Raw genomic sequence first — 56,321 nt, 5'->3', positions numbered from 1 at the left:
TCTACGGCGTACGGACCTCGCGGGCGGTCGCCCAGTTCCAGCGGGAGGTGGGGCTGACCCCGGACGGCACCTGCGGCCCGCACACGATGAATGCCCTGCGCCGGCTCGGCCGCAAGGTCGTCGGCGGGCGGCCGCAGTGGCTGCGTGAGTCCGACGCCATCCGGCAGTCCGGGCCCGCCCTGGTCGGGCGGACCGTCGTCGTCGACCCCGGCCACGGCGGCACCGACCCCGGTGTGGTGGTGCCCGACGGCGCGCTGCGCTGGACCGAGGCGGACCTGGTCCACGACCTCGCGAGCCGGCTGGAAGGGCGGCTCGCGGCGGCCGGGGTGCGGGTGCAGCTCACCCGCGGGCCGGCGCCGCGGGAGTGCCTGCCCGACGTCGACCGGGCCCACCTGGCCAACTCGCTCGGCGCGGACGTGTTCATCTCGCTGCACCTCGACGGGCACGCCAACCCGGCGGCCGACGGCGTGGCGACGTACCACTACGGCACCGACAACGGGGTGACCTCGGCGACCGGGGAGCGGCTGGCCGGTCTCGTGCAGCGGGAGATCGTCGCGCGGACCGGGCTGCGGGACTGCCGCACCCACGCCAAGGCGTGGGAGCTGCTGCGGCTCACCCGGATGCCGGCCGTCCGCGTCGAGGTGGGCTACCTGACCTCGCCCACCGACCGGGCCCGGTTGGTCGACCCGCGCTTCCGGGACCGGGTGGTGGAGGCGATCGTCGCCGCCGTGCAGCGGATGTACTACCCGGTCGAACGGGACGTCCCGACCGGGTCGATCGACGTGAGCGAGCTACGGGCGGTGGTGGCCGCCGGCACGGTCCTCGACTGACCGGACCCGCGGTGCGCCCGGCCCGCGACCGCTGCTCGCCCGGCCGCGGTGCCCGCGGTGCCGCGGCCCGTCGTGGGCCCTCAGCCGGCGGTGGAGCGGGTGGCCGGGGCGGGGCGGACCGGCCTCAGCAGCGTCTCCGGGCTCATCGAGCCCAGCAGCTTCTCCAGCGCGTACTCGACGTCGGACTTCCAGCTCAGCGCCGTGCGCAGCTCCAGCCGCAGGCGGGGGAAGCGGGGGTGGGGGCGGACCGTCTTGAAGCCCACCGAGAGGAAGAAGTCGGCGGGTGCCACGCACGCGCGCGTCGGATCGTCGGCGTCACCGAACTTCGCGTCGCCGAACGCCTCGATCGCCTTGATGCCGCGCTTCGTGAGGTCCCGGGCGACGCCCTGGACGAGCATCCGGCCGAGCCCGCCACCGGCGAAGGCGGGCACCACGTTCGCCGTCATGAGCAGCGCCGCGTCGGCGGAGACCGGTGAGGTGGGGAAGGCCATCGAGCGCGGCACGTACGCCGGCGGCGCGTACATCACGAAGCCGGCCGGCATGCCGTCGACGTACACCAGCTTGCCGCAGGAGCCCCACTCCAGCAGCGTCTGGGAGACCCACGCCTCCTTCTCCAGGCCCGGGTCGCCGGCGGCGCACGCCCGGTCCGCCGAGACCGGATCGAGCTCCCAGTAGACGCACTGGCGGCACGGGCGGGGCAGGTCCTCCAGGGTGTCGAGGGTCAAGCTGACCAGACGTCGCGACATTGGCGCATCCCCACGTTAGGCTCGGAGGTGAGACCGGCACGGAACGACACCGCCCCTTCCCTGCCCCCCGACGAGCGATCGTACGCCGCCGACGAACGCCACGGGAGGGGACGCGCAAAGGGTCACCGTGGGGAGTGACGGGCCGTCCGGGATGTGGACCTGGCCGTCCGGCCGGCGACGCCGCTGGTGGGCGGCGACTAGGATCGGCATCCGGCGTCCGAGTCGCCATGGTCGCCGGAGTCCCGGGTACGCCGGGGCGGGGGAGGCACCCGAGCACGCATCGAGGTGATGTCATGACCGGCACGACGCTCGACGACTACACCGACCGGTACGCCCGGCGGGTCCGCGGCATGACGGCCTCGGAGATCCGGGCGCTCTTCGCGGTGGCCAGCCGGCCGGAGGTGGTCTCGCTCGCCGGTGGCGCCCCCTACATCGCCGCCCTGCCGCTGGACGCCGTCGGCGAGATGCTCGGCCGGCTCGGCACCGACCACGGCGTCACCACGCTCCAGTACGGCATCGGTCAGGGCACCCCGGAGCTGCGCGAGCGGATCTGCGAGGTGATGGCGCTCTCCGGCATCGACGCGGCCTGCGGCGCCTCCCCGGAGGACGTGGTCGTCACCGTCGGCGGGCAGCAGGCGCTGGACCTGGTCGCGCGTCTCTTCCTCGACCCGGGCGACGTGGTGCTCGCCGAGGGTCCGACGTACGTCGGGGCACTCGGGGTGTTCCAGGCCGCCCAGGCACAGGTCGTGCACGTCGCCATGGACGACGACGGGCTGATCCCGGAGGCGCTGGAGGCGGCCATCGCCGAGCAGACGCGGGCCGGACGCCGGGTGAAGTTCCTCTACACCATCCCCACCTACCAGAACCCGACCGGCGTGACGCTGACCGAGGAGCGGCGCGAGCGGGTGCTCGACATCTGCGAACGCGCCGGCCTGCTGGTCGTGGAGGACGACCCGTACGGCCAGCTCGGCTTCGAGGGTGACGCGCCCGCGCCGCTGCGCGCCCGCCGCCGGGAGGGCGTCTTCTACCTCAGCACGTTCTCCAAGACGTTCGCCCCCGGGCTGCGGGTGGGCTGGATCCTCGCGCCGCACGCGGTCCGCGACAAGCTGGTGATCGCGAGCGAGGCACAGATCCTGTGCCCCAGCGGCTACGCGCAGGCGGCCGTCTCGACGTACCTCGGCACGATGCCGTGGCGCGAGCAGCTCAAGGTCTACCGGGAGGTCTACTTGGAGCGCCGGGACGCGATGCTCGACGCCCTCGCGGACCTGATGCCCGCCGGCACGACGTGGACCCGCCCGGGCGGCGGCCTCTTCGTGTGGGCCACGCTGCCCGACGGGCTCGACTCGAAGGCGATGATGCCGCGGGCCATCGCCGCCCGGGTCGCGTACGTGCCGGGCACCGGCTTCTACGCCGACGGCACCGGCACCGGCCACATGCGGCTCAACTTCTCCTTCCCGCCGCCCGACCGGATCCGCGAGGGCGTCCGGCGGCTGGCCGGCGTGATGGAACAGGACATCGCCATGCGCCGGGTGTTCGGAGCGGTCGGCCGTCCCGGGTCGCGGCGCGGCCAGGCCGGCTCGGACGCCCCGGGACCTGACTTGGCATGATTCCGGCATGCGTACCGCTGCCGACTCCCCCGTCGTGACCGACCTGCGCGTGCTGGTGCTCGCCGGTGGGCTCTCCTACGAGCGGGACGTCTCGCTCCGCTCCGGCCGCCGCGTGCTGGACGCGCTGCGCGCCGTCGGCGTGGACGCCGAACTGCGCGACGCCGACGTCGCCCTGCTGCCGTCCCTCACCGCCGATCCGCCGGACGCGGTGGTGATCGCCCTGCACGGCGCGACGGGCGAGGACGGCTCGCTCCGGGGCGTGCTGGACCTCTGCGACATCCCCTACGTCGGGTGCGACGCGCGTACCGCCCGGCTCGCCTGGGACAAGCCGTCGGCGAAGGCGGTGCTCCGCGAGGCCGGCATCTCCACGCCGGACTGGGTGGCGCTTCCGCACGACCGCTTCTCCGAACTGGGTGCGGTGGCGGTGCTGGACCGCATCGTCGACCGCTTGGGCCTGCCGCTGATGGTGAAGCCCGCCCAGGGCGGTTCGGGTCTGGGCGCCGCCGTGGTCCGGGACGCCGCGGCACTGCCGGCCGCGATGGTGGGTTGTTTCGCGTACGACTCGACCGCGCTGGTGGAGCGCTACGTGCCCGGCACGGACGTTGCCGTCTCCGTGGTCGATCTGGGCGACGGCCCGCAGGCCCTGCCGGCGGTGGAGATCGTGCCCCGCAACGGCGTGTACGACTACGCCGCCCGGTACACCGCCGGCCGCACCACGTGGCACACCCCGGCCCGCCTGGAGCCGGCGGTGGCCGACGCGGTCGCCGAGATGGCCATCGCCGCCCACCGGGCGCTCGGTCTGCGCGATCTCAGCCGGGTCGACCTGATCGTCGACGCGGCCGGCCAGCCCCACGTCCTGGGCGTGAACGTCTCCCCCGGGATGACGGAGACCTCGCTGCTGCCGCTCGCGGTACAGGCGGCCGGCCTCGACTTCGGTCGGGTGCTCGGCGCACTGGTGTCCCGCGCCGCCGCCCGCCGCAACTGACCTCGAGCCGGCCCCGGCTCACTTCGTAGCCGCCACAGATCCTGGCGATCCTCCCGTCCTCGGGAGGGCTGGCTTCCAGGATCTGCGGCGGCTCCGTCAGTTGCGGGGGGTGGTGTGCGTGTTAGCGGTTCCGGCCGTGGTCGTGGTTCCCGCCGTGGCGGTGGTCCCGGCCCTGGGTGCCGGCGGGATCGGCGGCAGCGCCCGCGCCTGCCCGATCGACGGGGCGGCCGCGAAGCTCGTCGTCGGCCTGTTCCTCCACAACGGCGGCAACCGCCTCGTCCGCGCCCCCGCCCGCCCGGTTTCCGCCCAGGCGGCCGTCGGCCACCCTGGCACCGGCTACGGCCGCAGCGGGCTTGTCAGGGCCGTCCGTCGAGGGGCCGCCGGTCGACGGACCGCCGGCGCTGCCGGGCGACGACTCGCCCGAACTCTCGGCCGCCCGACCGTCGGTCGCGGTGGTGGTCGGGGCGTCGGCGCTGCCGGATGACTGGTCGTCCGTCGACGGGATCGGGGTTTCCTCGAGCGAGCCCATCACCGTGGCGCCGCCCTCCTCGGCAGGGGCCGCCGTGGTCGCCAGCGGCGCGCTGAAGCTGGACGGGGTCTGCCACTGGATGCGGGGCGGTTCGGCGAGAGGACGCCCACCGAACTCCGCCAGCCACGCGGCGACCATGGCCAGATTCTCCCGCCACGTCGACTCGGAGATCGGAGGCAGGATCGAGTCCCACAGCGGGAGGAACGTTCCGCGGAGCTGAAGCTGGCCGTACGGGCGGGCGAGAAACCACATGTGCAGGTGCGCAGAGCCGTCGCCCCAGCGGTTGACGTGCACCCGCGCCACGCCGTCCAGCGAGCGAATGGCCCGTTCGAGCCGTACCGTCATCACTCCGAGCTCGGCAGCGAGCAGGTTCGGCAGATCGCCGAGGTCGAGATGCGACCGGGATTCGAGGATCAGCACCATCGGGAGGCCGGTGGGCCGGTCCATGGCCCGCACCCGCCAGCGCTCGCCCACCCAGACGTAGGCCTCGTCGGGCGCGTTGCAGGCGGTGCACTCCCGGTGCCCCTCGCCCCTGCGGGGCGGCTCGACCGGGACCGGATCATCGAGTTGCTTCACGCGGAGGTCGCCCTCGAAGGGGAAGGACGGCCACTGGGCGAAGTCCGGAAGTGAGGGAGGGGTGTCGTGCACGACGCTGACCCTAGCCGGTTCCGCCACCGCTGTCCCTCCCCGTTCCGGAGCCAATCCCGACGGTCATTCAGGGCGACGACCCTGCCAGCAGGTGAGATATCCACAGGCCGGTCAGGTGCCGACCACATGCCGTCATCCACAGGTCAGCACGCGATTTCACGCGCTGTTTCACGTGAAACGAGGGCGGCCTGTGGACAACCGGTGTGGATAACGTTGGGGGCCCTCCACAGCGGCTCGACGCCCCGGTTTCACGTGAAACGACGATCCTCACCGACGCGGCCCTCCCTGATCGACACCGAGCCGCCGGCGACCGGGCCACAGCGCATCTCGCTCTTCGCGCGACACCCTCGATCCCGCCTCAAGCCGCAAGCTCGGCTGACCTACGCCGAGGCGGGTGCGACCCGTGGCGTCGGCGGAGCGCCAGTCGAGAGGCAAGGCAGAAACGACTCGGCCGCGGGGTCCCCGGTGGGACCACGCGGCCGGGTGCGACGTGCCGGAGTCAGGCCTCGGGCTCGTCCTTGTCGACCCCGATGATGCCGACGATCCGCTCCAGGTCGTCGACAGTGGCGAACTCGATCGTGATCTTGCCCTTGCTGCGCCCGATGTCGACCTTCACGCGTGTGTCGAAGCGGTCCGAGAGCCGGTCCGCGAGATCCGACAGCGCGGGGGCCTGCGGCTTCGGGCGGCGCTTGGCCGACTCCTTCCGGCCGGTGCCGTCGCTGAGCGACAGCGCGACGATCTCCTCGGTCGCCCGAACGGACAGGCCCTCGGCGACGATGCGCAGGGCGAGCTGTTCCTGCGCCTCCGCGTCGTCGAGGCTCAGCAGCGCTCGGGCGTGCCCGGCGGAGAGCACCCCGGCGGCGACCCGACGCTGCACCTGAGCCGGGAGGTTCAGCAGCCGGATCGTGTTGGAGATCTGCGGCCGGCTCCGCCCGATCCGCCGGGCCAGCTCCTCGTGGGTGGCCCCGAACTCGTCCAGCAGCTGCTGATAGGCGGCCGCCTCCTCCAGCGGGTTCAGGTTGGCCCGGTGGATGTTCTCCAGGAGTGCGTCCCGGAGCATCGCGTCGTCGCGGGTGTCCCGAACGATCGCGGGAATGTTGTCCCGGCCGACGGCCTGAGCCGCGCGCCAGCGCCGCTCGCCCATGACGAGTTCGAACTTCTCGCCGTCGAGCTGGCGGACGACGATCGGCTGCAGGAAGCCGACCTCCTGGATGGAGACCTTCAGCTCCTCCAGGGCGTCCTCGTCGAAGACCTGCCGTGGCTGCTTCGGGTTCGGCACGATGGCGTCGACCGGGATCTCGGCGAAGCGGGCACCCGGCACCGGGCTCAGTGCCACGTCGTCCTGCCGGATCGCCGGCGGCGGTGCCACGTCGGCCGCAGCCGGGTCGCCGGCGTTCGGATCGAACGCGCCGGGTGCCGCGGTCACCGCCGGTCCGGTGGGGATGAGCGCGCCCAACCCTCGACCCAGACCGCCCCGAGGACGGTTCTTCATGCCACGCCTCCCGGCGACTCGTACCCACTACGCATTGCGGCTCACCGGCGCCGTGACGCCTCGCTCGGCGATCTCCTGGGCGGCCTCGAAGTAACTCGTGGCCCCCCGCGATCCGGGATCGTAGGTCATCACCGACTGGCCGTAGCTGGGTGCCTCCGAGACCCGGACGTTGCGCGGGATGACCGCCTGGAGCACCTTGTCACCGAAATGGTTCCGGACGTCCTGCTCCACCGCGTCCGCCAGCCGGGTACGCCGGTCGTACATGGTGAGGAGGATCGTGGAGACCTCCAGTCGCGGGTTGAGGTGCTGACGGACCAGGTTGATGTTGTTGATGAGCTGGTTCAGCCCCTCCAGCGCGTAGTACTCGCACTGGATGGGGATGAGCACCTCCTGCGCGGCCACGAGGGCGTTGACCGTGAGGAGGCCCAGGGACGGCGGGCAGTCGATGAAGATGTAGTCGAAGTGGCCGGGGTACCCGGCGATGGCCCGCTGCAGCCGGGACTCGCGGGCGACCACGGAGACCAACTCGATCTCGGCGCCGGCGAGGTCGATCGTCGCGGGGACGCACCACAGATTGGGGATACCCTCCACCGCCTGGGCGACGTCCTCCAGCGGCACGCTGTTGATGAGGCAGTCGTAGACGTCCGGCACTCCGGTGTGGTGCGGGACGTTGAGCCCCGTCGAGGCGTTGCCCTGCGGGTCGAGGTCGACCACCAGCACCCGGTTCCCATGCAGGGCGAGTGCCACCGCAAGGTTCACCGTCGTGGTGGTCTTGCCCACGCCGCCCTTCTGGTTCGCGACGCACATCACCCGGGTTCGCTCCGGACGAGGCATCGTCACCTCGCCGCTCGGATTCAGGATCTGCACGGCGCGCATCGCTTCCATCGCCAACGGTGGGTCATCCTCTTCGCGCGTCGGGGTTTCACGTGAAACGTACGTGTCGTCGTCCCCGCCATGCTCGTACGGCACGGCCGGACTCGCCGTCGTGTCGGTCACCCGACCGGCGTCCGCCACCGAACCTGGCGCGGGCTGCTGCGGGACAGCCACCTCGAAGCGCGTCGGTGCGGCTGCGTTGCCCCGGGCTGGCGCCACCCGCTCGGCTGCCGGCGCGTTGCCGGCCCGGGACCCGTCCGGCGCCGACCTGGCGGTCGGCAACTCGGGCGGTACGGGTCGGGCCACGCCGGTCGGCGGCGGATCGTGCTGCACTACCGGCTCGCAGTCCGGCGGCCGGGGGGACGGGCTCGCCGGCTTACCGTGCGCCACCCAGCCCGGGTAGTCGGTTTCACGTGAAACAGGGTCGCCCGCTGACCCGGTCACGCGTGGATCGTCGTACCTGCCGTCGTCATGCACCTGTCATCCCTGCCCGCTTCGGATGGTCGGTCCGCACCCCGTCAACGGGCCGCACCAGCGCTCGCGCTCGGAGCGTGCGACCCGGCGGAAGCGGTCGGGACCCGGTGAACGTCCGTCGCCGCCCGCTCCACATTATCGACGCGCGGCCAGCCTACGGCTCGCGGGCGCAACCGGTCCACGTCGGGTTCGCATCCCGCCCACCCGTACCGGTTCAACGACGCAGACGCCGGACAGGAAAGCGGATCCGCTGATCCAGCACGGAACGGGGAATCCGCACCTAGGGTCTGTGTCGAAGTCCTCGGTCGAGCCGAGGCGGAGTCCAGGCGGCGATCCGGCAAGGCGGAGCTTCGGCCGGATACCGGTGTTGTATCCGGACGAAGCTCCAACGCCGTCGGTCGTCGCCTGGGCCCGCCGCAGGCCGGCCAGGGACTTTGACACAGGCCCTAGCGCGGCGCTGGAGACCGCGCGGGCCGCAAGCCCCAACACGGCCGCGGACCCGGCGGCCCGGAGCCGGCACCGCCCGGCAGACCCGCGCGGTGCGGCGAGAGAGTCAGCGGCGTCGACCGCCGCGTGAGCGCTTCGTGGACTTCGGCCGCGCCGGTCCCACCACCCGCTCGCGCACGATCTCGACCACCGTCGCCGGGGGGTCGATCACACCTTCACCGCAACGGTGGACCTCCGGCGTACCGCCGCCGAGGCGGCTCACGGTCGCCGCGTGCTCGGCGATCTCCTCGGCGGCCGACGCGCCCTTGAGAGCGATCAGCCGGCCGCCCGGCACGGCCAGCGGCAGACACCACGCGGAGAGCCGGTCCAGCGGCGCGACGGCGCGTGCCGTCACCACGTCGCCGGCGAGGGGTTCGGTCCCCGCGGCACCGGCGGCCGCCTCCTCGGCCCGGCCCCGGAACACCCGGACCGTCCGGCCGAGCCCGAGGTGCTCCACCGCCTCGACGAGGAAGGTGGTACGGCGGGCGAGCGGCTCGATCAGGGTCACGGCCAGATCCGGCCGCGCGACGGCCAGCACCAGGCCGGGGAGCCCGGCGCCGGAGCCGACGTCGAGCACGGTCGCCCCCGGCGGGATGCGCTCCGCCACCGCCGCGCAGTTGAGTAGATGCCGGTCCCAGATCCGCGGCGCCTCGCGGGGGCCGATCAGGCCCCGGACCACCCCGTCGGTCACGAGCAGTTCGGCGTACGCGGCGGCCAGGTCGAGCCGGTCGCCGAAGAGGGTACGCGCGGCACCGGCCAACTCCGGCGGCAACGTGGCGTCGGCCGGGTCGGGCGCCGGGCGGGGGCCGACAGGGGACGGCCCGGGTGGCGTACCACCCGGGCCGGACGCGGCACCCGCCGCGGTGTCGTCGTGGGTCACCCGGTCAGTCCGCCGGCCGGACGATGATGCGCCGGTTCGGCTCGACGCCCTCCGACTCGCTCTCCACGCCGCTCATGGCGTTCACCACGTCGTGGACGCACTTGCGCTCGAACGCGGACATCGGCTCCAGGCGCACGGGCTCGCCGTGCTCCTTGACCTTCTCCACCGCGTTCTTCGCCACCGCGGCGAGTTCCTTGCGGCGGCTGGCGCGGTAGCCGCCGACGTCGAGCAGCAGCCGGCTGGGGGTGCCGGTCTGCCGGAAGACGGCGAGCCGCGCCAGTTCCTGGAGTGCCTCCAGGGTGGCGCCGCGCTGGCCGACCAGGTTCTGCAGACGGGCGCCGACCACCTCGACCACCGGACGACCGCCGGAGACGAGCTCGTCGATGTCCCCGTCGTAGTCGAGGATGTCGAGCAGGCCCTCGACGTAGTCCGCAGCGATCTCGCTCTGGCGGAACAGGTCGCTCTCGGCGGCGGTCTTCTTCTCGTTGCCCTCGGCGGCGGTCTCGTCGGGGTCCGGCGCCGTGGTGGGCTCGGTTTCCTCCGCGTCCAGGGACTCCTCGGCGCGGGGGGTGCTGGTGTCGGTCACGGTGTCATCTCCGTACTCGCTCGGCCGGACCGTCGGGTCCGCTGGTCTCCCGGGGCCGGCGGGAGGTCGCCGGTGCCCGCGGGCACGTCTGTACGGGCAGTCTCGCCCGTCGCCGCGTCGCGCGCGGCCCTTTGCGCACCGGCGCCGGCCGTACGGCGGCGGCACGGTGCGGAACGGGCCGCCGCCGGTGTCCCGACGGCGGCCCGGGCGGCTCAGCCCTGCCGCTTGGCGGGGCGTCCCTTCTTCGGGTTGACCGGCTTGGCGCCCGGCTTCGGGCCGGCCACCTTGGGCGCGGCCGGCTTGGTCGGCGCCGGCGGGGCGGCCTTGCGGCCGAACAGCCCGCCGGTCTTCGCCGGCTGCACCGGGTTACGCGCACCCGAGGTGCCCGACTTCGCGGCGGTGACGTTCGGCGGCGGCGGGAACTTGCGCAGCACCCACTGCTGCTGGCCGAGGGTGAAGAGGTTGTTGGTGACCCAGTAGATGATCACACCGATCGGGAAGATCGCGCCGGAGATGAGCAGCGACAGCGGGATGCCGTACAGCATCAGCCTCTGGATCATCTTCTGCTGCGGGTCCTCCGCCCAGCCGGTCTTCAGGATCATCTGCTTGCTGGTCAGGTAGGTGGTGCCCATCATGACCAGCACCAGGATGCCGGCCATGACCTTGACCGTCGTGCCGTTGGCGCCGAGCCGGGCCAGCTCCTCGGCCGTCGACCCGAACTTGCCGGCGATGGGCGCGGTGAACAGCTTCGCGGCGGAGGCGCTCTCGAACTGGCCGACCGTCCAGCCGTACAGGGTCTTGCCCCCGTTGGCCGGGTCGAGCCGGCGGAGCACGTGGAAGAGGCCGAGGAAGACCGGGATCTGGAGGAACATCGGAAGGCAGCCCATCAGCGGGTTGGCCTTTTCCTTCCGGTAGAGCTCCATCATCTCCTTCTGGAGCGTCTCCCGGTCACCCTTGTGCTTGTCCTGCAGCGCCTTGACCTGCGGCTGGAGCGCCTGCATCGCCCGCTGGGACTTGATCTGCTTGACGAAGACCGGGAAGAGGATCACCCGGACGGTGACCACCAGGAAGATGATGGCGAGGATCCAGGCCCAGTTGGTGCCGAGCACCGCGCTGTCCGGTACCCCGATGGCGTCCCAGGCCCGGTGCCAGACCAGCAGGATCCACGAGATCGCGTAGTAGATCCAGTCGAGACTCAATTCTCAGGCTCCAGTCACATCGGCACGGCGGCGACCGCCCGGCTCCGGCACCGGGTCGAATCCACCTGGGTGGAAGGGGTGGCAGCGCAACAACCGCCGGACCGTCAGGCCGGCTCCCCGGAAGGCGCCGTGGCGGCTGACCGCCTCGAGGGCGTATGCGCTGCACGACGGGTAGAACCGACAGCGGGCCGGCAGCGCCGGACTTATCCACCGACGGTACGCGATGATGGGCCCGGCCAGCACCCGGGCACCCGGTGTGGTCGGCCGTGGCGCCTCCTGCCCCGGACTCACCGGGACCGCCGCCCGCGCGGGGCGCGCGCGGCCGCGATCGCCGCGTCGAGGTCGGCGCCGAGCCGCTGGTACGACGTCTCGGCCGCGGCCGGCAGTGCGCGTACCACGAGGGTGCTGCCGGCCGGCAGCTCGGCGAGCCGCTCCCGGACCAGGTGCCGCAGCCGGCGGCGGACCCGGTTGCGGACGACGGCGTTCCCGACCGCCTTGGACACGACGAAGCCGGCGCGGGCGGGTACGGGAGTTTCCTCCGCACCGGCCCGCGCCGGCTCCGGCGAGGGTGCGGTCGTGGGGGTGGCCGGCAGGCTCAGGTGGACGACGACGGCGCCGCGTCCGGCGCGCCGGCCACCGCGGACCGCTGCGGCGAAGTCAGTGCTGCGCCGCAGTCGCTGCGCGGCGGCCAGCACGACTGCCCACGTCCTGCGGATCGGACCTGGTCGGCGTCAGGCCGCCAGGCGGGCGCGCCCCTTGGCGCGACGGGTCGAGAGGATGGCACGGCCGGCGCGGGTGCGCATGCGCAGCCGGAAGCCGTGGGTCTTGGCGCGCCGGCGGTTGTTCGGCTGGAAGGTGCGCTTGCTCACGTCAGGCTCTCCGTCGTCGTGCCCCCGGGCGAGGGGATCGCCGGGGGTCGTGTCATGGTCCGGGTCACCTCGACGGTGACCTCCGATCGGTGCTGCCCGGCGATGCGGGACCTCGGCGATGCGGGGAAGCGACCGCGGGCAGCAAGCACCCATCACCCTAGCAGAGGGCGAGAGAGCAGCCGCTCCAGCCTACGCAGGGGTGCAACGACCGTCAAACACTCCCACCAGCGCCGACACCCGCGGCCCCGGGCGACCGAAGCGGTGCTTTTCACGAATGCCGCCAACGGGCGCCGCGCGTCGGCGGTTGATGGCGCACGGACATCGCTGTTACCGTGCCCGATTGCGGTAAGAGGCTGTCGGGAAACCCCGGGGCGAGCGAGGCGAAGTCCAGTTCCAGGCGTCGACGGGTGCGGTCGCCGCCGGCAGGCAAGACCGGACAGGGCGGTGAATCGTTCGGCACGGTGTACCCGCTTCAGCGCCCGTTCAGGCAGGGGGGCAGGTCCGACCCGCGTCCGGCGGGCGGCCACAATCGGCACGTACACAGGCTGTGGATAACTTGTGGACAAGGACCGGTCGGCCGTCCGGGTGAGGGTGTTCCACCCGCTCGAACGCGGCGGGCCCGGGACGGCCGACGGGGAGGACGGCGGCGTCCGGGGAGCAGAGGCGAGGGGGGTGGCACGACGGTGGCCGGTACGACCGACCTTGCCGCGGTGTGGACGGCGACCACGGACGAGCTCGCCGACGAGATCATCTCCGCGCAGCAGCGGGCGTACCTGCGGCTGACCCGGCTCCGGGCGATCGTCGAGGACACCGCGCTCCTCTCCGTTCCGGACGCCTTCACCCGCGACGTGATCGAGTCCCGGCTGCGCCCGGCGATCACCGAGGCGCTCACCCGCCGGCTGGGCCGGCCGATCCAGGTCGCGGTCACCGTACGGGTGCCGGAGGACGGCTCCGGTCGCCCCGCGGGCACCGTCTACCGCAGCGCCCCCGAGCCGGGCGAGGCGTACGGCAGCGGGCCGGACGGCCTGGTCCCGGAGGACGACGCCGGCCGGCAGCTCCCGTTGATCCCCGAGCAGGCGCAACCCGAACGGCGGATCGAGGAGCCGGCCGGACCGCCGCCCCCCGTCGCCGAGCGGGTCCCCCCGGTGGGCCGGGACGCCCAGGAGCCGTTGTTCAGCACCGCCTTCGCCGAGCCGCCCCGGCACGACCCCCCGGTCCGGCGCGGCTTCGACGAGCAGGCGGCCCGGCTCGACCCGACGGTGGACGGCCGCGCCTACGACGCGCGGTACCGCGAGGACGGGGCGTCGCCGCGGGACCAGCACGTGATCCGCTCCCTGTCGCGGGACCTCGGCACCGACAGCGGCCCGGGGCGGGTGGACCACCGGTCGGGCGGCCGGGAGGACCGGCGGCTGCCGGGACCCGCCGACAGCGGCGGCAACCGGCTCAACCCGAAGTACATGTTCGAGACGTTCGTCATCGGCTCGTCGAACCGGTTCGCGCACGCGGCCTCCGTGGCGGTGGCCGAGTCACCGGCGAAGGCGTACAACCCGCTGTTCATCTACGGCAGCTCGGGGCTGGGCAAGACCCACCTGCTGCACGCCATCGGGCACTACGCCACGACGCTGGGCAACGCCCGCTCGGTCCGGTACGTCTCGACCGAGGAGTTCACCAACGACTTCATCAACTCGCTGCGGGACGACAAGACCAGCGCGTTCCAGCGCCGCTACCGGGACGTGGACATCCTCCTGATCGACGACATCCAGTTCCTGGAGAACCGGGAGCGGACGCAGGAGGAGTTCTTCCACACCTTCAACACGCTGCACAACGCCAACAAGCAGATCGTGATCACCTCCGACCGGTCGCCCAAGCAGCTGGCGACCCTGGAGGACCGGCTGCGGACCCGGTTCGAGTGGGGCCTGCTCGCCGACATCCAGCCGCCGGACCTGGAGACCCGGATCGCGATCCTGCAGAAGAAGGCGGCCCAGGAGCGGCTCTTCGCGCCGCCGGACGTGCTGGAGTTCATCGCCTCCCGGGTGTCGAACTCGATCCGGGAACTGGAGGGCGCCCTGATCCGGGTGACCGCGTTCGCCAGCCTCACCCGCTCGTCGGTGGAGCTGTCGCTGGCCGAGGAGGTGCTGCGGGACTTCATCCCGGACGGCGCCGGCCCGGAGATCACCGCCGACCAGATCATGGTCTCCACCGCCGACTACTTCGGGGTGAGCCTGGAGGACCTGCGTGGGCACTCCCGCTCGCGGGTCCTCGTCAACGCCCGCCAGGTGGCCATGTACCTGTGCCGGGAGCTGACCGACCTGTCGCTGCCCCGGATCGGGCAGGCCTTCGGCGGCCGGGACCACACCACGGTCATGCACGCCGACCGGAAGATCCGGCAGCAGATGGCCGAGCGCCGCTCGCTCTACAACCAGATCGCCGAGCTGACCAACCGGATCAAGCAGACCACCTGACGTCTGCCCGCCCCGTACCGACGACGCCCGGCCGGACCACCGGCCGGGCGTTTCCGTTTCTCCACAGCCCGCGGCTTGACCCTCGACATGGTGGAGACCACAGCATCGAGGCCGTGACCGTCCACACCCCGGCTCGTTGTCCACAACTCGTTGTCCACCGACGGTGGAAAACTACCGTCCGTCCGCCACCCGGTTACCCACAGGTTGTGGAGAAACCCTGGGGACGACGTTGTGGACGCCTGGGGACAACGTCGTCGTTGTCCACCGCGGACCGTGCCCCTGTGGGGAAGCTGTTGAAGGTTCTGGGGATAGCGTCGATCGAGACGCGTCCGGTGATCCACAGGGCTGGGGAGAAAGTCGGTGGATTACCGGTGGACAACCGGTGGACAACCGTGGACAAGCTGGGGGCGGACGACGTCTGTGGATCGCGACACGGGTTGTACCCCTGGTTCTCCACAGCAAACCCACCGGTGGATAACCTGTCTGACCTGCGCGGACGACGGTTCTCCACAGTTTGCACAGGTGCGATGAAGACGATGAGTTAGATCTTCTAAGACAACAAAAACCAATCATCACCGTTGGACTTTCTGTGGATCGGGCCGGACGCCGCCGTCGGCGGCTCGCCGGCACCTGGAAGGCACGGGGTCGGGCGCACAGCCGATGCCCATGCGCCCTAAGGTGCGATGGGTACCCGCACGCTCAGGCGGGTCGGTAGGCAGCGGTCGGCATGAGAGAGTTGTCGCTGACGTCGACGCGGAGGCATTGATGAAGTTCCGAGTGGAGCGCGACGCGCTCGCCGAGGCCGTGGCCTGGACCGCGAAGAGCCTGCCCAACCGGCCGTCCGTGCCGGTGCTCGCCGGCGTGATGCTGCGCGTCACCGACGGCAACCTGCAGGTGTCGGGTTTCGACTACGAGGTCTCCAGTCAGGTGACCGTCGAGGTGCAGGGGGACGCCGACGGCGCCGCCCTGGTCTCCGGCCGGCTCCTCGCCGAGATCACCAAGGCGCTGCCGGCCAAGCCGGTCGACATCGCCGCCGTGGGTGCCCACCTCGAGCTCGTCTGCGGCAGCGCCCGGTTCACCCTGCCCACCATGCCGGTGGAGGACTACCCGGCCCTGCCGGAGATGCCGGAGAGCGCGGGCACGGTCGACGCGGCCGCGTTCGCCGCCGCCGTCGCCCAGGTGGCCATCGCCGCCGGCCGGGACGAGACGCTGCCGATGATGACCGGCGTGCGCATCGAGCTGTCCGGCCGCACCCTGTCGATGCTCGCCACCGACCGCTACCGGCTCGCCCTGCGCGAGATGGAGTGGAACCCGGACGACCCCGAGATCAGCCTCAACGCGCTCGTGCCGGCCCGGACCCTGCACGACACCGCGAAGGCACTCGGCCCGCTCGGCGGCCAGGTGACCATGGCGCTGTCCCAGGGCGCCGCCGGCGAGGGCATGATCGGCTTCGTGGGTGGCACCCGCCGCACCACCAGCCGCCTGCTCGACGGCGCCAACTACCCGCCGGTGCGCTCGCTCTTCCCCGCCAGCCACAACGCGCAGGCGCAGGTGCCGGTCAGCACGCTCATCGAGGTGGTCAAGCGCGTCGCGCTGGTCGCCGAGCGCACCACGCCGGTGCTGCTGAGCTTCAGCGCCGACGGGCTGGTCGTCGAGGCCGGCGGCACCGAGGAGGCGCGCGCCAGCGAGGCCATGGAGGCCACCTTCACCGGCGACCCGCTGACCATAGGCTTCAACCCGCAGTACCTGATCGACGGCCTCGCGAACATGGGGGCCCAGTTCGCCGTGCTCTCGTTCGTCGACGCCTTCAAGCCGGCGGTGATTTCGCCCGCCGGAGAGGATGGCGAGGTTCTCCCCGGGTACCGGTACCTCATCATGCCGATCCGCGTCTCCCGCTGATCGCACCCGAGTAGAACCACGACGCACGGAGGTACGGACAGATGCAGCTCGGCCTGGTAGGGCTCGGCCGGATGGGCGGCAACATGCGCGAGCGGTTGCGCGCGGCCGGGCACGAGGTGGTCGGCTTCGACCACAACGCGCAGCTGAGCGACGTCGCGAGCCTGGCGGAGCTGGCGGAGAAGCTGGAAGCCCCCCGCGCCGTCTGGGTCATGGTCCCCGCCGGCGTCACCGACGCCACCATCGACGAGCTGGCCGACGTCCTCGCCTCGGGCGACATCATCATCGACGGCGGTAACTCGCGGTTCAGCGACGACGCCCCCCGCGGCGAGCGCCTCAACGAGCGCGGCATCGGGTACATCGACGTCGGCGTCTCCGGCGGCGTGTGGGGCCGGCAGAACGGGTACGCCCTCATGGTCGGCGGCGCCCAGGAGCACGTCGAGCGGCTCATGCCGATCTTCGAGGCCCTCAAGCCGGCCGGCGAGTTCGGCTTCGTGCACGCCGGGCCGGTCGGTGCCGGGCACTACGCCAAGATGGTGCACAACGGCATCGAGTACGGGCTCATGCACGCCTACGCCGAGGGCTACGAGCTGCTGGCCGCCTCCGAGCTGGTGACCAACGTCCCCGGTGTGTTCAAGTCGTGGCGCGAGGGCACCGTCGTCCGATCCTGGCTGCTCGACCTGCTCGACCGCGCCCTCGACGAGGACCCGGAGCTCGCCGAGCTGAGCGGTTACACGGAGGACACCGGCGAGGGCCGGTGGACCGTGGACGAGGCGGTCCGGCTCGCCGTCCCGCTGAACGTCATCACCGCCTCGCTCTTCGCCCGGTTCGCGTCCCGCCAGGACGACTCGCCCGCCATGAAGGCCGTCGCCGCGCTGCGTCAGCAGTTCGGCGGACACGCCGTCCACAAGCGCTGACGCCCGTCCACAGCCTGTGTACGTCCGCCGGCTCGAACTGGTCGACTTCCGCTCGTACGAGCGGGTCGGCGTCGACCTCGACCCGGGGGCGAACGTCCTCGTCGGCCCCAACGGCGTCGGCAAGACCAACCTCGTCGAGGCGCTCGGCTACGTGGCGACCCTGGACTCGCACCGGGTCGCCACGGACGCCCCCCTCGTCCGCATGGGCGCCACCTCCGCGATCATCCGCTGCGCCGTGGCGCACGAGGGCCGCGAGCTGCTGGTCGAGCTGGAGATCGTCCCCGGCAAGGCCAACCGGGCCCGGCTCGGCCGGTCCCCGGCCCGCCGCGCCCGCGATGTGCTCGGCGCCCTGCGCCTGGTGCTCTTCGCCCCGGAGGACCTGGAACTCGTCCGGGGCGACCCGGCCGAACGCCGCCGCTACCTCGACGACCTGCTGGTGCTCCGCCAACCCCGGTACGCCGGGGTGCGGGCCGACTACGAGCGCGTGGTCAAGCAGCGCAACGCCCTGCTGCGCACCGCGTACCTCGCCCGCAAGACCGGCGGCTCCCGCGGCGGGGACCTGTCCACCCTCGCGGTCTGGGACACGCACCTCGCGCAGCACGGCGCCGAGCTGCTCGCCGGCCGCCTCGAACTGGTCGCCGCGCTCGCCCCGCACGTCACCAAGGCGTACGACGCCGTGGCCGCCGGCAAGGGCGCCGCGGGCATCGCGTACCGGCCGTCGGTGGAACTGGCCGAGCCGACCACCGACCGGGCCGGCCTCGCCGAGGCGCTGACCGCCGCGCTCGCCGAGGCCCGGTCCGCCGAGATCGAACGCGGGACGACCCTGGTCGGCCCGCACCGCGACGACCTCGCGCTGACGCTCGGCCCGCTGCCCGCCAAGGGGTACGCCAGCCACGGCGAGTCCTGGTCGTACGCGCTGGCGCTCCGGCTGGCCGGGTACGACCTGCTGCGCGCTGATGGCATCGAGCCGGTGCTCGTGCTCGACGACGTCTTCGCCGAGCTGGACACCGGCCGGCGGGAACGGCTCGCCGACCTCGTCGGCGGCGCCAGCCAGCTCCTGGTGACCTGCGCGGTGGACGACGACGTTCCCGCGCGACTGCGTGGCGCCCGGTACGTCGTGGGCGAGGGGACGGTGCAGCGTGTCGGATGATCCGCAACAGCCCGGCAAGGCCGGCCCGACTCCGGGCCGCACGGCCCCGAGCGGGGCGGACGGTGCGCGTACTCCCTCGGGAGCCGGCGGGACGGGCGGCCGGGCGGGCCGGCGGGCGGCGACCGGCGCGGACGCCGGCCCGGCGGCGGCCGGGTCGGGACCGCAGGAGCGGTCGGCGGCCGCCGGAGTGCGCGCGGGTGGCCCCGAGTCGACGGCGCCCGGAGCGGACGGAGGGCCGGCGGACCTGCCGCCCGGGGCGTCCGGGCCGCAGCTCGCCCGGGCGGTGCTGGACGCGGCGAAGTCCCGCCGGGAATCGGCGGCGAAGACCCGGCGGCGGAGCCCGGGCGGCGGGGACGGCGGCGGCGAGCGGCGGCTGCGCGGCTACTCCGGGCCCGGGCCGGACCCGCGCGACCCGCAGCCGCTCGGCGTGGTCCTGGAACGACTGGTGAAGGCGCGGGGCTGGCAGCAGCCGGCGGCCGAGGCGACCGTCTTCGGGGCGTGGGAGCGGGTGGTCGGGCCGGAGGTCGCCCAGCACAGCCGCCCGGTGAAGCTAGAGGACGGCGAGCTGACCGTCGAGGCTCGGTCCACGGCGTGGGCGACCCAGCTCCGGCTGCTCGCCAGCTCCCTGCTGCGGCAGATCGCCCGCGAGGTCGGCCACAACGTGGTGCGCAAGCTGCACATCCACGGACCGGCCGCGCCGTCCTGGGCGCGTGGACCGCGCCGGGTGCGGGGTCGTGGACCCCGCGACACGTACGGCTGACCGTCAGTTGTCGCCCTGCCGGGCCTCCCGCTCGGCACGCTTGCGCTCCCGCTGCTCGCGGCTCCACTGCTTGCGCCGCTCGAGATCCTGCTTCCACCCCTCGCGGGCCTGGTGTGAGCCGCCCTGGACGGCGCCCTGCACCTCGGATGGGCCGGCGAGGTACCGGTAGGCCCAGGCCATGAGGCGACCGCCCTCGCCGGGACCCTTGGCTGCCTTGTTCTCCGCGCTCATCCGCCGGGCCTTCCTACGAACATCATTGGTGTACAAATGATTAGTACACCAACTGTTGGTACGATCGCAATGATCACGAGGAGGCCGATGGTGCCCGAGCAGCTCGACGGGGATCCCCTGGCGCTGGAGCAGCAGGTCTGCTTCGCGCTCTCCGTCGCCGCGCGCGGCGTCGTCGCGGTCTACCGACCGCTCCTGGAGCCGATGGGCCTGACCCATCCGCAGTACCTGGTGATGCTGGCGCTCTGGCAGCACGCGCCGCTGAGCGTCCGGGAGCTGAGCGGGCTGCTCCAGCTCGACCCCGGCACGTTGTCACCGCTGCTCAAGCGCCTCGAAGCCGCCGGCTACGTGCGGCGGGAGCGCGACTCCTCGGACGAGCGGAGCCTCGCCGTCACGCTCACGCCCGCCGGCCGGGCCCTCCGGGAGCGGGCGGAGCAGATCCCGCCCGCGATCGTCGAGCGGCTCGGGCTGCCGCTGGCGGACCTGCGGCACCTGCACGCGGTGCTGACGAGCGTGATCGCCGCGGCCAACCGCGCCGTGACCGCCGGCCCCGGCGCGGCTGACCCTGCTGTGACGCGAGGCTCCGGCGTCGTGGATCAACCGCCTCAGGCATCCGCGTAGACCGCGAACCCCCGGTCGGCGCAGCGACGGTAGAAGGCGGCGAGCACGCTCAGCTCGGCGCACGTGAAGGTCCACTGCGGCGGATCGCCGTTCTCGTCGCGCAGCCGGTCGAGCCGGCTGTCCAGCCAGCGCAGCTGCTGCTCGGCCAGGCGCCCGTCGCCCAGCAACGACCGCAGCACCTCGCTGACCGACTCGAACGTGACCGCCTCCGCGACCGCCCGATGCCGGGTGACGAACTTCTCCACCCCTTCGGCGATCCACGAGCAGCCGTCCGGGTCGATCACCGGATCCTCGTCCTCGGCCGAGTTCTCTGTGGCGTAGAGCACATTTTCCAGCCCGAGGATCAGGTCGACCAGCTCGCTGTACGCGGTCGCCCGCACCGTGCCGGTCTTCGCGATCAGCTCGGCGAGCGCGGCGGTTGGTGCCGAGATATGTGGCATGTCCACGATTTCGCCGAAGTCGACGAACTCGGCCGGCGCGACCGGATCGTAGAAGCGGCCGGTCCGCGGCCAGTGCACCGCGACGTTGTCCAGCCCCATCTGGCGTCACCTCTCAAGCCTGTGTCCGTTCGAACGGGTCGATCGTCCGGTTCCCGCCCCCAAAGATCAAGCCGCCGTTCGTCGCGGCGTGGGACACGCCGGGCGCGGGACCGCCGGACGGCCGGTGCGGGCCGCCGATCGGGGCTGCGCGTGTAGGGGGAGTCGCGGACCGCGAAGTTCGGCCCGCTACGGAGGTCTGAGACGCCTCGCAGGGGTGCCGAGTGGTGGTTCTGTCGCTCGCGCACAGTAAGATTGACGCTGAGACGAAGACCCGGTGCGGAGCGACGAGACACGGGGCCGGTGCGGGCCCGCGATCATCGTCCCACGTCGGGTCGAGCCGATCGCGATCCGCGGGCAACCGCGGCGACCGGCGCGTTCGACCCGCAGCCCGGATGAGTCCCCGGCGCGCCGGTCCGCGCGCCGACGTCGCGTCCTGTCCGCCGAACCCCGCGCCCGGCGCGCCATCCGGCGCGCCCCGGCGCGAGAAAGTGGCCGAGGGTGGCAGCGCAGGACAAGCAGGAGTACGGCGCCGAGTCGATCACCGTCCTCGAAGGGCTGGAGGCGGTCCGGAAGCGCCCCGGTATGTACATCGGTTCCACCGGTGAACGCGGTCTCCACCACCTGGTGTGGGAGGTCGTCGACAACGCGGTGGACGAGGCGCTGGCCGGTCACTGCGACACCATCGACGTGGTGCTGCTCCCCGACGGCGGGGTCCGGGTCACCGACAACGGCCGTGGCTTCCCGGTCGACCTCCACCCCAAGCTCAAGAAGCCGGGCGTCGAGGTCGCGCTGACCGTGCTGCACGCCGGCGGCAAGTTCGACGGCAAGGCGTACGCGGTCTCCGGCGGTCTGCACGGCGTCGGCGTCTCCGTCGTGAACGCCCTCTCCACCCGGATGGCCGTCGAGATCCAGAAGGACGGCCACTTCTGGCGCCAGTCGTACGCCAACTCCAAGCCGAGCCCCCTCGAGAAGGGCGAGCCGACCAACGCCACCGGCTCCGCCGTCTCCTTCTGGCCCGACCCGACGGTCTTCGAGACCGTCGACTTCGACTTCCAGACCATCTACCGGCGCCTCCAGGAGATGGCCTTCCTCAACCGCGGCCTCACCATCCACCTCCTCGACGAGCGGGTCGCGGAGGGCGAGGACGGCAAGATGCGGGAGGTCACCTTCTGCTACAAGGGCGGCATCGCCGACTTCGTCCGGCACCTCAACGCCTCCAAGAACCCGATCCACAAGACGGTGGTCGAGTTCGGCGCCGAGGAGGAGGGCATGTCGGTCGAGATCGCCATGCAGTGGAACGAGTCGTACGGCGAGTCGGTCTACACCTTCGCCAACACGATCAACACCCACGAGGGTGGCACCCACGAGGAGGGCTTCCGGGCCGCGCTGACCAGCGTCGTCAACCGGTACGGCGCCGACAAGAAGCTGCTCAAGGGCGACGAGAAGCTCTCCGGCGAGGACATCCGCGAGGGCCTGGCCGCCATCATCTCGGTCAAGCTGGCCAACCCGCAGTTCGAGGGCCAGACCAAGACCAAGCTCGGCAACACCCCGGTCAAGAGCTTCGTGCAGCGCGTCTGCAACGAGTGGCTGGTCGACTGGCTGGACCGCAACCCGGCCGAGGCGAAGATCATCATCACCAAGGCATCCCAGGCCGCCCGGGCCCGGATCGCCGCGCAGCAGGCCCGCAAGCTGGCCCGGCGCAAGTCGCTGCTGGAGTCCGGTTCGATGCCGGGCAAGCTGGCCGACTGCCAGTCCACCGACCCGCGCGAGTCCGAGGTCTTCATCGTCGAGGGTGACTCGGCCGGCGGCTCGGCGAAGCAGGGGCGCGATCCGCGTACGCAGGCGATCCTGCCGATCCGCGGCAAGATCCTCAACGTCGAGAAGGCCCGCATCGACCGGGTCCTCAAGAACAACGAGGTCCAGGCGCTGATCACCGCGCTCGGCACCGGCATCCACGACGACTTCGACATCGAGAAGCTGCGCTACCACAAGATCGTGCTGATGGCGGACGCCGACGTCGACGGCCAGCACATCCAGACGCTGCTGCTCACCCTGCTGTTCCGCTTCATGCGGCCGCTGGTCGAGCTGGGCCACGTCTACCTGGCCGCCCCGCCGCTCTACAAGATCAAGTGGAACAAGAAGGGCGACGACGCCCAGTACGCGTACTCCGACCGGGAGCGCGACGGACTGATCGCCCTGCGCCAGCAGAAGAAGCCCAACGCCAAGCCGGACGACATCCAGCGGTTCAAGGGTCTCGGCGAGATGAACTATCCCGAGCTGTGGGAGACCACGATGAACCCGGCCACGCGTACGCTGCGTCAGGTGACGCTCGACGACGCGGCAACCGCCGACGAGTTGTTCAGCGTGCTGATGGGTGAGGACGTCGAGGCCCGCCGCTCGTTCATCCAGCGCAACGCCAAGGACGTGCGGTTCCTGGACATCTGACGCTCGCTGCGGCCCGGTCGGCCAGCCACCGGCCGGGCCCGCGGGTCCACAGAGTTATCCACAGCCTGGCCGGTTTCCACAGCCGTTATCCACAGCACGAAAACGACTCTGAGTCTGATAAGGGTTAACAAGTGACCGATACCCCCGAGTCCACACCGAACGAGCCCGAGGTCCCCGAGACCGCCGGCGCCGTCGTCGCGCACGACCGCATCGAGCCGGTCGGGCTCGAGGTCGAGATGCAGCGCTCCTACCTCGACTACGCGATGAGCGTCATCGTCGGGCGGGCGCTGCCGGACGTCCGGGACGGGCTCAAGCCGGTCCACCGCAAGATCCTCTACGCGATGTTCGACTCGGGGTACCGGCCGGACCGTGGGTACGTGAAGTGCTCCCGCGTCGTCGGCGACGTGATGGGTCAGTTCCACCCGCACGGCGACTCGGCGATCTACGACGCGCTGGTCCGGATGGCGCAGCCCTGGTCGCTGCGCTACCCGCTGGTCGACGGCAACGGCAACTTCGGTTCGCCCGGAAACGATCCGGCTGCGGCGATGCGTTATTGCCTGACCGGAGATGTCCGCATTCGTACCGCTGACGGCAGCCTGCGGATCGGTGACGTCGTGGCCGACGCGGCGCCCAGCAGCGAGACCGACATCGACCTCAAGGTCCGGGACCGCAACGGCGACCTGGTGCGCGCCTCCAAGTTCTTCCACTCCGGCGAGCACCCGACGCTGCGGCTGCGCACCCGGGAGGGGTACGAGCTGACCGGCACCCACAACCACCCGGTGCTCTGCCTGGTGGACGTGGCCGGCGTGCCGACCCTGCTGTGGAAGCTGCTCGCCGAGGTCGCCCCCGGCGACCGGGTGGTACTCCAGCGCAGCGTGCCGGACGAGATCGGTTACCCGATGCTGGAGCACGTCGAGGCGGCCGTCCTCGCGGGCGCCTTCGTCAGCGAGGGCTGGGTGTCGGAGGGCCGCGCCGGCTTCAACAACGTCGACCGGGAGTTCTTCGTCCGCGTGCTGGCCGCCTACGACCTGGCGGTCGGCGGTCCGCGGTACGTCAGCGAGCGCGTGATCGCCTCCGGCAGCACGCTGCACGAGCTGGACATCCAGGATCTCACCGCGCTGCGGACCAGCATCCTCGGCGATCTGGTCGGGGCGCGGAGCGCCGGCAAGTTCGTGCCGGAGTTCGTGTGGCGGGGGCCGGCCGCGGTCAAGCGGGCCTTCCTCCAGGCACTGTTCGAGGGTGACGGCTCGTCGTCCCTGCTGCCGCGCAACACCATCCAGATCTCGTTCTCCACGCGCAGTGAGCGGCTGGCCCGCGAGGTCCAGCAGCTGCTGCTGGAGTTCGGCGTCGTCAGCCGGCAGTGCCGCTACGACAACGGCGAGATCAAGGTGATCGTCAGCAACCGGCGCGACGCGCGGATTTTCGCCGCCCACGTCGGCTTCCTCGGTCGCAAGCAGGCCAAGCTGGAGGCCGAGCTGGCGTCGGTGCCGGCGAGCAGCACGGCGCTCTCCAGTGACCACGTGCCGCTGGTCGGCGACTTCATCCGCGAGCACGGCGCGAGCCGGTGGACCGAGCGGGACTGGCTGCGCCGCCACAACGTGGACCGGATCGAGCGTTGGGAGCGGGACCGGGACGAGATCGCGGCCCGGATCACCGACGCCGAGGTGCTGGACGTGGTGGAGCCGCTGGTCGACGGCCGGTTCTACTACGCCGAGGTGGCCAGCGTCGCGGACGCGGGTGTGCAGCCGGTCTACAGCATCCGGGTGGACACGGACGACCACTCGTTCGTCTCCGACGGCTTCGTCAGCCACAACACCGAGTGCAAGCTCGACCCGCTGGCGATGGAGATGCTGCGGGACATCGACGAGGACACCGTCGATCTGCAGGACAACTACGACGGCCGGGCCAAGGAGCCCACGATCCTGCCGTCGCGGATCCCGAACCTGCTGATCAACGGCTCCGAGGGCATCGCGGTCGGCATGGCCACCAAGATCCCGCCGCACAACCTGCGGGAGATCGGCGCGGCGGTGCAGTGGTGCCTGGAGCACCCGGAGGCCGACGAGGCCACCACCCTGGAAGCCCTGCTGGAGATCGTCAAGGGTCCGGACTTCCCGACCCACGGCCTGATCGTCGGCCAGGCCGCCATCCAGGACGCGTACCGGACCGGCCGTGGCTCGATCCGGATGCGCGCGGTGGTGGAGGTCGAGGAGGACAAGCGGGGCCGGCCGGCGCTGGTGGTCAGCGAGCTGCCGTACCAGGTGAACCCGGACAACCTCGCCGAGCGGATCGCTGAGCTGATCAAGGAGGGCAAGCTCGCTGGCATCGCCGACATCCGGGACGAGTCCTCCGGGCGTACGGGCATGCGGATCGTGCTCGTCCTCAAGCGCGACGCGGTCGCCAAGGTGGTGCTGAACAACCTCTACAAGCACACCCAGCTCCAGGAGACCTTCGGCGCGAACATGCTGGCGCTGGTCGACGGGGTGCCCCGCACTCTGAACCTGGCCCAGTTCATCCGCTACTACGTCGAGCACCAGATCGAGGTCATCCGCCGGCGGACGGCGTTCCGGCTGCGCAAGGCCGAGGAGCGGGCGCACATCCTGCGCGGTCTGGCGAAGGCGCTGGACGCGCTCGACGACGTGATCGCCCTGATCCGGCGCTCGCCGACGGTCGACGACGCCCGGCAGGGCCTGATCCGGCTGCTGGACATCGACGAGGTCCAGGCGACCGCGATCCTGGACATGCAGCTGCGCCGGCTGGCCGCCCTGGAGCGGCAGCGGATCCTCGACGACCTGGCCAAGCTGGAGGTGGAGATCGCCGACCTCAAGGACATCCTCGCCAAGCCGGAGCGGCAGCGGAGGATCGTCTCGGAGGAGCTGGGCGAGATCGTCGCGAAGTGGGGCGACGACCGGCGTACGCAGATCATCCCGTTCGACGGCGAGGTCTCGATGGAGGACCTCATCGCCCGTGAGGACGTGGTGGTCACGATCACCCGGACCGGGTACGCGAAGCGCACCAAGGTCGACGCGTACCGCTCGCAGCGGCGGGGCGGCAAGGGTGTCAGCGGTGCGTCGCTGCGCCAGGACGACATCGTCAGCCACTTCTTTGTGTGCTCGACGCACGACTGGATCCTGTTCTTCACGAACAAGGGGCGTGTCTACCGGGCCAAGGCGTACGAGCTTCCGGAAGCCAGTAGGGTGGCCAAGGGCCAGCACGTGGCCAACCTGCTCGCCTTCCAACCGGACGAGCAGATCGCACAGATCATCGAGATTCCGAACTACCAGGTGGCGCCCTACCTGGTACTGGCCACGAAGAACGGCCTGGTGAAGAAGACGAAGCTCGAGGAGTTCGACTCCCCCCGGTCCGGCGGCATCATCGCGATCAACCTGCGCGATGAGGACGAGCTGGTCGGTGCCGCCCTGGTGGGACCGGAGCAGGACCTGCTGCTGGTGTCCAAGAAAGCGCAGGCGATCCGCTTCAACGCCTCGGACGAGGCGCTGCGGCCGATGGGCCGGGCGACGTCGGGTGTGATCGGGATGCGGTTCAGCGAGGACGACGTGCTGCTCGCTATGGAGGTCGTCCGCGAGGGCATGGACGTCCTGGTGGCCACGAACGGGGGTTACGCGAAACGCACCCCGATCGAGGAATACCCGGTGCAGGGCCGGGGAGGTAAGGGCGTACTGACTGCGAAGATCACCGAGCGGCGCGGTGGTCTGGTCGGCGCTGTGGTGATCGACCCGGACGACGAGCTGTTCGCAATCACCAGTAACGGTGGTGTCATCCGGACTCCGGTGAAGCCTGTACGCCGTACGCGTGATCGGAACACAATGGGGGTCAAGCTGATGGACCTCCCGGATGGCGTAACTATCGTGGCGATTGCTCGCAATGCCGACGAGCCTGACGAACAGGACTAGTTGAATGACGGAGACACAGGCGAAGTCGGGGAACACGGGGACCTCGGCCAACCCGGTCGACGAGGAGGCCGCGAAGAGCGGCGCACCAGCGACCGGCCGCGCGGCCGTGGGTCGGGCGACCGTCCCCGCCGACGCGCCTGCCCCGAAATTCACCAGGGCCCCCGGGATGGTGCCGCCGCCGGAAACGCCCGCCGAGGAGCCGGAGGCCACGGACACGCCGGACATCGCCGCCGAGGCGACGAAGGTCGACGCCCCGAGCGCAGGTGGGACCGCCACGTCGACCGCGGCGCGTCCGGCGACGACCCAGCCGATCGCCGTCGGCGCCGGGCGGGCCACGGCGACCGCCGCGACCGGCACGACCGGCACGCAGCCCCGGGTCACGGGCAACACCGGCACCCAGCCGCGGGTGACCGGGACGGCCCGTCCGCAGCCGGACGGCCGCCCGGGTGGCCGTCCGCAGGGCGGCGGACTCCCGTCGGGCATCACCGGCGCGGCAGCCGTCGGCGCCGCGCGCGTGGGTGAGGCGGTACGCGCCGCACGTACCTCAGTCACCTCGGCCGCCTCGCGCGGGCCGCGCCGGGCTCGGCTGAACCTGAAGCGGATCGACCCCTGGTCGGTGATGAAGTTCGCCTTCGCGGTGTCGGTGGTGCTCTTCATCGTCGTGGTGGTCGCGACCTCGGTGCTGTACCTGGCGCTGGACGCGATGGGCGTGTTCGCCAGCGTCAACGACAGCCTGACCGACCTGGTCAGCGCCGGTGGCGGCCAGAGCGCCAGCGGGTTCCAGATCACCGCCCGGGGCGTGATCCTGAGCTCGGCGCTGATCGGCCTGGTCAACGTCGTGCTGTTCACGGCGCTGGCCACGCTCGGCGCGTTCGTCTACAACGTGTGCGCCGATCTGGTGGGCGGCATCGAGCTGACGCTCGCCGAGCGCGACTGAGACGACCGGAACGCCGGGGTGCCGCCGCCTGTGGCCCCCGGCGTCCCCGTATTCGGCCTTGCTTGATCGACTCGCCATCCCCGAAGTCGAGGTGTCCGCGCTTCCAGGACACCCCGACTTCAGGAAAGGTGTGCCGGCGCCGCGCCCCGGAAAGTCGGTGGGCGGGCCGGTCGGGGCTCGGGTAGGTTCAGGGGCGGCGAGGCCACCCGCCCAGGCCACCCCGATTTGGGGGCGGCCCGGCGGATGGGTTAACCTTGCTCGTCGCTACGCGGGGCTATAGCTCAGTCGGTTAGAGCGCAGAGCTGATAACTCTGAGGTCGCTGGTTCGATTCCAGCTAGCCCCACCAGAGATCGTCCGACGGCACTGTCGAGCGTGAGGGGTCGCCCCAATGTTCAAGAAGCTGCTGATCCTGGTCGGTGTCATCGGTGTGGCGGCCGTGGTGGCCAAGAAGGTGAAGGCCTCCAACGACGAGCGCGCCCTGTGGCACGAGGCGACCACCGCGCCCGACCTGCGCTGAGCGCCTCTCTCCTGCCAGCACCAAGGCGGCGTCGACCGCCTCCGGGGCCCTAGCTCAACTGGCAGAGCACTGCCTTTGCAAGGCAGGGGTTAGGGGTTCGAGTCCCCTGGGCTCCACCACATCATCCGGCCTGTCTGCATCCTCGATCGGGCGAGATAGACCAGGTCCGCCACCACTGGTCGAGGGCGGCTTCGTCACTGGGTTCTACACCGTGCGCAACCCGGAGAAGCTCTCGCACGTGTAGTAGGAGACCGCCTTGAGCGTTGAGCCCGGGGCTCCATCGCCGACCGTTGCCGGACGCTAGGTCTTGCGGGGCAAGACAGCCTCACGAGCCCGCAGCCAGCCCGCCGCCGCTGGTCACGGCCCGGTTTCGTCTGCGTGCCGGAACAGCGGCGGAGCGATGGGAGATTGTACGGTGCCGATGTGGCGACTCTCCGTCGCCTAACCTTCGTGAAGGGCATTCCCATGCGCTGGTTGCGGATCGCAGTGTCGGCGTTCGTCTTCGCGGCTGGCGGCACGGTCGTCGCCGCTCCCGCGGCGGTTGCCGCCGCCGACACGGCACCCCCGGTGCTGGAGGGCATCACGGTTTCGCCCGACGCGGTGTCCGTCGCCGGGCTCGACCTCGTCCCGGTGACCGTGACCGCTCACCTGACTGACGAGACCGGTGTGGAAGTCGCCTCCGAGATCGGCGGCGGCAACATGCCCTTCGTCGCCCTGAAGCGCGTCGCCGGTGGCGATCCCTCGACCCAGTTCGCCGAGCTGTCGCTCACCTCCGGCACGCCGCAGGACGGCAGGTGGAGCGCGACGATCCGGGTGCCGTCCACCTGGGACGGTCAGTGGGAGGTCAGCCAGGTCGTCGCCGTGGATCCGGCCTTCAACAAGCTCGACGTCAACCCGCCCGAGACACCGGACAACACGCTCGACGTCACCGGCACCCACCTCCCCGCGGTGACCATGCGGTTCGTGCCGGACCCGTTGGTCGGCGACGGTCCGTTGACGGTCGAGGGCCGGTTCTACTACGAGGACACCGGCGAGGGCATCCCCAACCAGCCGATCTTCTTCGGGCACGACAACCTGTGCGTCGAGTACTCGGCGGAGCCCAACGGCACCACCAACGCCGACGGCACCTTCTCGAAGGTGTATCCGAAGGGCGACGGCTACCTGCAGTGCGTCGGCATCCTGCGCCCGTCCAACGTCGCCATCACGCCCGCCTTCATCGTCGTCGCGTCCCGGCATCCCCGGGTCAAGCCCGTCGTCACCGCGACCGCGAGCAGCACGACCGTCGTGACCGGCACGAAGGTGACCTTCACCGGCACGGTGTTGCCGGGCGGATACAACGTCGAACTCGAGGAACTGCGGAACTCGACCTGGCGGAAGATCGACAGCGCGCTGATCAACGACCGTGGCGCCTTCACGCTCGACATCACGCCGAAGGCGGTGGGCACGCACCGCTACCGCGTGATCGTCCCGAACGACGACCCCGAGCTGGTCGGCGTGTCGGAGACCATCGTGGTGCGGGTGACGGCGCCGGGTGCCGGTGGGCAGCCGGGCGCGGGCGCGGGAGGTTCCGACGGCGGCCTGCCGATCACCGGGCCGGCGGTGGGGCCGATGGTCGGCACCGCGGCTGCGCTCCTCCTCGCCGGCGTCGGCCTGATGCTGATCGGACGGCGTCGTGGGGCCATGCGGAGGTCGTGGACCGCAGCACGTTAGCGTCGAAGCGTGAGCACACCGCGAGTCCTGCCCGCCGACAGCGGCATCGCCGAAGCGGCTTCCGTCCTGCGTACCGGTGGGTTGGTGGCCTTTCCCACCGAGACCGTGTACGGGCTCGGCGCGAACGCGCTCGACGCACGGGCGGTGGCCCGGATCTTCGAGGCCAAGGCGCGGCCGAGCTTCGACCCGCTGATCACGCACCTGGCGGAGGCAGCGGAGCTGGAGAAGCTGGTGGGTACGGTACCGGCGGCGGTGGCGGCCCTCGCCGAGCGGTTCTGGCCCGGGCCGGTGACACTGATCGTGGACCGGCCGGCGGTGATCCCGCCGATCGTCACGTCGGGGCTGGAGACGATGGCGGTGCGGGTGCCGGATCACGACGCCGCGCGGGCGTTGATCGCGGCGGCCGGCGTGCCGGTGGCGGCACCGAGCGCCAACCGTTTCGGGCAACTCAGCCCCACGCGGGCGGAGCACGTCGTACGCGGCCTGGGGCCGGCGGTGGACGTGGTGCTCGACGGCGGGCCGACCCGCTGCGGGATCGAGTCGACGATCGTGGACGCGCGCGGGGACCGTCCGGTGGTGCTGCGGCTCGGAGCGCTGCCGGTGGAGGCGCTGGAGGAGGCCGTCGGGCCGGTGGCCGTCCGTCCGGGCAGCTCGGGTCAGCCGGTGGCGCCCGGCACGCTGGCGGCGCACTACGCGCCGCGTACGCCGCTGCGGGTGGTCTCCGGCGCGGAGCCGGCGGCCGGGGACGACGTCCGGCGGGGCTTCCTCGCCTTTCGGGACCGGCCCGCCGGCGACTGGGCCGCGGTGGAGGTGCTCTCCGCCGCCGGTGACCTGACCGAGGCGGCGGCCCGGCTGTTCGACGCGCTGCACCGGCTGGACGGCACCGGCGTCGCCGAGATCGTCGTCGAGCCGGTGCCGGACGTGGGCGTCGGCCGGGCGATCAACGACCGGCTGCGCCGGGCCGCCGCCACCTGGCAGTGAACGGCGGCGCATGGGCCGCAACCGTGGGGGTAGGAGAAACGGCAACAACCCCCCGGGAAGTGAGGTGCATTGTTATGCCGACCGCACGCGAGATCATGACCAACGACGTGACCTGCATCCGTGAGCAGGACGACCTCCGGACGGCGGCGAAGCAGATGGCCCAGCTGGGTGTCGGTTCGCTGCCGATCTGCGGGGACGACAACCGGCTCAAGGGCATGCTGACCGACCGCGACATCGTGGTGAAGGTGCTCGCCGAGGGCCGCGACCCGGCCAGTGTCACCGCCGGTGAGCTGGCGCAGGGCAAGGCCGTGACGATCGGCGCGGACGACGACGCGGCGGAGATCCTGCGGACGATGAGCCAGTACAAGGTGCGCCGGCTGCCGGTGATCGACGGGCACGAGCTCGTCGGCATCGTGGCCGTCGCCGACGTGGCCCGGTCCCTGCCGGAGCGCCCGGTCGGTGACCTCATCGAGGCCATCTCCGAGCGCGGCTGACCGGCACGCCGAACTGCGATCGCCGCCCCCGGCTCACGGCCGGGGGCGGCGATCGTCGTACGGGTACCGCTCTGGTCGGGAGCCGACGTTGGCGGCGAGCCGGCCGCAGGGTCCAGGCTCTGCCGTGCCGTGCCGTGCCGTGCCGTGCCGTGCCGTGCCGCGCCGGCGTCGGCGTCGGCGTCGGGCGGGCGCAGCGCCGGCGGGACCGGTTGATGGGTGCCGGTGATGTGCTGGTGCGGCCGCTGTCGAGCTGCCCCGTCTGTAGGACCACGATCGCTGCGACGTCTGTAGGACCACGATCGCTGCCCCATCTGTGGGGGCAGCTCGACAGCGTCCGCCACAGCGGGTCGAACCCCGGCGGACGGTGTCCGGAGCAGGAGCGGGTCAGGACGGCAGCAGCGGCACCGTCTCGCCACGGGCGATGGTGCGGACGCCGCCGTCGAGGCCGCGCCGGCGGGCCTCGGCGACGAAGTGGCCCAGCGGGGAGCGGAACACCGGGTAGTCGTCGTAGTGGATGGGTACGGTGAGCGCCGGCCGGATCAGCTCGACCAGGTCGGCGCCCTGCCGGCCGTCCATGGTGACCAGGATTCCGGCGATCTTCGTACCGCCCAGGTGGATGAGCATCGCGTCGATGTCCGGGTACCGCCGGGGGATGTCGGCCAACAACGGCTTGTTGAGGGTGTCGCCGGTGACGTAGAGCCGGAATGTGCGCGTGCCGTCGCGTTCCAGGTCGATGAGGGTGCCCATCACGTCGGGCAGCAGCAGGTCCAGCACGCCGGGACCGTGCTGGCCCGGCAGCGCGGTGAGCCGCAGGGTCGTCCCGTCCCGGTGCAGCTCGCGGGACTGCCAGGTGGGCAGGCCGTCCGCGGCGCGGAAGCCCCAGCGGCGCAGCTTCCGGCTGGCGGCGGGGGTGGTGACGATGGGAAGCGCGCGGTCTAGGTCCCGGCGGGCGACCCGGTCGAAGTGGTCGCCGTGCAGGTGGGACAGGACCACCGCGTCCAGAGCGGGCAGTTGGGCGATCTCCAGCGCCGGGTCGGTACGGCGGCGCGACCACAGCCCCTTGCCCAGGTACACCCGCTGCCCCCGGTGCAGGAAGTTCGGATCGGTGAGCAGGGTGAACCCGCCGATCCGCAGCACTGTGGTGGCGGTGCCGATGAACGTCACGTCCGCCTGCTCGGCCACGAGACCACCTCCGGGTTGACCCCTACCCCTGATCGCCCGGCTCACGCTCCCGGGCCCGGGGCCGCCCGCTCCGCAGCCGACTCGTCGAAGCGGGCCGACTCGTCGAAGTGGGCCGATTCGCCAGGGCCGGCCGACCCGTCGCGGCCGCGCGAGCCGTCGGGACCCGACGGCCCGGCGGCCGATCCGTCTGGGCCGGGTTGCCCGGCGGCGGGCCATCCGCGCAGTCGGTGCAGCAGGTCGGCGTCCGGTCGCAGCGGCAGTCGGTGCAGCAGGTCGGTGGTGACGCGCGGCGGGGTCGGCAGCCGCTCCACCAGCCGGGCCACCGCGCCGTTGGCGAGGGTGGCGCCGACCGCGGAGCCGGTGGCGATGGTCCAGCCGATCGGTCCGAGCGGTGTGCAGCCGAAGAACTGGCTGAGGCCGGGGGTCTGCACGACCAGGACGAGCACGCCCACCGAGCCGGCGGTGGAGATGAGGACGGCGGGGGTGGCGCCGCCGGCCAGCAGGGTCTGGCCGAGCTGCGTGCCGACCAGCGACACCAGGGCGACGGTGCCGGACCGGCGGGGTGAACCGGCCGCCCACCGGGCCAGCACCCAACCGGCGGTGGCGCCGAGTGCGGTGGAGGTGGCGCGCACCCCGATCTCCCGGTCCAGGGTGGCGCCGAGGGAGGTGTCCGGTCCCTCGCGGAGCAGGGCCTCGCTGTGCTCGGGGCGCGGCGGGCGGACCGCGATCGCCAGCGCGGGGGCGAGGTCGGTGAGCAGGTTGACGAGCAGCAGTTGGCGGCCGTTCAGGGCGGCACGGCCGTCGACGGCGGCGGTGACGATGCTGAACGCGATCTCTCCCAGGTTGCCGCCGACCAGGATGCTCAGCGCGTGCCGGACCGACGACCACATGGCCCGTCCCTCGGTGAGGGTGGCGATGATGGTCTCCAGCCGGTCGTCCATGACGACCAGGTCGGCGGCGGCCCGGGCGGCGGGGGTGCCGCGCTGGCCGAGCGCGATGCCGACGTCGGCGAGGCGGATGGCCGGGGCGTCGTTCGCGCCGTCGCCGGTCATCGCCACGCACCGGCCGCAGGCCTGCAACGCCTGGATGATCCGTACCTTGTGGGCGGGGGTGCACCGGGCCACCACGTCGGTGGTGATCAGCCGGGCGGCCAGCGCCTCGTCGTCGAGGTCGTCGAGTTCCGCGGCGGTGACCACCCGCTGGCCGTCGTCGGGGCTGATCACCGACGCGATCGCCTCGGCGGTGGCGGGATGGTCGCCGGTGATCATCACGGTGTGAACGCCGGCCTTGCGGATGCTGGCGACGGCCGGTGCGGCGCTGGCCCGGATCCCGTCGGCCAGCGCGAGCATGCCGACGAAGGTCAGGTCCCGGACGTCGTCGTCGGTGACGCTCTCGTCGTCCACGGCCCGTTCGGCGATGGCGAGGACGCGCTGCCCGGCGCCGGCGTGGCGGGTCAGATCGTGCTGCACCGCCGCCCGGTTCGCCTCGTCCATCGGCACCACACCGGCCTCGGTGCGCCGGTTCACGCAGCGGGGCAGCACGGTCTCCGGAGCCCCTTTGAGGCTGAGCAGCAGGCCGCCGTCGCAGGCGCCGACGGTGGCGTGGTAGCCACGGGACGGCTCGAAGGGCAGCCCTCCGACCGGGTGCCAGGCCGCCGCCCCGGTCTGCTCCGCCGCGCCGGCCTTCCGTGCCGCCCGGCGTACCGCGCGGTCGGTCTGCTCGGGGAGCTGCTCGGGATCGTCGGCGTCCGGGGTGGCGCGCAGCGCGACCGCGAGAACCGTGCGGAGGTGGTCGTCGAGCTGGTCGACCGGGGCGTACCGGTCCCCGTCGCCGACGCCGGACAGCATTAGCCGGCCCTCGGTCAGCGTGCCGGTCTTGTCGAAGCAGAGAACGTCGACCCGGCCCAGCGCCTCGATCGTCCGCGGGTTGCGGACCAGGGCACCGTGCTCGGCCAGCCGCCGGGCCGCGGCGAGCTGCGCGGCGCTGACGAGGAACGGCAACCCCTCGGGCACCGACGCGACGGCCAGGTTCGCGGCGGTCGCGGCCGTCTTCGCCAGGGGTACGCCCCGAGCCACGCCGGCCCCGGCGACGGCGATCGCCGAGCCCAGTGCGAGCGGTACGGCCTTGCTGGTCAGCCCGCCGAGTCGTGCCTCGACACCGCCGCTGGGCGGGGCGTTCCGGGCCATCGCCATGCTGCGCCCGGCCTCGGTGTCGGCGCCGGTGGCGACGACGACCGCCCGGCCCTGCCCGGCGGCGACGGTGGTGCCCTCGTACACCATGGAGCTTCGCTCGGCGACGGCGGCCGCGGCGACCGGCTGGTCGGTCTTGCCCACCGGCAGCGACTCGCCGGTGAGCGAGGACTCGTCGGCCTCCAGCCCGACCGCCTCGAGGACCCGGCAGTCGGCGGGTACGGCGTCGCCCGGTCCGAGGACGATCACGTCACCGGGGACCAGATCGTCGGCGGGCAACACCCGGTCGGTGCCGTCCCGCCGGACCCGGGCGGTGACCGCCGAGCGGGACAGCAGCTCGGCCAGGGAACGCTCGGTGTTGCGCTGGTGCACCGCGCCGATCAGGGCCGATCCGCCGACCACGCCGCCGACCAGGGCGGCGTCGACGAGCGAGCCGAAGGACGCGGACAGTACGGCCCCGGCGGCGAGGACCGGGGTCAGCGGGTTGGCCAGCTCGTCGAGGAACGCCCGGAGCAGGGTGGACGGCGCGCGCCCGTCGGGTCCGGCGCCGCCCCGCCGCCGGGCGGCCTCGGCCGACTCCAGCCCGTCGCGGGTGCTGCGGAGCTGATCGAGGACCGTGTCCACCGGCATCAGGTGCCAGGGCACCGCTTTGCGCGGGGCCGGCGCGTCGGCCGGGTTGGGCAGGTGGTGGGCGCGCCACACGCCGTTGGCGAACGCCAGCGCGGCGGTACCGTTCACCGCCGCCAGGGTCCGGCCGGGGAGCAGTTCCCGGTCGGCGGTGAACGCGGCCAGGGCGCCGAGTCCGGTGCCGGCGAGCGCGAGCCGGATGTTCTGCGCGGTCATCCGCCGCGCCACGCCGGCCGCCTCCACCACCAGCGCGGACACCCGCGGGTCGGTGCCGACCAGCAGGTGCGCGCCCCACGGCGGCAGTTCCTCGTCGCCGGCCATGCCGAGACCGCAGTCGGCGGTGCCGAGCGCGGTCCGGTCGCCGGAGATCAGCATCACCACCGCGCCGTCCCGTTGCAGCTGTCGGACCGTCCCGGCGAGCTGGTCGCCGCCGGGCAGGACGGCGTCGGCGAAGTGGCACCGGTCGGGGTCGTCGCCGGCGACGACCAGCCGCAGGCCCGCCCGCCGGGCGGCGGCGGGCAGAATGTCGACGCCCGGCGCCGGTTCCGTCTCGACCCGCAGCACCGTGACGAGCCGGTCGCCGCGCGCCAGGCCGAGCACCCGCCCGCCGGCCGCCCGCAGCCGCTCGCTCTCCGGGGTGTCGCCGGGGTCCGCCACGCCGAGCCCGTCCACCGGGCCGATCCGCCAGCCGTCGGCCTCCCGGCACGCGTCGGGCTCGTCCGGGTCGAAGAGCGCGAACGCCTGCGAGGCCACCTCGCCCGGGTCGGCGTCCCCGAGGGGGGCCAGGTCGGCGAGTAGCCCCCGGTCGGAGCCGAGCACGGCGGCGTCCAGGACGAGCGTGTCGATCCGGTCGAGTTCCCGCAGCACGCTGCGGTCCATGGCGATGACGCCGCGGCGCGCCAGCAGGTTGCCGAGCTGGGCGGCGTACCCCTCGCGGCCGGAGCCCGGGGCCTTGGGCAGCGCGGAGAGGCCGAGCGCGGCGCCCCGCTTGCCCCCGACCACCGGAGTGGCCGCCGCCGCCGCGACCGCGCCGGCATTGATCATCCGGGTCACGTACCTCTCGACCGGCCCGTCCGGCTTCGGCCGGGGCCGCTCGGTGTCCAGGGTGCGGGCCACGGCCCGTTCCGGGTCGCCGGTGAGCCGTGGTTCGGCCTTCGCCCACGCGGCGAGCTGGGCCCGCGCCTCGCCCCACTGCACGACGCGCTGGGCGCCGTCGAGCACGATGCCGGTCCAACCACCGGTCAGGCCCTGCACCACCGCCTCGGCCAGCGGGAAGAGCAGGTCGGCGCGGGGGTCGGCACGCAGTCCCCGGTCGGCGAGGGCGTGCAGCTTCGGGTGTAGGTCGACCGCGCCGAGCAGGCCGGCGACCTCCCCCGGCACCGGGGTGAACGGAAGGATCCGCGTGGCGGCCGAGATGGTCAGGCCGAGCGCGTCGGACGCGAGCGCGCCGAGCGTACGGGGGGTTCGCGGCCCCTCTTCGGGAGGATGCGGGGGCGGGATCTCTGGATCGGGCTCGTGGGGACAGGTGCGTTCGGCGCGGTCGACGGTCGCGATCAGGTGGCGCAGCTTCGGCTCGGGCGACTCCACGGCGACCACGACCCGGCCGGACGGCGCGTTCACCCGCGCCCAGGCCACGCCGGGTATCTGCTCCAGCGCCCTCTCGACCTGCCGGGCGAGGACGTCCCCGCCGTCCTGGCAGACGCCGTGCACCTCGATGTGGTGCCGGCCGGGACGGGACCACACCCGGCGGCGGGTCAGACCGGCGACCCGGGCGAGCCGGACGGCGGCCGAGCCGAGGTTCCGGGACGCCTCACCCACCAGCTGCGGCACGGCGGCCGGTGGGAGCAGGCGGCCGGCGACCCGGCCCAGCGGCGTCATCGAGGCGTACGACCGGACAGGTGCCGGCCCGACCCCCCGGTGCTGCTGCTCCCGCCGTACTCCATCTCGCCTCCCGTGCCTGCTCCTCCGGCGGCCTGGCTTCCCGGCCGGCCGTCCGTTATGCCCCGGCGAGCAGGGAAGTTTCCGCAGCTCGACCGGGCATGGACGGCCGACCCGGTGGAATCCGGGCGCCGTCGCCGTCGTTGGGTGATCACTGCCGGCCACCTGCTGGCGGACCAGCACCTGTCCGGGCTGGCCAAGGGGCTGGGCGAGGCGTTGGAGGCGGCCTGAGCGACCCGCGTCACGCTTGACCTCAACCGCGGTTGAGGTCGCACGCTGGGCGGGTGCTGATCGAGTGGCGGTGGCTCGGCGAGGGCCGTGACCTGTGGTGGATGCCGGTGACCGGTGCGAGTCGGGGTGCCCGGTGACCGCCACGGTGGCGACCCCGGCCCCACCCCCGCCAGCGGGCGGGCTGTTCGCGCCGCGCCTGCGGGCGATGACGGTGGGCGTCGTGGCGCTGGTCTCCCTGCTGGCGTTCGAGGCGCTGGCGGTCGGGACCGCCATGCCGACCGTCGCGCGCAGCCTCGACGGCATCGCCCTCTACGGCATCGCCTTCGGCGGGCCCTTCGCGGCCGGGGTGCTCGCGATGGTGCTGTCCGGCCTCTGGTCGGACATGCGCGGGCCCCGCGCGCCGGTGTGGCACGGCCTCGGGTGGTTCGTGGTGGGCCTGGTGGTGGCCGGGACCGCCACCTCCATGGGGGCCCTGGTGGTCGGCCGGGTGGTGCAGGGGTTCGGGTCCGGCCTGCTGTCGGTGGCGCTGTACGTGGTCGTGGGGCGGGCGTACCCGGAGCGGTTGCACCGGCGGATCTTCGCCGCGTTCGCGGCGGCGTGGGTGGTGCCGTCGCTGGTCGGCCCGGCCGTGGCCGGCCTGGTCGTCGAGCACCTCGGCTGGCGCTGGGTCTTCCTGGCGGTGCCCGCCGTGGCCGTGCCGGCGGGCCTGCTGATCCATCCGGGCCTGCGGGCGATCGGGGCGGTGCCGGTGGCGGGCCGCCCGGCCGGTGCGCTGACCCGGCTCGGCTGGGCCGGCGTGGCGGCGGTGAGCGCCGCACTGTTGCACATCGGGGGGCAGCAGCGTGGGTTCATCGCCGTCGCGCTGGTCGGGTCGGCGCTGGCCGGGCTTCTGGTGAGCGCGCCCCGACTGCTGCCGGCGGGGTTCCTCCGGGCCGGCCGGGGCCTGCCCACCGTGATCGGGCTGCGCGGGCTGGCGTCCGCCGCGTTCGTCGCCGCCGAGGTGGTGATCCCGCTGATGCTCACGCGGGAGCGGGGCCTGTCGCCCACCGCCGCCGGGCTGGTTCTCACCGTGGGCGCGCTCGCCTGGTCGGCCGGCTCGTGGTTGCAGGGGCGGATGCCGGCGCCACGGTCCCGCGCGACGCTGCCGAGGGCCGGCCTCGCCTGCATCACCCTCGGCACCGCCGTGGTGACGTCCGCCCTGGTGCCGGCCGCGCCGGTCTGGGTCGCCGTCCTCGGGTGGGCGGGGGCCGGGCTGGGGATGGGGCTGCTCTACCCGTCGCTGTCGGTGCTCACTCTGGAGTTGTCCGCCCCGGGAGAGCAGGGCCGCAACAGTTCCTCGCTGCAACTGGGTGACTCCCTCTTCGCGGCGACCGTCCTGGCCCTGACCGGTGCCCTGCTCGCCGCGAGCGCGGCACCCGGTCCGGGCAGCTACGCCGGCACGCTGGCGGTGGCCTGCGGGCTGGGGCTGCTCGGCGCTCTGCTGGCCCATCGGGTGGTACCGGCGGCGATCCGGTGACGTCGCACGGCCGGCCGGGCACGGCCGGAAGATCCACTCGCCGTCATTGAAACCGGGGTGTCGAGGAGGCCCGGACACCGCGACTTCAGGGAAGTCGTGAAACGGCGGTCAGCGGAACCACCCCGCTCCCGGGTCGTGGCCCGAGAGGATGGCGGGCGATGGACCTCCTCGGCACGTTCCCGATGGCCGTCGTGATGGTCGCCGGGACCCCGCTGGTCACGGCGGTGTTCCTCGCCTCGGCCGAGCGGCCGCGCGCCGCGTCGCTCGGGTACCTGGCCGGCGCGGCCGCCGTCGTCACCGTCGGGACGACGGTGAGCTGGCTGGCCACGCGCACCATCAAGGTCAACCTGACCGCCGGTGGTGCCGCCGGGCGCTGGACGATCGAGACCTGGATCGACTGGTTCGTCGTCGCCGTGCTGGTCGTGCTCGCGGTGGCGGTGTTCCTCCGGCGGCACGGCGGGCCGCCGTCCTGGCTCGGCCGGCTGCAGCGGGCCCGCCCGGCGTACGCGGCCCGGCTGGCGGCGCTGCTGCTGGGCGCCATGCCCACCGACGACCTCACCATGCTGAGCGTGGGGGCGCGCACCGCCCGCCACGATCTGCCCTGGTGGCACCTGCTGCCGTTCGTCCTGTTCACGCTGCTGCTGCTCGCGGTGCCGCTGCTGACCCTGCTCCTGCTCGGGGCACGGGCCGCCGGTGTGCTGCCCCGGATGCGGGAGTGGGTCGACGGGCACTCCTGGGTGATCAGCGAGGCGGTGATCGCGCTGTTCCTTGCGTTGACGTTGCTGGACGTGCTGCGATGATTTGGCTCTCGCCGGGTACCTGAGCGACACGTACGGGGGAACCCCCGCGAAGTGAACGTTCGAGCCGTTCACGTCCGACCTACGGTGACGCCATGTTCACCTTCGTCACCACCGTGCTCCTGTACGTCGGCGGTTTCGTCTTCCTCTACGGCGTGATCCGGCTCGCGATCCGGCACGCCATCGAGGAGGTGGAGGTGCGCCGGATCCAGGCCGAGCGCGCCGAGGAGTTGGCCGCCCACCGTGACCGGACCCTGCTCCGCGAGAACGGTTTCCTCACCGGCAGCTAGGGCGGCGCTGTCGCTGGGCGGTGCGCCCGGTCAGGTGCGAGGATCGCACCCGTGATGGGGACGCTGAAGACCGAACCTGCCCGTACCCGCCCGGACCTGCTCGCCCCGCCGGTGGCGGCCGCCCTCGAACTGTGGCCCGCCGACGCGCCGGTGGACGCCGACGACGTGCTGGTGGCGCCGATCGACGCCGGCCTGGCCGACACGGCGGCGTTCTGCGACGCGTACGACGTGGGCCTCGACGTGTCCGCCAACTGCGTGGTGGTGGCCGGCAAGCGCGAGGGCGTCGTGCGCTACGCGGCCTGCGTCGTGCTGGCCACCACGAGGGCGGACGTGAACGGCGTGGTCCGCCGGGCGCTCGATGTGCGCAAGGCGAGCTTCGCCCCGATGGCCGAGGCGGTCGAGCTGACCGGCATGAAGTACGGCGGCATCACGCCCATCGGTCTGCCGCAGGAGTGGCCGATCCTGGTCGACTCGCGGGTGATCGCCACCCCGCACGTGATCATCGGCTCCGGCGTACGGCACAGCAAGATCGCGCTGCCCGGGCCGGCGCTCGGCGCGTTGCCGAACGCCCGCGTGCTGGAGGACCTGGCCCGACCCGCCTGAGGTCGGGCACGGTCATCGATACCGTTGCACGTGAAACATGATGATCATCGATCGGCGGTCTCGCGACGGCGGACCTCGTTCAGTGCGGCGAGCAGGGTCTCCGGCTCCTGGGCGCCGGTGACGGCGTACTTGCCGGCCAGCACGAAGGTCGGAACGCTGGAGACGCCGAGCTCCCGCGCGGCGGCCAGCTCCGCGCGGACCTCCGCGACCCGCTCGTCGGAGTCGAGGAAGGCGCGCGCCTCGGTGGCGTCCAGACCGACCTCGCCGGCGAGCGCGGCCAGCGCGTCCCGGGAGCCGACGTCGACGCCGTCGGTGAAGTGCGCCCGGTAGAGCGCCTCGACCATCTCGGCGGCGCGTCCGCGCTCGGTCGCCCAGGAGACCAGCCGGTGGGCGTCGAAGGTGTTGGCGGCGACGGCACGGTCGAAGTCGAGCGTCAGCCCCACGCCGGCGGCGACCCCGGTGACGTGGCTGAACATCTGCACCGCCCGGTCGTGGCCGCCGAACTTGGCGGCGAGCGCGTCGACCAGCGGACGCGGCTCCGGCACCGGCGTCGGGTCGAGCTGGAAGGGCCGGTAGCGGATCGTCACGTCACCGTCGTACGACGTGAGGGCCTGCTCCAGCCGGCGCTTGCCGATGTAGCACCACGGGCAGACCACGTCCGCGTAGATCTCGATCTCCATGATCGGTGACAACTCCCAGTTCAGGCTGTCTGTTCCCGGACCTGCCGCTTGAGGCGGGCGAGGATCGCCGTGCCGCCGCGAACCCGCAGCGGGCTGATCGCCTGGGCCAGTCCCATCCGCTGGTACAGGTCGTCGGGGACGGCGAGCACGTCGTCCGGCGTGGCACCGGCGAGCCCCTCGGCGAGGATGCCCGCGAACGCGCGGGTGGTGGGCGCCTCGGGCGGGCAGTCGAAGAGGGTCTCCACGGTCCGGTCCGGGGTCACCCGGGCGCGCAGGAAGAACGCCGTCTGGCACTCCGGCACCTGCTCCATGCCCTCCCGGTCCGCGTGTTCGGGCGGCAGGGGCGGGATGACGTCGGCGTACTCCAGCAGCATCTCCAGCACGACGTCGCGGGGCGCGGCGGCGAACTCGTCGACGATCTCGGCCAGCCGTTTCGGCATCTCGGGCATCCCGCCAGGCTACCGCCGCGGCGGTCGCGGGACGGCCGGTGAGGGGACGGGGACCGGCACGAAGCGGGCCGGGACCTGGCGGTCCCGGCCCGTCCCCCCGTCGGCTACCCGGTCAGGCGTAGCCGATCGCCCACACCTCGTCCTCCTCGTGGCTGCACGGGTCCCATTCGTAGTCCACCTGCACGCAGACGCGGAACGCGACAGCCCGTCCCTCGCCGAAGTTGTGGTCGAAGTACACGGTGTTGCCGACGTCGCCCAGTCCCCAGTGGGTGCCCGTCTGGGTGGTGCCGTCCTTGCGGATGTAGACGTACTCCAGGTAGGGCCGGTTGCCGTAGCTGCCCCGCTTGGTCAGCGAGAAGTAGTCCCCGTCGTGGTTGAACTTGCCCTCGGCGACGAACTTGCCGTCGACGTACACCCGGGCGAAGGCGTTCTGCCCGGCGAACGCCGGGCTGCTGATGCCCAGAACGGCGGCGGCACTCAGGGCGAAGCTCGCCAGGATCGTCGACACCTTCTGCTTGGTTCTCGTCATCGCGTACCTCTCGACTCCACTGACAGACGTTGACGGAAGCGCATGGAACATCTGTTCCGCACCGGCCGGTGACTGCCGTCGATGATGGTGCTCGTCCCGGCGCGGGAGCCGGGGTCTGGACATCCATGGACGACCATGGACGCGCCATGCCAGGCTTCGCTTCATGGCTGATGACGCGATGACGAACGTCGATCCCGGTTCCCTGCGGACGGAGCAGGAACTCCTGCGGGAGTTGAGCCGGCTCCGGATCAGCGCCGCCCGTCGCCATGGAAAGGCCCGACTGTCGCTGAAGGATCTCGAGGCGGCCACCGGGGTGCCGAAGAGCAGCCTGGCGAACTACCTCGCCGGCCGTACGCTCATGCCGGTCGACGTCCTGGACCGCGTGGTGCTCGCCCTCGGTGTGCCGCCGGCGGAGGCGGGTCGGTGGAGTGCGGCGTGGGAACGGATCGCCGATGACCGGCTGTCGGCCGGTCCGCGGGAGCCAACGCCACCGGATGCCGAGCCGGATGCCGGGGACACCGGCAGCGCGGCGGCCACCGTGCCGGAAGAGGCGGCCGGACCCGACGGACCGGCCCGGGTACGCCGTCTGGTGCCCGCCGCGGCGCCGCTGCTGGCCGTCGGGGCGCTGCTCGCGGTGGGAACGTGGTTCGTCCTGCCCGCCGAGCGGGAGGACCGGTCGGCGCCGGGCCGGTCGCCGCGCGACGTGGCGTCGTCAGCGCCGACCTTCGCGCTCGTCTCCGGGGAGAACGTCGCGCGGATCCGGCCGGCCCGGACACCGCAGCTGTGCCTGACCGAGGGGAGGGAACACACCGGCCGGTACCACTCGGCCATCGCCGTCCAGCGGCCCTGCGACAACGCGGAACCGCCGCGCACCCTCATCGAGCCCGTCGGGGACGGTCTGCACCGGATCAAGTGGGATCACCCGGAGCACGGACGAGCCTGCCTCACCGTCCTCGACGGCGGTCCGGCCAAGGACATGCTCGAACCGTGGAACGACTGCATTCCCGGGCGGCGCTCGCAACTGTTCCGCATCGAACCGGTCGACACCCCCGCGCCCGGCGCCTACCGGGTGCGGGCCGCCCACACCGGCTACTGCCTCGGCATCCGCGACCACGAGACGGCCAGCGACGCCGAAGCCGTCCAGCAGCCCTGCACCGACGCCGGCGACCAGGCCTTCATGATCGACCTCCTGCCGGCGGGTTGACGGCCAGGCGGAACGGGCCGGCGGCGCACACGCGCCGCCGGCCCGTTCGTCTCACACCGTCGGGGCCTGCTCGCTGATCTGGCCGAGGGCGGACTGGGGGTCGAGCTGCATGGCGAGGTCGCCGAGGGAGACGATGCCCACCAGCTTCCGCTCGCTGTCGCAGACCAGCACCCGCCGGACGCCCCGCTCCCGCATGAGCGCCGCCGCCTCGCCCGCGGTGCAGTTCTGCTCGATCATCACCACCTCGCGGGTGATGATCGAGCCGATGGTCGTCGCGGCCGGGTCGCTGCGCTCGGCGACGGCCCGCACCACGATGTCCCGGTCGGTGAGCATGCCGGCGAGCGTGGCCCCCTCGGTGACGACCACGTCGCCGATGTCGGCCTCCTTCATCACCTTCGCCGCCTCGTCCAGGCTGGTCTCCGCCGGCAGGTAGATGACCTGCTTCGTCATCACGTCGCTGACCTTGTAGCCGGTCATGGGAGCCCCTCCAGGGAAACGAATCCAGCCGATCGGGGTGCGGTACCCCGTGACGCCTCGACTACACCACACGCACGTCGTCGACGAGGCGTTCGACCAGACCGTCCAGCGGCAGCTCGGTGCGCTCGCCGGTGGCCCGGTCGCGCAGTTCGGCGTACCCGTCGGCGAGACGGCGGCCGACCACGACGGTGCGCGGGATGCCGACCAGCTCCGCGTCGGTGAACTTCACCCCGGCCGAGACGTGCGTGCGGTCGTCGACCAGCACGCGCAGGCCGGCGGCGGCGAGGCGTCCGCCGAGGTCGAGCGCCGCCGCCAACTGCGGGCCCTTCCCGGCCGCCACCAGGTGTACGTCGCACGGCGCGACCGCCGCCGGCCACACGAGGCCCCGCTCGTCGTGGTGCTGCTCGGCGATCGCCGCCACCGCCCGGGACACCCCGATGCCGTAGCAGCCCATCGTGGGCCGGACCGGCTTGCCCTCGGGGCCGAGGACGTCGACCGCGAAGGCGTCGGTGTAGCGGCGGCCGAGCTGGAAGATGTGCCCGATCTCGATGCCCCGGCGCAGGGTCAGCTCTCCCGTGCCGCAGGCCGGGCAGGGGTCGCCCGGCCGGACCTCGGCCGCCTCGATCGTGCCGTCGGGCACGAAGTCCCGACCGCAGACGACGTTCGTGGCGTGCCGGCCCGGCTCGTTCGCGCCGGTCAGCCAGGCGGTGCCGGGCACCACCCGGGGGTCCACCAGGTACCGGATGTCGAGCTTCGCCATGACCTGCGGCCCGATGTAACCGCGGACCAGTTCGGGGTGGCCCTCCCAGTCGTCGAACACCGCGACGGTGGCCGGTGCGAGCGCCGCGTCGACGCGCTTCAGGTCCACCTCCCGGTCGCCGGGCACCCCGATCACCAGCAGTTCCGCCTCGTCGGCGCCCGGCCGGCGGACGGCGAGGACGACGTTCTTGAGGGTGTCGGCGGCCGTCCAGTCGTCCCGGCCGGCGAGCCGGCGGGCGTTGGCCAGCTCGACCAGGCTGGCGATCGTCGGCGTCTCCGGGGTGTCGTGCACCTCCGCCGCCGGCTGCGCGTCCGGGTCGCCGGCCGGCGGGGCGGGTGTGGTGACCGCCTCGGTGTTGGCGGCGTAGTCGCACGCCGTGCAGCCGACGTACGTGTCCTCGCCGACCTCCGCGGCGGCCAGGAACTCCTCCGAGGCCGATCCGCCCATCGCGCCCGACATCGCGTGCACGACCGTGTAGTCCAGGCCGAGCCGGTCGAAGATCCTCCGGTAGGCGGCGCGGTGCCGGTCGTACGCCGCCTGCAGCCCCGCCTCGTCCAGGTCGAACGAGTACGCGTCCTTCATCAGGAACTCGCGCCCGCGCAGCAGGCCGGCCCGGGGCCGGGCCTCGTCGCGGAACTTCGTCTGCACCTGGAACAGCGTCACCGGGAAGTCCCGGTACGAGGTGAACAGGTCCTTGACGAGCAGCGCCGCCAGCTCCTCGTGGGTCGGGGCGAGCAGGTGCTCGGCGCCCTTCCGGTCGGCGAGGGTGAAGATGTCGTCGCCGTACTCCGTCCACCGTCCGCTGGTCCGGTACGGCTCCGCCGGGAGCAGTGCCGGGAAGTGCACCTCCTGGTCACCGATCGCGAGCATCTCCTCGCGGACGATCGCGGTGACCCGGTCGAGGACGAGCTTGCCCAGCGGCAGCCAGGTGTAGCCGCCCGGGGCCGCGCGGCGGACGTAGCCGGCACGCAGCAGGAGCCGGTGGCTCGGCACCTCCGCGTCCGCCGGGTCCTCGCGCAGGGTCCGGAGCAGCAGGGTGGACATCCGTAACAGCATTGCCGCAGCGTACGGCCCTGCCTTCCGGGGCGGCGATCCGATTTGTCGGCCGGCTGGAAATTGGTGGTCGGGTCGCCAACGGCCGGTTTCGCCCTGGTCCTGATCAACTCCGTCGACCACGAGATCTTGGAAGATTTCGCCTCAGGGGCCGTTTCCTTCCAAGATCTCCCGGGTCAGTGGCGCTTCAGTTGACCGATGAAGGTGCGCCAGGTGTGCGGGGTGAAGGTGAGGACCGGGCCGGTGGGGTTCTTGCTGTCGCGAACACCGACGACGCCGGGCAAGTTGTCCGCCACCTCGACGCACTCTCCATTGCCGCTACGGGTGGACTTGCGCCAGGTCGCGCTGGTCAGCTCCATGACGTCATCACTTCCTTCATCAGGAGCGTCGACTGCCGTTGAGGCAGTGCCTCGCTACGCACGCTCTCCCACCTCGCCAGCAGGATAGCGACTTCCTCATCGTTGTCGATTGTCGCTCCGCCAAGCTGGTTTTCCAGGTGCCCGACCCATCCGCCATCCTCGCCCCGCGCAAGGGTGAATGGTCCGGCGAGCCCGACGTGGGTGCTGATGTCGGTCGGAATGACGTGCACGCTGACCTGGGGGCGTTCCACGCATTCGAGGAGGTGCGCGATCTGCTGGATCATCAGGCCGCGAAAGCCCTCGTCCGCACGTCGGAGGACGGACTCCTCGATCACCGCAACGAGCTTGGGCGGCTGCGGTTGGTCGAGGATGGACTGTCGATCCATCCGGACCGCCAACCGCTTTTCCACCTCATCGTCACTGAGCATGTCGTCGGCCCGGATCACCGCGCGGGCGTAGTTCTCCGTTTGAAGCAGGCCGGGAACAAGGGTGGGGTGGTAACAGCGGAGTTGCTGGGCGGTGCGTTCGGCTTCCAGCCAGGGGCGGAACCAGCTCGGTTGGCCGTCGCGCTCGGCCATCCGGAGCAGGGACGTCAGCAGGCCGTCGGTATTCAGCACCTCGTCGGCCCGCTTGAGGAATAGCCGGTCGAGCGGTCGCTGGCCCAGCTCGACCGCCGACACCTGGGAACCGGAGTAGTGGACGAGCTTCCCGAACTCCTCCTGACTCAGCTCGGCGTTCAGCCGCAGTCGGCGCAACTGCCCCCGGATCAGCTCCGAGGTCGGCTCAGCTTCCACAGGTCCTCCACGATCTTCCTGAAGCCTCGGGGACGTGTCCCGCCGGGCGATCCCGTTGCTCGAGGCTCGCCACGGCAACCGTCGATGCCTTCCGACCGTAGTCGTGTCCTCACCAGACTGTCACGCAGCGGTCTCGCTCTGATCCGACCCGAGGGACGGGGTGGGACCGAACGTGGGGCCGCCCGTGGATCCCCGATGCCCGGGCGGCCCCACTCCACGTTCGGAGGAGGTCGAGATGCGCAACCCTCGCCGTGGTTTCCCCGTACCCCGGCTGGGACCGCACCCGGATCGGCCGCGCGCCTATCCGGCGGACCGCACGCCCCACCTGCCGATCCGCCCGCTGTGGGTGTGCCGGGCGTGCGGGCGGCCGTGGCCGTGCGCGGAGGCCCGGCTGCTGCTGAAGATCGAGTACGCCGACCAGAAGGTCGAGCTGGCGATCTACCTGTCCGGGCTCTACCACGAGGCGACGCACGACCTGTTCCGGCTGAACCCGCATGACGGGCCCACACCGCGCGAGCTGTTCGAGCGCTTCGTGGCCTGGGGTCCGTACCGCCGGCCGGCTGTCGACCCGCCGCCGTCTCGATGACGTGCGCCACGTTGCCGAGGCGAGGGGCCCTGCCTGGTACGCCGCCGGTGCGAAACTACCGCTGTTAAGAAGGGGCCCTTCCTCTACCGGAGGCGTTAACAAGGGGCCCTTCCTTACACACCGGAGGGAGCACAGGGGTGCGCTGGCGCAGTTTCGTCGCGGTCGGGGACAGCTTCACCGAGGGCATGGACGACGCGTACCCGGACGGGAGCTACCGGGGCTGGGCCGACCTGGTCGCCACCCGGCTGGCCGCCGAGGCCGGTCCAAACTTCCGGTACGCGAACCTCGCCATCCGCGGTCGCCTTTTCCCCCGCGTGGTGGACGAGCAGGTGCCCGCCGCGCTGGCCATGAAGCCGGATCTGATCAGCTTCGCCGCCGGCGGCAACGACGTGCTGCGCCGTACCTTCGATCCGGACTCCCTGCTCGCCCGCTTCGACGACGTGGTCGGGCAGCTCCGGTCCGGTGGTGCCGACGTGATCCTGTTCCGGTTCGCCGACGTGATGGCCCGCCTGCCCGGGCAGCGCCTGGTCGCGCCCCGGGTGCAACTGCTCAACCGGGCGGTCGGCGAGACCGCCGAGCGGCACGGCGCGATCCTGGTCGACCTGTACGCCGACGACACGTACCTGAACCCGATGCTGTGGAGCACCGACCGGCTGCACCTCTCCTCGGCCGGCCACCGGCGCGTGGCCGCGCAGGTGCTGACCGCCCTCGGGGTGGGCTGCGACGAGGACTGGCTGCTGGTCCCCGAGCGCCCGCTGCCCAAGCCGTGGCTGACCGCCCGCACCGACGACCTCCGCTGGGCCGCTCAACACCTGGCCCCGTGGTTGAAGCGTCGCCTGACCGGCCGGTCCTCCGGCGACACGGTAACGGCCAAACGCCCCACCCTGACCCCGTTGACAGACTGACCCGCCCCCGCCCCCGCCCCGCGATCTTGCACTTTCTGCCCCGACAAATCGCATCTAATTGCGCAAATCAAGGGCCGAAAGTGCAAGATCGCGGGAGTGATGGGGTCAGGGTCAGGGTCCGGGTTACGACAGGCGGGTCCAGGTTCGGGTTTTCAGGGAGCCGAGGATCCAGGTGTTGCCCTGGATGAAAGTGATGGTGCCGTCGCGGGCGACCTCGACCGTCGCTGGGTTGGTGAAGCCCGTCTCCACCGCCAACGCATCGCGCAGCTCGGGCAGGTCGTCATAACGGCCGCCGCGCCACACGCCCGCCCCGCCGTACGTGCCGGTGACCACGAGCTGGCCCCCGCCGGCCGCCGCCACCTCGTAGGTGTCGTCGGGCAGCCCGCTCTGCCGCTCCCACCGGTCGCCGACCAGCTTCCACACCGGCTTGGGCGCTTCCGTTTCGACCAGCCAGACCTCCGTGCCGTCGGGGGAGATCAGCAGGCGGTCGGCCCCCTCGACCGCCGGCAGCCGCTGCCAGGACGCCGTCTCGTCGGCACTGACCGCGGCGGTGGCCCGTTCGGCCTCGACCACCGCCACCCAGATCCGCCCGTCTCCGCCCTCGAGCAGCTGGACCGAACCGGCGTCGTCGCCGGAGCCGACGGTCAGCGGCGGCTGACCGACCTTCCCCCCGCCGATCCGTGCGATCCGGAACCCGTCGCAGCTCCCGTTCGGCGACGGGCAGTCCAGCCGGTATCCGCTCGCCGTGGCCCATGCCCGTTGCGCCACCGGGGACGGTGCGCTCATCGGGCTGCTGGTGACGGTGGCGCCGCCGTCGCTGGTGGTGACGTACCCGTCGCCGGACATGACGATGGCGGTCCGCTCGTCGGACACGTACAGCTGGGATCCGCTCTTCGCCGGGGGTAGTTCCCGTCCCTGCCAGGTCACGCCCCCGTCGGTGGTCCGCGCGAGCGTCCGCCGGCACCCCTCGGTCACCTGGTCGGGTCTGTCGCAGGTGTCGAACAACGCCCAGCCGTGCCGCGCGTCCACGAACCGCAACCTCCTCAGCCCGCCGACCGCCCCCGCAGCCGCCACCTTTCGCTCGGTCAGTGATGGGCCGGCGGTCACGGTGGGCGCCGGCGGTGTGGGCGGCACTGGGGCGGCGTCACGACCGGCCACGGCGAGCGCCCCCGCCGGGCCGCCGACGAGCAGGGCGGTGATTCCGGCGAGCAGGCCGCGGCGGCGTCGCCGCCGATCGCGTACCCGCCGCTGGGCGGCGGCCAGGCCCCGCGGGCGGAAGGTGGGCGCCGCCTGCGCCTCGAACTCGGCGAACATCTCGTCCAGGGTCTGCTCAGGCACGGTGGGTCTCCTGCCGCTCAGTGAAGTGGCGGGCCAGCGCCGACCGGCCCCGCGACAGCCAGGACCGGACGGTCCCCTCGGGCGCGCCCACCTGGTCGGCGATCTCCGCGACGCTCAGGTGTGCCAGGTGGTGCAGAACGACCGCCTGCCGCTGGGTGGCGGGCAGGGTGGCGAGGGCCGCCATCAGCGCGACCCGGTCCGGCTCCGGCCCCGGCACGTGCTCCTCCCGCTGGCGGGCGAGGTGACGGACCGCGGTGCGGACCCGGCGCAGCCGGCTGGTGGCGAGGTTCCAGGCCACCCGGCGGACGAAGGCCGACGGGTCGTCGTACGCGCCGATCCGGTCCCAGCGCTCCAGCGTCCGGCAGAACGCCTCCTGGGTGAGGTCCTGCGCTTCGGCGTGGTCACCGAGGTACGCGTAGAGCTGCACCGCCAGGCGGTGGAAGTGCGCCTGGTAGAAGTCCGTGAAGTCCACGGGTGGCGCGGTCGCCCCGGTCGGGCCGGTGCCCTGCCGTACGGTCATGTCGGTCCTCGCTGTCGGCGGGTCTCGCCACTGTCACGTGCACCGTGCCGCATCCGCTGCACCCGATTTCCGATGGCGGGTCGCCGGGCCCTGATCCGGCGTACCTTGGGGATCATGTCTGTGCCGAGCGATCCTGATCCCCGACTCCAGTCCTACGCGGACCCGCAGCGGCTGGTCACCACCGGGTGGCTGGCGGAGCACCTGGGCGACGAGGGGCTCGTCGTCGTCGAGTGCGACGAGGACGTGCTCCTCTACGACACCGGCCACATCCCGGGTGCCATCAAGGTGGACTGGCACACCGAGCTGAACGACCAGGTGACCCGCGACTACCTGGACGCGAAGAGCTTCGCCGAGCTGTGCGCGGCCAAGGGCATCGGCCGCGACGACACCGTCGTCTTCTACGGCGACAACTTCAACTGGTGGGCCGCGTACGCCCTCTGGGTCTTCACCCTCTTCGGCCACCCGGACGTGCGGCTGGTCGACGGCGGCCGGCAGAAGTGGATCGCCGAGGGGCGGGAGCTGACCCGCGACAAGCCGGCCCGCCCGCGCGCCGAGTACCCGGTGCCGCAGCGCGACGACGCGCCGATCCGGGCGTACCGCGAGCAGGTCATGGCGCACATCGCCGCCGGCCGGCCGCTGGTGGACGTGCGGTCGCCGGGTGAGTACACCGGCGAGATGCTGCACATGCCCGACTACCCGCAGGAGGGCGCGCTGCGCGGCGGGCACATCCCCGGCGCGGTGAACAAGCCATGGAAGTCGGCCGCGAACGACGACGGCACCTTCAAGTCGCCGGACGAGCTGCGCGCGATCTACGCCGACCAGCTCGGACTGAGCCCGGACGACGACGTGATCGCGTACTGCCGGATCGGCGAGCGGTCCAGCCACACCTGGTTCGTGCTGCGGCACCTGCTCGGGTATCCGCAGGTGCGCAACTACGACGGCTCGTGGACCGAGTGGGGCAACCTCGTCCGCGCCCCCGTCGTCAAGGGCGACCAGCCGGGCGGCCTGAGCAGCTGACCGGGCGGCCGGTCCCGCGTGCGTCGGCCACGGCCCGCGCGGGACCGGCCCTTCCGGGGGTACGACGTACTGCCGGGCCGGGCGGCTCAGCCGGCGGCGAGCGACACCTCGCCGTACAGGTCGCGCACCACCCCGGTGACCTCCCCGGTCTGCGGCTGCCAGCGCAGCAGACCCCCGGGGTCGTGCCGGACCAGCACCGCGCCGTCCCGGTCCCAGCCGAGCACCTCGCAGCAGCCCTTCCATCGGTCCCTGCCCAGGTCGAGCAGGCGGGTCACCACGCCGGTCCCGGCGTTCAGCAACGCCACCCCCTCCAGCCCGCTCTGGGTGCCGGTGGAGATCCAGCCGGCCCGCGCCACGAGGTCGCCGCGCTGCCAGCCGCGTCCGTAGAACTCCTCGACCCGGTTGCCGGCGGGCAGCGCGCGGAAGTCGAGCGGGCCGGAGCCCCGATGCGTTCCGTCGTCGCTCTGCCGGATCCGGGTCAGGCTCATCCGGGTGCCGCTCAGCTCCAGCCAGGCGTCGGTCCGGTCGGCCGGGTCGGGGGTGACCAGGTCCCAGGGCGACGCGGGCACGGTCCGGGTGCCGCCCGTGCTCGGGTCCACCTCGTACGTCGTGTCGTCGTCGCCGGTCAGGAGCCGGTCGCCGGCCCAGAGGACGTGTTCCAGGTAGCCCTTGAGCGGGTAGCGGCGGACCTTCGCGGTGGTCAGGTCGACCACGACGACCTCGTCGGTCTGGGCGAAGGCGGCCGTCCGCCCGTCGGGCGAGAGGCTCCCGGACTTCAGCGGGACCGCCTCGTTCCCCTCGGCGTCCCGGGTCCGGGCCGGCGTGACGACGTCGAGGTCGCGGACGAGGCCGTCGTCGCCGAGCACCCGGATCCGGCTCTCCGTGCCGGTCTCCGGGTTCACTGGCTGGTAGAGCGCAAGCGCCTGGCGTACCGGTCGGGCAGAGAGGGGTGCGGTCACCGGGTCGCCGAGGCGACCGAGCGGGTCAGCCGGGTAGGTCAGCTCGTCCGGCGGCCGCTGCACGGGCGGTGCGCTCGGGACCGGGCTCGCGGTCGGCGAGGCGGGCGGGGCCGGTCGGTCCGCGGGGCGCAGGGCCAGGACCGTACCGCCGGTGAGCAGGACGACCGCCAGTGCGGCGGCGCCCGCGACGCGCCGGGTGTGGCGGACCCGGTCGGCCCGCTCCCAGCCCGCCGATGCCGGCTGCGACGGCCGGACGTCCTCGGCGGCGGCGGTCAACAGCCGGCGCAGCTCAGTGTCGTTCACCCGTTCACCTCCATCCCGGCGTTGCCGCCGACCTCGCGACCCGGCTCGGGCGCCACCTCGCGGAGCCGGCGCAGCGCCGCGTGGCACTGGCTCTTCACGGTGCCGACGCTCACTCCGAGCGCTTCGGCGGTCGCCGCCTCGGTCAGGTCCTCGAAGTAGCGGAGCACCAGCACGGCCCGCTGGCGCGGCGGTAGCTGGCCGAGCGCGCGGTGCAGCGCCAGCCGCAGGTCACCGTCGCCGTCGCGGGTCACCTGCTCCGGCGGGTACGCGCTCAGCCACTCGCGTCGGCGCCGGCGCCACCAGGAGACCGCGTCCCGGTAGAGGATGGCCCGCACGTACGCGCCCGGATCGCCGTCGCGCACGCTGGACCAGCGCAGGGCCAGCTTGAGCAGGGCTTCCTGGAGCAGGTCCTCGGCCTGGTGGCGGTTGCCGCAGACCAGGTACGCCGCGCGCAGCAGCCGGTGCTGGTGGCTCTCGACGAACGCCACGTACCCGTCGCGCCCGTCGTACGCCGTGCGTACCGGTGCCATCCGCCATCCCCCTCGATCCCCGTCACGCATCAGACGCACGAGACCGCGGAAATGGTTGGGCCGGACGTCAGGTCGCGCGGCTGTCCGTCGGCGTCCCGGTCAGGTAGCGCTGGATGGTCGGCCCCACCCAGGCGACCACCTCCGCCGGTGTCATCGCCACGACCGGTGGCAGCCGGACGATGTAGCGGGTGAGGGCGAGGCCGAGAACCTGGCTGGCCACCAGGCCGGCCCGGCGGGCGGTGTTCTCCGGGTCGGTGCCGAACGTCGCGATGGCCGCGGTGAGCTGGTCTGCGAAGATGCCGCGGATCCGCTCCGCCGCGCCCGGGTTGGCGCTCGCGGCCCGGAGCAGCGCCGCTAGCGTCTCGTCGCCGTCCCAGCGGTCGAGGAAGTGGCGCACCATGACCTCGCCGAGCCGATCGGGCGGCACCGCGGTGAGGTCCGGCAGGCGCAGGTCGAGCTCGGCCGCCGCCGCGAAGAGCCCCTCCTTGCTGCCGTAGTACCGCATCACCATCGACGGGTCGATCCGCGCGTCGGCGGCGATGACCCGGATGGTGGCCCGGTCGTACCCGTCGGCGGCGAAGCGGGCCCGGGCGGCCCGCAGGATCGCGGCGCGGGTGGCGTCGGACCGGCGGGGGCGGGTGGGAGATGCCTCGGTCATGCCCACGACCGTATGCCAACGCTTGTTGACACGCCAGTGCGGGGTGCCCTAACTTTGCCAACGACAGTTGGCCAACAGTTGTTGGCATGATCACGGAGGTGCCCGATGCTGCCGACCGAGACGGACGTGCTGGTGGTGGGGGCCGGGCCGACGGGGCTGACCGCCGCGCTCACACTGGCCCGGCGCGGGGTGCCGGTCACCGTGGTCGACCGGCTGTCCCACCCGCCGGTGACCTCGCGGGCGGCCGTCGTGCACGCGTACACGCTGGAGGAGCTGGACCGGATCGGGGCCGGCGCTCCGCTCGTGGCGCGCGGGGTGCGGGCGCCGGAGTTCACCGTCCGCGACCGCGACCGGGTGCTGCTGCGCGTCCCGTTCGGTGAGCTGCCGTCCCGGCACCCGTACGCGCTGATGGTCTCCCAGGCGGTCACCGAGGAGGTGCTGACCGCGCAGCTCGCTGCTGCCTGCGTGCGCGTGCTGCGGCCGTACGAGCTGACCGGCCTGGACCTCGACGGGCCCGGCGCGGTCGCGACCTTCGCCGGCGGCGCGACGGTCCGCGCCCGGTACGTCGTCGGCGCGGACGGGATGCGCAGCGGCGTGCGGCAATGGGCGGGGATCAGCTTTCCCGGCCCGACCCATGCGACCGAGTCGTTCGTGCTCGCCGACGTCCGGGTGTCCAGCGCGCTGCCGCGCGACCGGGCGACGCTCTTCCTCGCCCCGTCCGGCCCGCTGATCTGGGCGCCGCTGCCCGACGGGGTGGTCCGGCTCGTCGCCGCCGTCCCGGAGGCGCCGGCCGATGCCGACGTGGCGTACCTCCAGGGGCTGCTCGACGAGCGCGGCCCGGCCCGCCGCCCGGACCGGGTGACGGAGGTGCTCTGGTCGTCCCGGTTCCGCCTGCACGAGCGGATCGCGGACGCCTTCCGGGCCGGTCCGGTGCTGCTCGCCGGGGACGCCGGCCACGTGCACAGCCCTGCCGGCGGGCAGGGGATGAACCTGGGCATCGTCGACGCGGTCGACCTCGGCGAAACCCTCGCCGACGTGCTGGCCGGCGGCCCCGACACGCTGCTCGACGGGTACGCGGCCCGGCGCCGCCCGATGGCCGAGGACGTGGTCTCCTTCGCGGGCGGGCTGACCCGGCTGGCCACCGTGCCACCCGCCGCCCGCCCGGCCCGCAACCTGCTGCTGCGGCTGCTCTCCGCGCTGCCCCCGGCCCGCCGCCGCATCGCCCTGCGCCTCTCCGGCCTCGCCCACCGCCCGGCGACGGGCTAGCGGCATGTCGCGGGCCTCGTCCCGGCTCGACGAGGTCCCGGAGGCACGCCCAGTAGGCTGCGCCGATGGGGCAGGTGTGGCGGGAGTGGGGAGTCGTCCTGACCGTCACGGCGGTCGGCCTGCCCGTGGTGGCGGTGCTCGTCGCCGTGCTGGCCCGCCTCCGGCGGGATGCCGCGACGCCCCGGCGGCGCAGCGTCGCCGAGGTCGGCGCCGTGGCCGGGACGCTGCCCTGGGTGTGGATGATCCTGACCCCGCGCGACGCGCCGGGCGGGGTCGACCTGGTGCCGCTGCGCGACCTGGCCGACCTGCTCACCGGGTCCCCGGCCACCGTCGTGGTCCAGGTGGTCGGCAACCTGCTGGTCTTCGCCGCGCTGGGCTTCTTCGCCCCGGTACGCGTACCCGCGCTCGCCGGTGCCGGCCGGCTCTTCCTGCTGGGCGCGGCCTGCTCGGTGGTCGTCGAGTCGGCGCAGTACGCGCTCGACCTCGGGCGGGTCACCTCCGTCGACGACGTGCTGCTCAACGCGACGGGTGCGGCGCTGGCCGGGCTGCTGTCCCGGCGGTGGTGGGCGGGACGCCGGGCGGCGGCGGGGCGGCCGGTCGAAGCGCCCGCCACGCCGCGAGGGTGACCAGCGCGAAGACCACGGCCACCGCCGCCGCCACCGGCGCCGTGCCGTACGCCGCCCCGGCCAGCCCGCCGAGTGCCGCGCCGAGCGGTGCGCTGAGCAGCCCGATCACCCGCCGCGCCGCACCCACCCGACCGAGCAGGTCCGCCGGCACGTGGCGCTGCC

53 protein-coding genes and 2 tRNA genes (2 of these 55 running past the window's edge) are annotated in these 56,321 nt (G+C 72.7%); 28 read left to right on the top strand and 27 right to left on the bottom strand.

Translation table 11 applies throughout. The features are described from left to right. On the top strand, positions 1 to 830 hold the 3' portion of the coding sequence (locus ACTMS0_RS04830) for an N-acetylmuramoyl-L-alanine amidase (RefSeq protein WP_441153835.1). The gene continues 334 nt to the left of window position 1, outside the view; 830 of the gene's 1,164 nt are visible here — the last part of the coding sequence; the start codon falls outside the window, past its left edge; its stop codon occupies positions 828 to 830. 80 nt (positions 831 to 910) lie between these two features. Here the strand turns inward: ACTMS0_RS04830 and ACTMS0_RS04825 are convergent, their stop codons facing one another. Beyond that, positions 911 to 1,576 (bottom strand): GNAT family N-acetyltransferase, encoded by a 666-nt coding sequence (locus ACTMS0_RS04825; RefSeq protein ID WP_441153834.1) that lies wholly within the window; start codon positions 1,574 to 1,576, stop codon positions 911 to 913. 293 nt (positions 1,577 to 1,869) lie between these two features. Between ACTMS0_RS04825 and ACTMS0_RS04820 the strand changes: the two genes are divergently transcribed. Together ACTMS0_RS04820 and ACTMS0_RS04815 are read left to right on the top strand one after the other, a co-directional pair. After that, on the top strand, positions 1,870 to 3,183 hold the full coding sequence (locus tag ACTMS0_RS04820) for a PLP-dependent aminotransferase family protein (protein ID WP_441153833.1): 1,314 nt from the start codon (positions 1,870 to 1,872) through the stop codon (positions 3,181 to 3,183). 7 nt (positions 3,184 to 3,190) lie between these two features. Further along, positions 3,191 to 4,168 carry a D-alanine--D-alanine ligase family protein gene (locus tag ACTMS0_RS04815; protein ID WP_441153832.1) on the top strand — a complete coding sequence of 326 codons (978 nt, stop codon included), beginning with the start codon at positions 3,191 to 3,193 and terminating at the stop codon, positions 4,166 to 4,168. A 121-nt stretch (positions 4,169 to 4,289) separates the two neighbouring features. On the opposite strand, the gene ACTMS0_RS04810 is transcribed toward ACTMS0_RS04815, so the two are convergent. From ACTMS0_RS04810 to rpmH, 9 genes are all read right to left on the bottom strand, one after another. Beyond that, positions 4,290 to 5,345: a hypothetical protein gene (locus ACTMS0_RS04810; RefSeq protein WP_441153831.1), complete on the bottom strand. Its 1,056-nt coding sequence runs from the start codon at positions 5,343 to 5,345 to the stop codon at positions 4,290 to 4,292. 499 nt (positions 5,346 to 5,844) lie between these two features. Continuing rightward, positions 5,845 to 6,837: a ParB/RepB/Spo0J family partition protein gene (locus ACTMS0_RS04805; protein ID WP_441153830.1), complete on the bottom strand. Its 993-nt coding sequence runs from the start codon at positions 6,835 to 6,837 to the stop codon at positions 5,845 to 5,847. A gap of 27 nt (positions 6,838 to 6,864) precedes the next feature. Continuing rightward, positions 6,865 to 8,187: an AAA family ATPase gene (locus ACTMS0_RS04800; RefSeq protein WP_441153829.1), complete on the bottom strand. Its 1,323-nt coding sequence runs from the start codon at positions 8,185 to 8,187 to the stop codon at positions 6,865 to 6,867. A 550-nt stretch (positions 8,188 to 8,737) separates the two neighbouring features. Beyond that, positions 8,738 to 9,442: a 16S rRNA (guanine(527)-N(7))-methyltransferase RsmG gene (gene rsmG / locus ACTMS0_RS04795; protein WP_441154011.1), complete on the bottom strand. Its 705-nt coding sequence runs from the start codon at positions 9,440 to 9,442 to the stop codon at positions 8,738 to 8,740. Positions 9,443 to 9,554: 112 nt separating this feature from the next. Then, positions 9,555 to 10,136, bottom strand: coding sequence for a Jag family protein (locus ACTMS0_RS04790; RefSeq protein ID WP_441153828.1), 582 nt, complete (start codon positions 10,134 to 10,136; stop codon positions 9,555 to 9,557). Between the two features lie 212 nt (positions 10,137 to 10,348). Continuing rightward, the gene (yidC, locus tag ACTMS0_RS04785; protein ID WP_441153827.1) at positions 10,349 to 11,335 is read right to left on the bottom strand and encodes a membrane protein insertase YidC; all 987 of its coding nucleotides are present in this window, start codon (positions 11,333 to 11,335) and stop codon (positions 10,349 to 10,351) included. A gap of 3 nt (positions 11,336 to 11,338) precedes the next feature. Beyond that, positions 11,339 to 11,626: a membrane protein insertion efficiency factor YidD gene (gene yidD, locus ACTMS0_RS04780; protein WP_441153826.1), complete on the bottom strand. Its 288-nt coding sequence runs from the start codon at positions 11,624 to 11,626 to the stop codon at positions 11,339 to 11,341. Then, entirely contained in the window at positions 11,623 to 12,030 is a 408-nt protein-coding gene (gene rnpA, locus ACTMS0_RS04775; protein ID WP_441153825.1) for a ribonuclease P protein component, read from the bottom strand. Before rnpA ends, yidD begins: the two co-directional genes overlap by 4 nt. A 36-nt stretch (positions 12,031 to 12,066) precedes the next feature. Further along, entirely contained in the window at positions 12,067 to 12,204 is a 138-nt protein-coding gene (gene rpmH / locus ACTMS0_RS04770; RefSeq protein ID WP_441153824.1) for a 50S ribosomal protein L34, read from the bottom strand. 683 nt (positions 12,205 to 12,887) lie between these two features. Between rpmH and dnaA the strand changes: the two genes are divergently transcribed. The 5 genes from dnaA (at position 12,888) to ACTMS0_RS04745 (ending at position 19,389) form a co-directional block, all read left to right on the top strand. After that, positions 12,888 to 14,666: a chromosomal replication initiator protein DnaA gene (gene dnaA, locus ACTMS0_RS04765; RefSeq protein WP_441153823.1), complete on the top strand. Its 1,779-nt coding sequence runs from the start codon at positions 12,888 to 12,890 to the stop codon at positions 14,664 to 14,666. A 765-nt stretch (positions 14,667 to 15,431) separates the two neighbouring features. Then, positions 15,432 to 16,565, top strand: coding sequence for a DNA polymerase III subunit beta (dnaN, locus tag ACTMS0_RS04760; RefSeq protein ID WP_441153822.1), 1,134 nt, complete (start codon positions 15,432 to 15,434; stop codon positions 16,563 to 16,565). A 41-nt stretch (positions 16,566 to 16,606) separates the two neighbouring features. Next, complete coding sequence (gene gnd, locus ACTMS0_RS04755) at positions 16,607 to 17,479, top strand: phosphogluconate dehydrogenase (NAD(+)-dependent, decarboxylating) (protein ID WP_441153821.1); 873 nt, start codon at positions 16,607 to 16,609, stop codon at positions 17,477 to 17,479. A 16-nt stretch (positions 17,480 to 17,495) separates the two neighbouring features. Beyond that, positions 17,496 to 18,629: a DNA replication/repair protein RecF gene (gene recF, locus ACTMS0_RS04750; RefSeq protein ID WP_441153820.1), complete on the top strand. Its 1,134-nt coding sequence runs from the start codon at positions 17,496 to 17,498 to the stop codon at positions 18,627 to 18,629. A gap of 187 nt (positions 18,630 to 18,816) precedes the next feature. After that, positions 18,817 to 19,389 carry a DUF721 domain-containing protein gene (locus tag ACTMS0_RS04745; RefSeq protein ID WP_441154010.1) on the top strand — a complete coding sequence of 191 codons (573 nt, stop codon included), beginning with the start codon at positions 18,817 to 18,819 and terminating at the stop codon, positions 19,387 to 19,389. Positions 19,390 to 19,392: 3 nt separating this feature from the next. Here ACTMS0_RS04745 and ACTMS0_RS04740 read toward each other — a convergent pair whose 3' ends face one another. Beyond that, positions 19,393 to 19,620 (bottom strand): hypothetical protein, encoded by a 228-nt coding sequence (locus tag ACTMS0_RS04740; protein ID WP_441153819.1) that lies wholly within the window; start codon positions 19,618 to 19,620, stop codon positions 19,393 to 19,395. Positions 19,621 to 19,707: 87 nt separating this feature from the next. Here ACTMS0_RS04740 and ACTMS0_RS04735 point away from each other — a divergent pair, with 87 nt between their 5' ends. Beyond that, complete coding sequence (locus tag ACTMS0_RS04735; protein ID WP_441154009.1) at positions 19,708 to 20,238, top strand: MarR family winged helix-turn-helix transcriptional regulator; 531 nt, start codon at positions 19,708 to 19,710, stop codon at positions 20,236 to 20,238. On the opposite strand, the gene ACTMS0_RS04730 is transcribed toward ACTMS0_RS04735, so the two are convergent. Next, entirely contained in the window at positions 20,223 to 20,777 is a 555-nt protein-coding gene (locus ACTMS0_RS04730; protein ID WP_441153818.1) for a hypothetical protein, read from the bottom strand. The genes ACTMS0_RS04735 and ACTMS0_RS04730 overlap by 16 nt on opposite strands. A gap of 498 nt (positions 20,778 to 21,275) precedes the next feature. Here ACTMS0_RS04730 and gyrB point away from each other — a divergent pair, with 498 nt between their 5' ends. From gyrB to ACTMS0_RS04685, 9 genes are all read left to right on the top strand, one after another. Beyond that, positions 21,276 to 23,222, top strand: coding sequence for a DNA topoisomerase (ATP-hydrolyzing) subunit B (gyrB, locus tag ACTMS0_RS04725; protein WP_441153817.1), 1,947 nt, complete (start codon positions 21,276 to 21,278; stop codon positions 23,220 to 23,222). 131 nt (positions 23,223 to 23,353) lie between these two features. Further along, a complete protein-coding gene (gyrA, locus tag ACTMS0_RS04720) occupies positions 23,354 to 27,133 on the top strand; it encodes an intein-containing DNA gyrase subunit A (protein ID WP_441153816.1) in 3,780 nt (1,259 codons plus the stop codon). 4 nt (positions 27,134 to 27,137) lie between these two features. Further along, a complete protein-coding gene (locus tag ACTMS0_RS04715; RefSeq protein WP_441153815.1) occupies positions 27,138 to 28,070 on the top strand; it encodes a DUF3566 domain-containing protein in 933 nt (310 codons plus the stop codon). Positions 28,071 to 28,340: 270 nt separating this feature from the next. After that, positions 28,341 to 28,417: transfer RNA gene (locus ACTMS0_RS04710), tRNA-Ile, on the top strand. 42 nt (positions 28,418 to 28,459) lie between these two features. Continuing rightward, the gene (locus ACTMS0_RS04705) at positions 28,460 to 28,588 is read left to right on the top strand and encodes a DLW-39 family protein (protein ID WP_231929724.1); all 129 of its coding nucleotides are present in this window, start codon (positions 28,460 to 28,462) and stop codon (positions 28,586 to 28,588) included. A gap of 43 nt (positions 28,589 to 28,631) precedes the next feature. Then, positions 28,632 to 28,707 (top strand) — tRNA-Ala (locus ACTMS0_RS04700). A gap of 331 nt (positions 28,708 to 29,038) precedes the next feature. Further along, complete coding sequence (locus tag ACTMS0_RS04695; protein WP_441153814.1) at positions 29,039 to 30,298, top strand: hypothetical protein; 1,260 nt, start codon at positions 29,039 to 29,041, stop codon at positions 30,296 to 30,298. Between the two features lie 27 nt (positions 30,299 to 30,325). Continuing rightward, the gene (locus ACTMS0_RS04690; RefSeq protein ID WP_441154008.1) at positions 30,326 to 31,279 is read left to right on the top strand and encodes an L-threonylcarbamoyladenylate synthase; all 954 of its coding nucleotides are present in this window, start codon (positions 30,326 to 30,328) and stop codon (positions 31,277 to 31,279) included. A gap of 74 nt (positions 31,280 to 31,353) precedes the next feature. Next, on the top strand, positions 31,354 to 31,773 hold the full coding sequence (locus ACTMS0_RS04685) for a CBS domain-containing protein (RefSeq protein WP_441153813.1): 420 nt from the start codon (positions 31,354 to 31,356) through the stop codon (positions 31,771 to 31,773). A 384-nt stretch (positions 31,774 to 32,157) separates the two neighbouring features. Here the strand turns inward: ACTMS0_RS04685 and ACTMS0_RS04680 are convergent, their stop codons facing one another. Both ACTMS0_RS04680 and ACTMS0_RS04675 read right to left on the bottom strand, forming a co-directional pair. Next, on the bottom strand, positions 32,158 to 32,955 hold the full coding sequence (locus ACTMS0_RS04680) for an MBL fold metallo-hydrolase (protein ID WP_441153812.1): 798 nt from the start codon (positions 32,953 to 32,955) through the stop codon (positions 32,158 to 32,160). Between the two features lie 41 nt (positions 32,956 to 32,996). Beyond that, complete coding sequence (locus tag ACTMS0_RS04675; protein WP_441153811.1) at positions 32,997 to 37,649, bottom strand: HAD-IC family P-type ATPase; 4,653 nt, start codon at positions 37,647 to 37,649, stop codon at positions 32,997 to 32,999. A gap of 424 nt (positions 37,650 to 38,073) precedes the next feature. On the opposite strand from ACTMS0_RS04675, the gene ACTMS0_RS04670 reads away from it, so the two are divergent. The 4 genes from ACTMS0_RS04670 to ACTMS0_RS04655 all read left to right on the top strand — a co-directional run bounded on the left by ACTMS0_RS04670 (position 38,074) and on the right by ACTMS0_RS04655 (position 41,146). Further along, positions 38,074 to 39,456, top strand: a complete 1,383-nt coding sequence (locus ACTMS0_RS04670) for an MFS transporter (protein ID WP_441153810.1) — start codon at positions 38,074 to 38,076, stop codon at positions 39,454 to 39,456. 158 nt (positions 39,457 to 39,614) lie between these two features. Next, positions 39,615 to 40,256 (top strand): GAP family protein, encoded by a 642-nt coding sequence (locus tag ACTMS0_RS04665; protein WP_441153809.1) that lies wholly within the window; start codon positions 39,615 to 39,617, stop codon positions 40,254 to 40,256. A gap of 92 nt (positions 40,257 to 40,348) precedes the next feature. Continuing rightward, positions 40,349 to 40,543 (top strand): hypothetical protein, encoded by a 195-nt coding sequence (locus ACTMS0_RS04660; protein WP_441153808.1) that lies wholly within the window; start codon positions 40,349 to 40,351, stop codon positions 40,541 to 40,543. Between the two features lie 54 nt (positions 40,544 to 40,597). Next, on the top strand, positions 40,598 to 41,146 hold the full coding sequence (locus ACTMS0_RS04655; protein ID WP_441154007.1) for a YbaK/EbsC family protein: 549 nt from the start codon (positions 40,598 to 40,600) through the stop codon (positions 41,144 to 41,146). Between the two features lie 44 nt (positions 41,147 to 41,190). Here the strand turns inward: ACTMS0_RS04655 and ACTMS0_RS04650 are convergent, their stop codons facing one another. The 3 genes from ACTMS0_RS04650 to ACTMS0_RS04640 form a co-directional block, all read right to left on the bottom strand. Continuing rightward, complete coding sequence (locus ACTMS0_RS04650; protein ID WP_441153807.1) at positions 41,191 to 41,826, bottom strand: DsbA family oxidoreductase; 636 nt, start codon at positions 41,824 to 41,826, stop codon at positions 41,191 to 41,193. Positions 41,827 to 41,846: 20 nt separating this feature from the next. Next, entirely contained in the window at positions 41,847 to 42,275 is a 429-nt protein-coding gene (locus tag ACTMS0_RS04645) for a SufE family protein (RefSeq protein ID WP_441153806.1), read from the bottom strand. A 112-nt stretch (positions 42,276 to 42,387) separates the two neighbouring features. After that, complete coding sequence (locus ACTMS0_RS04640) at positions 42,388 to 42,804, bottom strand: hypothetical protein (protein WP_441153805.1); 417 nt, start codon at positions 42,802 to 42,804, stop codon at positions 42,388 to 42,390. 163 nt (positions 42,805 to 42,967) lie between these two features. Between ACTMS0_RS04640 and ACTMS0_RS04635 the strand changes: the two genes are divergently transcribed. After that, a complete protein-coding gene (locus ACTMS0_RS04635; RefSeq protein WP_441153804.1) occupies positions 42,968 to 44,008 on the top strand; it encodes a helix-turn-helix domain-containing protein in 1,041 nt (346 codons plus the stop codon). 51 nt (positions 44,009 to 44,059) lie between these two features. On the opposite strand, the gene ACTMS0_RS04630 is transcribed toward ACTMS0_RS04635, so the two are convergent. The 4 genes from ACTMS0_RS04630 to ACTMS0_RS04615 all read right to left on the bottom strand — a co-directional run bounded on the left by ACTMS0_RS04630 (position 44,060) and on the right by ACTMS0_RS04615 (position 47,451). Then, on the bottom strand, positions 44,060 to 44,485 hold the full coding sequence (locus tag ACTMS0_RS04630) for a CBS domain-containing protein (RefSeq protein ID WP_441153803.1): 426 nt from the start codon (positions 44,483 to 44,485) through the stop codon (positions 44,060 to 44,062). Positions 44,486 to 44,546: 61 nt separating this feature from the next. Continuing rightward, the gene (locus ACTMS0_RS04625) at positions 44,547 to 46,301 is read right to left on the bottom strand and encodes a proline--tRNA ligase (protein WP_441153802.1); all 1,755 of its coding nucleotides are present in this window, start codon (positions 46,299 to 46,301) and stop codon (positions 44,547 to 44,549) included. Positions 46,302 to 46,474: 173 nt separating this feature from the next. Further along, entirely contained in the window at positions 46,475 to 46,657 is a 183-nt protein-coding gene (locus tag ACTMS0_RS04620) for a DUF397 domain-containing protein (protein ID WP_441153801.1), read from the bottom strand. Further along, the gene (locus ACTMS0_RS04615; protein WP_441153800.1) at positions 46,648 to 47,451 is read right to left on the bottom strand and encodes a helix-turn-helix domain-containing protein; all 804 of its coding nucleotides are present in this window, start codon (positions 47,449 to 47,451) and stop codon (positions 46,648 to 46,650) included. The genes ACTMS0_RS04620 and ACTMS0_RS04615 overlap by 10 nt, the downstream gene beginning before the upstream one ends. A gap of 235 nt (positions 47,452 to 47,686) precedes the next feature. Here ACTMS0_RS04615 and ACTMS0_RS04610 point away from each other — a divergent pair, with 235 nt between their 5' ends. Together ACTMS0_RS04610 and ACTMS0_RS04605 are read left to right on the top strand one after the other, a co-directional pair. Beyond that, positions 47,687 to 48,037: a hypothetical protein gene (locus ACTMS0_RS04610; RefSeq protein ID WP_441153799.1), complete on the top strand. Its 351-nt coding sequence runs from the start codon at positions 47,687 to 47,689 to the stop codon at positions 48,035 to 48,037. Between the two features lie 137 nt (positions 48,038 to 48,174). Beyond that, positions 48,175 to 48,942 carry an SGNH/GDSL hydrolase family protein gene (locus tag ACTMS0_RS04605; protein WP_441153798.1) on the top strand — a complete coding sequence of 256 codons (768 nt, stop codon included), beginning with the start codon at positions 48,175 to 48,177 and terminating at the stop codon, positions 48,940 to 48,942. A 123-nt stretch (positions 48,943 to 49,065) separates the two neighbouring features. Here ACTMS0_RS04605 and ACTMS0_RS04600 read toward each other — a convergent pair whose 3' ends face one another. Both ACTMS0_RS04600 and ACTMS0_RS04595 read right to left on the bottom strand, forming a co-directional pair. Beyond that, on the bottom strand, positions 49,066 to 50,280 hold the full coding sequence (locus ACTMS0_RS04600) for a hypothetical protein (protein WP_441153797.1): 1,215 nt from the start codon (positions 50,278 to 50,280) through the stop codon (positions 49,066 to 49,068). Beyond that, positions 50,273 to 50,800: a SigE family RNA polymerase sigma factor gene (locus ACTMS0_RS04595; protein ID WP_441153796.1), complete on the bottom strand. Its 528-nt coding sequence runs from the start codon at positions 50,798 to 50,800 to the stop codon at positions 50,273 to 50,275. The genes ACTMS0_RS04600 and ACTMS0_RS04595 overlap by 8 nt, the downstream gene beginning before the upstream one ends. Positions 50,801 to 50,914: 114 nt before the next feature. On the opposite strand from ACTMS0_RS04595, the gene ACTMS0_RS04590 reads away from it, so the two are divergent. After that, positions 50,915 to 51,817, top strand: coding sequence for a sulfurtransferase (locus ACTMS0_RS04590; protein ID WP_441153795.1), 903 nt, complete (start codon positions 50,915 to 50,917; stop codon positions 51,815 to 51,817). Positions 51,818 to 51,903: 86 nt separating this feature from the next. Here ACTMS0_RS04590 and ACTMS0_RS04585 read toward each other — a convergent pair whose 3' ends face one another. The 3 genes from ACTMS0_RS04585 to ACTMS0_RS04575 form a co-directional block, all read right to left on the bottom strand. After that, the gene (locus ACTMS0_RS04585; protein ID WP_441153794.1) at positions 51,904 to 53,079 is read right to left on the bottom strand and encodes a hypothetical protein; all 1,176 of its coding nucleotides are present in this window, start codon (positions 53,077 to 53,079) and stop codon (positions 51,904 to 51,906) included. After that, on the bottom strand, positions 53,076 to 53,609 hold the full coding sequence (locus tag ACTMS0_RS04580; RefSeq protein WP_441153793.1) for a SigE family RNA polymerase sigma factor: 534 nt from the start codon (positions 53,607 to 53,609) through the stop codon (positions 53,076 to 53,078). The genes ACTMS0_RS04585 and ACTMS0_RS04580 overlap by 4 nt, the downstream gene beginning before the upstream one ends. Positions 53,610 to 53,676: 67 nt before the next feature. Further along, positions 53,677 to 54,267: a TetR/AcrR family transcriptional regulator gene (locus ACTMS0_RS04575; protein WP_441153792.1), complete on the bottom strand. Its 591-nt coding sequence runs from the start codon at positions 54,265 to 54,267 to the stop codon at positions 53,677 to 53,679. Positions 54,268 to 54,372: 105 nt separating this feature from the next. Here ACTMS0_RS04575 and ACTMS0_RS04570 point away from each other — a divergent pair, with 105 nt between their 5' ends. Further along, positions 54,373 to 55,533: an FAD-dependent oxidoreductase gene (locus ACTMS0_RS04570; protein ID WP_441153791.1), complete on the top strand. Its 1,161-nt coding sequence runs from the start codon at positions 54,373 to 54,375 to the stop codon at positions 55,531 to 55,533. Between the two features lie 65 nt (positions 55,534 to 55,598). Continuing rightward, positions 55,599 to 56,159 (top strand): VanZ family protein, encoded by a 561-nt coding sequence (locus tag ACTMS0_RS04565; protein WP_441153790.1) that lies wholly within the window; start codon positions 55,599 to 55,601, stop codon positions 56,157 to 56,159. On the opposite strand, the gene ACTMS0_RS04560 is transcribed toward ACTMS0_RS04565, so the two are convergent. Further along, a protein-coding gene (locus tag ACTMS0_RS04560; protein ID WP_441153789.1) for an MFS transporter crosses the window boundary here: on the bottom strand, positions 56,050 to 56,321 show its 3' portion. 1,123 nt of this gene lie beyond the right edge of the window; 272 of the gene's 1,395 nt are visible here — the last part of the coding sequence; its start codon lies off the right edge, out of view; it ends in the stop codon at positions 56,050 to 56,052. The genes ACTMS0_RS04565 and ACTMS0_RS04560 overlap by 110 nt on opposite strands.

The sequence above is a fragment of the Micromonospora sp. H33 genome (genome assembly GCF_052068455.1).
Lineage (GTDB): Bacteria > Actinomycetota > Actinomycetes > Mycobacteriales > Micromonosporaceae > Micromonospora.
The sequence above is the reverse complement of the archived record's forward strand: the minus strand, read 5'-3'. Positions and strand labels throughout refer to the sequence as shown.

Coding starts and splice junctions, on each gene's coding strand:
- ACTMS0_RS04825 (WP_441153834.1), bottom strand. CDS start 1,576: ATGTCGCGACGTCTGGTCAGCTTGACCCTCGACACCCTGGAGGACCTG.
- ACTMS0_RS04820 (WP_441153833.1), top strand. CDS start 1,870: ATGACCGGCACGACGCTCGACGACTACACCGACCGGTACGCCCGGCGG.
- ACTMS0_RS04815 (WP_441153832.1), top strand. CDS start 3,191: ATGCGTACCGCTGCCGACTCCCCCGTCGTGACCGACCTGCGCGTGCTG.
- ACTMS0_RS04805 (WP_441153830.1), bottom strand. CDS start 6,837: ATGAAGAACCGTCCTCGGGGCGGTCTGGGTCGAGGGTTGGGCGCGCTC.
- dnaN (WP_441153822.1), top strand. CDS start 15,432: ATGAAGTTCCGAGTGGAGCGCGACGCGCTCGCCGAGGCCGTGGCCTGG.
- gnd (WP_441153821.1), top strand. CDS start 16,607: ATGCAGCTCGGCCTGGTAGGGCTCGGCCGGATGGGCGGCAACATGCGC.
- ACTMS0_RS04740 (WP_441153819.1), bottom strand. CDS start 19,620: ATGAGCGCGGAGAACAAGGCAGCCAAGGGTCCCGGCGAGGGCGGTCGC.
- ACTMS0_RS04735 (WP_441154009.1), top strand. CDS start 19,708: ATGGTGCCCGAGCAGCTCGACGGGGATCCCCTGGCGCTGGAGCAGCAG.
- ACTMS0_RS04730 (WP_441153818.1), bottom strand. CDS start 20,777: ATGGGGCTGGACAACGTCGCGGTGCACTGGCCGCGGACCGGCCGCTTC.
- ACTMS0_RS04715 (WP_441153815.1), top strand. CDS start 27,138: ATGACGGAGACACAGGCGAAGTCGGGGAACACGGGGACCTCGGCCAAC.
- ACTMS0_RS04705 (WP_231929724.1), top strand. CDS start 28,460: ATGTTCAAGAAGCTGCTGATCCTGGTCGGTGTCATCGGTGTGGCGGCC.
- ACTMS0_RS04685 (WP_441153813.1), top strand. CDS start 31,354: ATGCCGACCGCACGCGAGATCATGACCAACGACGTGACCTGCATCCGT.
- ACTMS0_RS04675 (WP_441153811.1), bottom strand. CDS start 37,649: ATGACGCCGCTGGGCCGGGTCGCCGGCCGCCTGCTCCCACCGGCCGCC.
- ACTMS0_RS04665 (WP_441153809.1), top strand. CDS start 39,615: ATGGACCTCCTCGGCACGTTCCCGATGGCCGTCGTGATGGTCGCCGGG.
- ACTMS0_RS04660 (WP_441153808.1), top strand. CDS start 40,349: ATGTTCACCTTCGTCACCACCGTGCTCCTGTACGTCGGCGGTTTCGTC.
- ACTMS0_RS04655 (WP_441154007.1), top strand. CDS start 40,598: ATGGGGACGCTGAAGACCGAACCTGCCCGTACCCGCCCGGACCTGCTC.
- ACTMS0_RS04650 (WP_441153807.1), bottom strand. CDS start 41,826: ATGGAGATCGAGATCTACGCGGACGTGGTCTGCCCGTGGTGCTACATC.
- ACTMS0_RS04645 (WP_441153806.1), bottom strand. CDS start 42,275: ATGCCCGAGATGCCGAAACGGCTGGCCGAGATCGTCGACGAGTTCGCC.
- ACTMS0_RS04640 (WP_441153805.1), bottom strand. CDS start 42,804: ATGACGAGAACCAAGCAGAAGGTGTCGACGATCCTGGCGAGCTTCGCC.
- ACTMS0_RS04635 (WP_441153804.1), top strand. CDS start 42,968: ATGGCTGATGACGCGATGACGAACGTCGATCCCGGTTCCCTGCGGACG.
- ACTMS0_RS04630 (WP_441153803.1), bottom strand. CDS start 44,485: ATGACCGGCTACAAGGTCAGCGACGTGATGACGAAGCAGGTCATCTAC.
- ACTMS0_RS04625 (WP_441153802.1), bottom strand. CDS start 46,301: ATGCTGTTACGGATGTCCACCCTGCTGCTCCGGACCCTGCGCGAGGAC.
- ACTMS0_RS04620 (WP_441153801.1), bottom strand. CDS start 46,657: ATGGAGCTGACCAGCGCGACCTGGCGCAAGTCCACCCGTAGCGGCAAT.
- ACTMS0_RS04610 (WP_441153799.1), top strand. CDS start 47,687: ATGCGCAACCCTCGCCGTGGTTTCCCCGTACCCCGGCTGGGACCGCAC.
- ACTMS0_RS04595 (WP_441153796.1), bottom strand. CDS start 50,800: ATGACCGTACGGCAGGGCACCGGCCCGACCGGGGCGACCGCGCCACCC.
- ACTMS0_RS04590 (WP_441153795.1), top strand. CDS start 50,915: ATGTCTGTGCCGAGCGATCCTGATCCCCGACTCCAGTCCTACGCGGAC.
- ACTMS0_RS04580 (WP_441153793.1), bottom strand. CDS start 53,609: ATGGCACCGGTACGCACGGCGTACGACGGGCGCGACGGGTACGTGGCG.
- ACTMS0_RS04575 (WP_441153792.1), bottom strand. CDS start 54,267: ATGACCGAGGCATCTCCCACCCGCCCCCGCCGGTCCGACGCCACCCGC.
- ACTMS0_RS04570 (WP_441153791.1), top strand. CDS start 54,373: ATGCTGCCGACCGAGACGGACGTGCTGGTGGTGGGGGCCGGGCCGACG.
- ACTMS0_RS04565 (WP_441153790.1), top strand. CDS start 55,599: ATGGGGCAGGTGTGGCGGGAGTGGGGAGTCGTCCTGACCGTCACGGCG.